This is a genomic window from Amycolatopsis sp. FDAARGOS 1241 (assembly GCF_016889705.1).
GTDB lineage: Bacteria > Actinomycetota > Actinomycetes > Mycobacteriales > Pseudonocardiaceae > Amycolatopsis.
The window spans coordinates 1080522-1134350 of the sequence record NZ_CP069526.1; the positions used below are offsets into that span (position 1 = coordinate 1080522).

A 53829-nucleotide genomic window follows, 5' to 3' on the forward strand; every position below is an offset into this window, starting at 1 on the left:
GCGTTTCGACGTGCCGGAGCGGATCCTGGCCGACGGCACCGTCCACACGCGACTCGACGAGGACTTCGTCGCGCGCCTGGGCCGCGAGCTCGACGCACGTGGCATCGACGCGGTCGCCGTGTGCTTCCTGCATTCCTTCACCAATCCCGGCCACGAGCGGCGCGCGGCCGAGGTGCTCGCGCGCGTGGCGCCACGGCTGCGGGTGGCGCTCTCCGCCGATGTCGTGCCCGAGATCCGCGAGTTCGAACGGACGTCGACGACGGTCGCGAACGTCTACGTGCAGGACCTCGCCGAGCGCTACCTCGCCGACCTGGCACGCCGGCTGCGTGACCTCGGCGTGCGGCCAGCGCCGCACATCATGCTGTCCCACGGCGGGATCGCGACGGTCGAGACCGCGGGCAAGTACCCGATCCGAATCCTCGAATCCGGCCCGGCGGGCGGTGCGCTCGCGGCCACGGCGTTCGGCACCGAGGCCGGCGAGCCCGATGTGCTGGCGTTCGACATGGGCGGCACCACGGCGAAGCTGTGCCTGGTCGCCGACGGCGCGCCGCTCGTGACGCATGAGTTCGAAGTCGGCCGCGAGTACCGGCTGCTGCCCGGGTCGGGCCTGCCGGTGAAGGTGCCGGTCACGGACCTGATCGAAATCGGCGTCGGCGGCGGCTCGATCGCACGGGTGAACTCGTTGGGGCTGCTCACCGTCGGGCCCGATTCGGCGGGGTCCGAGCCCGGCCCGGTGTGCTACGGCCGCGGCGGCGCGGAGCCGACCGTCACCGACGCCGACCTGCTGCTCGGTTACCTCGATCCCGCGTACTTCCTCGGCGGCGGCATGGCGCTGGACGTCCGAGCCGCGCGCGAAGCCGTGCGCACGAAGATCGCGGAACCGCTCGGCGTCAGCGTCGAGGAAGCGGCGTAGGGCATCCACACGAGCGTCAACGAGGACATGGCCAACGCGGCGGCGCGTGCACGCCGTCGAGCGGGGCAAGGACCCGGCGAAGCTTGCCGATGTACACGTTCGGCGGCGCGGGCCCGGTGCACGGCGCGGGTGTCGCGCGGGCGCTGGGTGCGCCGACCGTCGTGGCCCCGCCCGCGGCGGGGGTGCTCAGCGCTTTGGGTTTCCTGACGGCCCCGCTGGCGTTCGACTTCGTGCGCTCGGCGCGCGCGGCCGTGCTGGACCTGTCGTGGGCGGACGTCGACGCGCTGTTCGCCGAGATGGAGGCCGGGGGCGCAGCGCTGCTTCGGGAGTCCGGTGTGGACGGTGCGGATGTGACGCACACGCGGGTCGCCGAGATGCGCTACGCCGGGCAGGGTTACGAGATCCGCGTGCCGGTCCGGGCGAGGGCCGGTACGTGGCCGGACGCGCTGATCGCGGACTTCACCGACGGGTACCGCTCGCTGTGCCGCCGCAGCGGCCCGCCCGTGGCGGTGGAGGTGCTGAACTGGCGCGTGGTGTCGTCAGCGCCGGCCCCCGAGGTTTCGTTGCGGCTCAAGGAATCCGCGTCCGGTGATGCCCGCGGTGGCACGCGACTGGCGTACTTCCCGGACCTGGCGGATTTGTCGACACGGCGGTGGTGGACCGCTACCGGCTGCGGCCGGGTGACCACGTCGACGGCCCCGCGATCGTGCAGGAACGCGAGTCCACCGTGGTCGTCCCGCCCGGCGCACGCTGCGTGGTGCGCGCCGACGCGAGCCTGGAGGTGAGCTGGTGACCGACCCGATCCTCGTGGGCGTGCTCGGCAACCGGCTGCACTCGATCCTCGCCGAGCAGCAGAACGCGCTGGTCAACACCGCGTTCTCCGCGGTGGTGCGGGAATCGCTCGACCTCGCGTGCGCCGTGTTCGACTCGCGGGGCGAGATGATCGGCCAGTCGACCGGCGGCACGCCGGGCCACATCAACGCGATGGCCACCGGCATGCGGCACTTCGTCGCCGAATACCCGCCGGAGACGCTGGAGCCCGGCGATGTGCTGCTCACCAACGACCCGTGGCAGACGGCCGGGCAGATCAACGACATCACGGTCGCAACACCCGTGTTCGCGGGCGGCCGGCTCGTCGCGTGGTTCGCATCGTGCTGCCACGCGCCGGACATCGGCGGCCGCTTGGTCTCGGCGGACGCGACCGAGGTCTTTGAAGAGGGTTTGCAGCTGCCGATCATGAAGTTCCTCCGCGCCGGCGAGGTCAACACCGACCTCGAACGGCTAACCCGCGCCAACGTGCGCACGCCGGAGGAGACGATCGGCGACCTCTACGCGCAGATCGCCGGCAACGACGTGGGCGCGGCGAGCCTGGTACGGCTGCTGGCGGAATTCGGCCTGGACTCGCTCGACGACGTCGCCGCCGAGATCATGAACCGCTCCGAACGCGCCCTGCGCGACGCGATCACCGCGCTGCCCGACGGCGTCTACCGCAACGAGCTCGTCACCGACGGCTTCGACGACGAACCCGTGGTGCTGCGCGTCGCCGTCACGGTGGCGGGCGACGAGATCCACGTGGACTTCGCGGGGCCGCAGAGCCGGCGCGGGATCAACGTGGTGCTGAACTACACGCGGGCGTACGCGTCGTTCGCCGTGAAGGCCGCGGTTTCGCCGGAGGCACCGCACAACGCGGGTTCGTTCTGCCCGGTGCACGTGACGGCGCCGGAGGGTTCCGTGCTCAACTGCCTGCCGCCCGCGCCAGTCGAGTAGTCGACGCCCCAGTCGGCGAACGTCTGCGCGTCGACGTCCTCGTGGTCGAGCGCGCCGGGCATGGTCTTCGCGCAGGTCTGCGTGCCGGCGCTGGTGTAGATGCCGAGCTTGAGGCCCTTCGCGTGCACGTAGTCGGCCAGTGCCTTGATGCCGCTCGGGAAGCGCTCGTGGTTGGGCTCGAACTTCCCTTCGGCGTTGCGGTTCTGCTCGGCCCAGCAGTCGTCGATGTTCACATACTGGTAGCCGGCGTCCCTGAGTCCGCTCGCGACGATCGCGTCGGCGGTCTCGCGGATGAGCTCCTCGTTGATGTTGCAGCCGAACTTGTTCCAGCTGTTCCAGCCCATCGGCGGCAGCGCGCCGGCTTCCTGCTGCGCGGCGAACGGTGCGGGCGCGGGAGCAGCAGCGGCGGCTGGTGCGGTGAAGAGGGCGGTGGTCAGGAAGGCGGCGCCAGCCAGACCCACAAGACGACGCATAGGTTCCTCCAGGAGTGCGCAACCGAACTACTCAAAGCAGCACAGACTCACTCAAAAACCAACAGGAGTGAACGCTTCACGTCAATGGGCCGTTGGTAGGTAATCCGTTCCCCGGGAGGTAGAAAGGAGGGCACAGGTCCGCGACGACGCCAGGAGCCGCCCATGCCCGAGGTCCGCCCGCTCGACGGCATCAAGGTCGTCGACCTCTCCCGGATCCTGGCGGGGCCGTACTGCACGCAGTACCTCGGCGAGATGGGTGCCGACGTCGTGAAGGTCGAGCCCCCCGGACACGGCGACGACACGCGCCTGTGGGGCCCGCCGTTCGTCGGCGACGAAGCCGTGTACTTCCTCGCCGCCAACCGGAACAAGCGCGGGATCGTGCTCGACCTCAAGTCCGAGCGCGGCCGCGACGCCGTGCGCCGGCTCGTGGCCGACGCCGACGTGCTCGTCGAGAACTTCCGCCCCGGCACGCTGGAGAGGTGGGGGCTCTCGTACGCCGAGCTGTCGGAGCTCAACCCGCGGCTGATCCACGTGTCGATCACCGGCTTCGGCCAGACCGGGCCGTACCGCGATCGGCCGGGTTACGACCTCGTCGCGCAGGCGCTCGGCGGCGTGATGGGGCTGACGGGGGAGCCCGACGGCGCGCCGGCGAAAGTCGGCCTGCCCGTCGCCGACCTCAACGCGGGCACGTGGGCGATCATCGGCGTGCTGATGGCGCTGCAGGCCCGGCACCAGACCGGCCGCGGCCAGTACCTCGACGTCTCCCTGCTCGACGCTCAGCTCGCGTGGCACATCTACGCCGCCGGCGCGCACTTCTACGACAAGCCGCGGCCGCGCCGGATGGGGTCGGCGCACCCGAGCATCGTGCCGTACCAGGCCTACCACGTGTCCGACGGCTGGCTGATCATCGCGGTGGGCAGCGAGAAGCTGTGGCGCGTGTTGTGCCGCGTGCTGGGGCTCGACCTCGCGGAGGACCCGCGGTTCTCCACCAACGCGGCCCGCTCGGAGCACCGCGACGAGCTCAACGCGCTGCTCGGCGAGGTGCTGGTGACGCGCACCGTCGACGACTGGATGAAGGTCTTCGACGAGGCGAGCATCCCGGCCGCGCCGATCAACGACATCGACGACGTGTACGCCGACCCGTGGACGGCCGCGCGCGACCAGGTCGTGCGCCTGCCGCACCCGACGATCGGCACGTACCTCGGCACCGGTTTTCCGGTGAAGGCTTCAGGCACCCAGCCACGACCGACGTCGCCGCCGCCCGTGCTGGGCCAGCACACGGTGGAGGTGCTGGCCGAGCTGGGGTACTCGGAGACTGAGATCGAGGAGTTCCTGGCGTGAATCCCGTTGTGGCAGAAGGAGGACGCATGCACAACCCGCTGTGGCACCCGTTCGCGGACATGGGTGCCGTCGACGGCGACCGGTTCGTGATCACCCGGGGCAAGGGCTCGTACGTCTGGGACGACGGCGGCCGCCGCTACTTCGACGCCACGGCCTCGCTGTGGTACGCGAACTTCGGCCACGGGCGCCCGGAGATCACGCAGGCCGTGACGGCGCAGCTGGAGAAGCTGGACTCGTACAACCTGTTCGGCTACTACGCGAACGAGCCGGCGCTGGAGCTGGCGACGCGGCTCGCCGAACTAGCGCCGTTCGAGAACGGCAAGATCTTCCTCGGCTCCGGCGGCGGCGACGTCGTGGACACCGCGGTGAAGATCGCGCGGGCCCACTTCGTCCACACTGGACGGCCGGACAAGGTCCACGTGATCGGCCGCACGCAGGGCTACCACGGCACGCACGGGTTCGGCACCGCGGTCGGCGGGATTCCCGTGAACTCCGAGGGGTTCGGGCCGATGGCCTCGGGGTTTTCCCACGTGGCGTACGACAGCGTCGAGGCGCTGGAGGCGGAGATCCTGCGCGTCGGCGCCGACCGGGTCGCCGCGTTCTTCTGCGAGCCGGTGATCGGTGCCGGCGGCGTGCTGCTTCCGCCGGAGGGGTACCTCGAGGCCGCGGTGGAGGTCTGCCACCGGCACGGCGTGCTGTTCGTGGCGGACTGCGTCATCGCCGCCTTCGGGCGCCTCGGGACCTGGTTCGGCATCGACCGGTGGGCCGTGCGCCCGGACATGATCACGACCGCGAAGGGCATCACCGGCGGCACGATCCCGCTGGCCGCGCTGCTCGTCTCGCCGGAGGTCGCGGCACCGTTCTTCACCGGCTCGCCGGGAGCTCCGGTGCTCCGGCACGGGGCGACGTACTCCGGCCACCCGGTCGCTTGCGCGGCTTCGCTGGCGACGCTGGACATCTACGAGAAGGACGGCTTGATCCCGCGCGGCCGGGAACTGGAGAAGCCCTTGGCGGACGCGTTGTCCGGTGCAGTGGGACATCCGGCGGTCGCGGAGGTCCGGGCCGGGCTCGGGTTCCTCGCCGCGGTGGAGCTGTCGGCGGACGTGCTGGCCGCGGACCCGGGAGCGCCGGGGAAGCTCCAGCGGTTGATGCGGGACGAAGGGGTACTGGTGCGGCCGGTGGGGAAGGGGATTGCCGTTTCGCCGCCGTTGGTGGCTGGGGATGCGGAGTTGGATTTGTTGGGCGAGGCGGTGGGGAAGGCTTTGGGTCGGTTGGTCGGCTGAGGGGGTCGACACCCCGCACGCAGCCCGCGAGGCGAATCCCACACCACCTGTCGAGGGCGCCCCACGCAATCCCTTACACGAACCAACCACGCAACACTCGCGAGCCCTCGCAAACTCGCAGGGCTGTTGCGGGGGGCTTGACTCGCGGGCTACGTGGGGGATTTGCCTTGCTGTCGGCTTGAGGGGGATCTGCCTCGCCCGCCGCGTGCAGGGTCTTGCCTCGCCGGCGGCGTGCTGGGTGTTGCCGCGCAGGGCGTGTTGCGTGTTGTTGCCTCGCGGGGCGTCTGGCGTGGGTCACCCCGATCCTTGATTGTCACCGCGTGGAAGGCGGGGATCGAGGTGGCTGGGTGGGGTGTGGGTGCTCCACGTACAGGTCGGTGCGTTGGTGAGCTGGGTGGGCGGCACGGGGAGCCTTGCTGCGCGGAGCGCAGCGTTGGCTCCCTGGTGGAGCTTCGGGTGATGGTGTTGCAGAGGTAGGGCTCGCTGGCGGCGCATTCGCAAGGCTGTCGGTGCGAGCCGGGTTCGCGGTGTTACCGGCCTCAGAGCCGAGGCAGTGCCGGCGAAGCGCTTCGGCTCGCCTCGTTACGAGCCCTGGCCCCCGCACAAGGCAGTGCTTGCACTGCCCGTTACGAACCCCGACCAACAATCGACGCGCCGCAACTCGCCAGGGGCTACCCAGTCCCCGCCCTGCACCTCGATCCCCGCCTTCCACCGTAGTGACACTGAAGGATCGGGGTGGCCCCCACGCAACACGCCCTGCGTGGACCGTAATCCCCTTCTACGGCCCGCAACACGCCTCGCGAGGACCCAAAACGGCTGGCAAGGACACCCCGCGAGGCCCCAAAACGCGAGGCCCAAACGGCTGGCAAGGTCACCCCACCAGGCCCAAAACGGCTGTGAAGGTCACCCCACCAGGCCCCATTACGGCTGGCAAGGACACCCCACCAGGCCCCATACGGCCGGCATGGGACGCCCCGCGAGGCCCGAAATCAGCCGGCAAGGCCACCCCGCGAGGGCCCAACAATCAGCTGGCCACCCCACGAACCCCACCATCAGCCCGCAAGCACACCCCGCCAGGACCCAAAAAATCAGCCCCGCAACAGACTCCACCAACACCGCAAAAATCCGTCACCACAACCCGCACCACAAAAGCCCTGAACCCATCACCCGATACAAAACTCATTCCCCTCCGGATCCGCGGCCGTCACCCACCGGTTCGGCCCCTGGCTGCCCCGGTGCAGGAACGTCGCACCTCGTGCGAGGGCCTTCTCCACCTCGGCGTCCATCTGGTCCGCCCCGACGCGGACGTCGAAGTGGAGGCGGTTTTTCACGGTCTTGCCCTCCGGCACGAGTTGGAACAGCACTCTCCGCGAGGTCTCCGGATGGGAGATCGCCGCGCCCTCGCGCCACACGAGAGCGCCGTTGTGCTTCGTCGTGTCGGACTCCTTCGCGTACCCCTTGGCGATCATCTCGCGGATGAAGGCCTCGTCGCTGGGTTCGACGGTCCAGCCGAGCGTCTCGGCCCACCAGTCGGCCTGGGCGTGGGGGTTCATGGAGTCCACGGTTACTTGGAAGTCATACGCCATACCGGCACGTTAACCACCGACCCCGACATTTTCGGCAACTCGGGCTCGCCGGGGACGTCGGTGAAGTCCCACTTGTCGACGCCGCCGCCCATGATCTCGGCGTAGCGGCGGGCGCCGTCGGCGTTGGCGAACCGGACCTGCTGGCCGTTGGTGTGGTGGGTGATCTTGACTGCCACGCTGCCTCCAGAAGAGTCGGTGCCGGCCCTCGGAGCTTCCCCCTCCGGGGCCGGCTCGCACAGTAGAACACGTGTTCGAATCGACTCGCAAATCGGGTCCCCCGCATGAGCGACGCAAGTCCCTCGGGTGGGTAACCGTGCAGCTCAGCGGATCATGGCGACGCGCGGCCAGCGGTCCAGGCCGCGCGCGGCCTCGTGCTCCCGGATCGCCCGCAGCTCGGGGCCCCAGGCCGCCGCCGGCAGCACCCGGAAGCCGAGCCGTGCGTAGTACGGGGCGTTCCACGGCACGTCGCGGAACGTCGTGAGCGTCAGTGCCGGCAGGCCCCGCGAAGCAGCCCACGCGGCCGCCGCGTCGATCAGCCGGCGGCCGAGCCCGCGGCGTGCGTGCGACGGCCGCACCGAGACCTGTTCCACGTGCCCGTTGCCGTCGACGACGTCCGCGACCAGGTACGCCACCGGCGTGCCGGCAGGCGCGGCGACCCAGCACCGGCCGTCTGCCTGGTACGGCCGCAGCTCCGCCACCGAAAACGGCTCGTCGTCCGCGATCTCCGCCATGCCGACCTCGCGGAACGGCGTTCCGGCGGCGCGTTCGAGTTCACGCAGAGCGGCCAGCTCCCGGGCGTGGGCGAGTCGGATCACCCGCCATTCCTACCGGCTACAGCGAATAGGACGTAACTGCTTTTCGGATCCGTTCGGCATACAGCTGCAACGCGTCGATCGCCTCGCGCCGCGCGTCTTCGCTGATGCGCGCCGCCGGGCCGACGAGCGAGAGCACCGCCGGGCGCGGCCGCCCCGTCTCGAGCGGCACGGAGCACGCCCACACGCCGTCCTCGATGTCGCCCCAGCTCTGCGCGTAGTGGTTCGCGAGCGCGTGCTTCAGCTCCTCGCGCACCTCGACGCCGTGCTCGCGCGCGACGTCCACGACGAGCTGCTCGCGCTCCCCGTCGGGCAGCAGCGCGAGCAGCATCTTGCCGGTCGCGCCCGCACCGAGCGGGATCGAGTGGCCGGGCTGGAACGTGAACCGCATGGCGCGGTCGCACTCGACTCGATCAGTGCAGACCGCCAGGTCACCGAAGTGCTGGAACAGCAGGATCGTCTCGCCGAGCTCGCGCGCGGCCTCCTCCATGGTCGGGCGGGCGATGCGCGCGAGGTCGTTGGCCAGCCGCGCGGCCCGCGCCAGCGGCATCACCTGGCTCGTCACGTGGTAGCGCCCCGACCTGGCCTCCTCGAGCAGCTGCAGCTCCTTGAGCAGCTGCACGTAGCGGTAGGTGGTGGCGACCGGGCTGCCGATCACCTCGGCCAGCTCGGCGACGCTCGCCTCCCAGCGGTGCTCGGAAAACGCGAGCAGCACTTGGAGAACCTTGCGCGAACTGCTCGTGCCGGCTGTTCGGCGCGGCGCGGCGGCTGATTCCCCGGAGGGCGTGGAGCGCGGCATTCGAAACCCTCTTCGTGTCTGCGGCGGCTCAGAACACGACAGGTGAGTAAATTACCACAGCGCAGCAACAATCGCGGGAGTCGAACTCCGGGAAAGGATCACCGTGGTTATTCGGCGGCGCGGCGGACGAGGAACGGTGTGAGCAGTCCCGGCGCCGTCGCGTCGGCGAGTGCCAAGCCGGCGTTCTCGCCGACGTCCACCACGTGGTAGCGCCCACGCCCCGCCGCGATCGGCGCGACTACAGTCACGAGCCCCGCGCGCCGCTGGAACCACGAACGCACCACGACGATCCCGGTGAGCGCGTCGCGGCGCACGGCCACCGTCGTGCGCGCCAGCGACCCCGAGCGCGTCACGAGGTAGCGGCCGGTCAGCGCGTGGCCCAGCGTGCGGTAGCGGTCCCAGCCGACGAGCGCCGCGAACGGCACGAGGGCCAGCGCCACCTGCCACGGCCAATTCGGCAGCACACCCGTGTGCGCCGGCAGGAACAGCGCCGCCGCCGGGACGAGCGCGCTCGTCAACGCCCGCGTGATCCGCCGGTTGAGGGCCTGGCGCGGGTGCCGCACGAGCGGCACGTCCGCCACGTGCTCACCCAGCGCGTCGTCCACGACTTCGCGCACGCGCCCGACCGGTGCGGGCGGCAGCAACAGCCCGCCGCCCTTGTCCGCACCTTTGCCCTCGCGCAGCCCGGCGGCCACGGCCACCCCCTTCGCGCCACCGACCAGCCGCAACGGCAACGGCTCCTTGACCTCAGCGCCGCGCAGCCGGTCCTCCTCGATCGACACCGACCGGGTCGTGACGAGGCCACGGCGGATGTGCAGCGTGCCGCCGGGTTCGCGGGTGAGCCGGAAGTTCCAGAACGACAGCACGTAGCCGCCCACCGACAGCACCGCGACCAGCACGAGCAGGCCGATCGCAGCGGTGAGCACGGTGAGCCACACCGGTTCCTCGGTGACGCGCTGCGCGAGGTCGCGCAGCGGGCCGTAGCGCACCGGGTCGAGGTTCAGCTCGTGCGCGAAGTGGTAGACGGTGCCGAGAATGGCACCGACGACCGCGAGGCCGGACAGCGTGAACGGCGCGTACCGGAGCCACCGCTTGTCCACCTCCGCCAAGAGCTGCTCCGGCGGGGCGGTGGCGTCGACGGACTCGGCGACGGCTTTCCGGTGCAGCAGCAGTGTCCGCAGCCGCTGCGCCTCGTCACGCGTGACGGCGTCGAGCACGAGCTCGTCCTTGCCCGGGCCTTGGCCGTGCGAGTGCCGTCCGGTCCCGATCCGCACCGCGGCCAGCGAGAACAGCCGGTGCTTCGGCTCCGACACCACGTCGACGGTGCGGATCCGGTCGCGCGGCACGGCGCGGTGCTTGCGCAGCAACAGCCCGGTGCGCCACTCGACCTGCGTCCGGGTGATGCGGTAGCGCGACGTCAGGCAGTGCGAGACGCCGGTGGCGATCGTCAGCGCGGTGATCGCGAGCCCGATCCACTGCCAGCTGTTGCCCGACCCCAGCACGAGCGCGCCGACGAGCACGGGCAGCGACCGCACGAGGTCGAGCACCGGCCGGATGAGCAGCATCCGCAGGTCGAGCCGGTGCCAGGGCGCCTCAGCCGTGCCTTCGGCGGCCACGAGCGGGGCCGGCGCGGCCGTGCTCACGTCGCGTCACCCCGGATGGCCTGCGTGGTCCGGGTGAGCTCGTCGGCCAGCATCACGGCCCGGTCGTGGTCGAGCCCGGAGATCCTCAGCGGGCCGGCCGCCGACGCCGTGGTCACCGTGATCCGGGCCAGGCCGAACAGCTGCTCGAGCGGGCCGCGTTCGATGTCCACGGTCTGGATCCGCGAGATCGGCGCGATCCGCCACTCCTGCTTCAGCCAGCCCGACTGCGTGTACACCGCTTCACCGGTGACCTCCCACCGGTGTACGCGGTAGCGCCACTGCGGCATCACGAGCAGGTGCAGCGGGCCGAGCACGCAACAGATCACCAGCGTCACCGTGAGCCACGACGGCGGGCCGTCGCTGGTGGCCACCACCACGGCCTGCACGCAGATCACCACCAGCCAGCCGAGCGCGGCTGAGGCGGTCCAGTGGCCGATCGCCTTGCGGCTCACCCGGTGCTCGGGTGGCCGAAGGCTGAGGCTCAGCGTGGCGGCATCTTCTGAGGTCACCTGCTCAGCGTGCCTGAACGGCGGCGATCGCGGCCACGACAAGTGTCACGATGCCCCGATCCGGGGCCCGGGCGAGTGCGGGGCGTTACTATTTCGGCCGCGCACGGGATGGAATCGCGGTCGGCCCGCGTTGGACATGGGAACGTCCGTGCAACAACGCGAGCAGCAGGAGGATCCGGTGGGATTCGATCCCGAGGAACTGTACGAGGTGGACTCGGACGTCCCCGACCTGCACGGAGCCGTGCTCCTGCACTTCTTCGAGGGCTTCATGGACGCGGGGTCCACCGGCAGGCTCGTCGCCGACCACCTGACCAGCGACGTCGAGAACCGGGTGATCGCGCGGTTCGACGTCGACCGCCTCATCGACTACCGCTCCCGGCGCCCGCCGATGACCTACGCCGTGGACCACTGGGAGGACTACGAGGCCCCCGAGCTGGCCGTGCGCCTGCTCCACGACACCGACGGCACGCCGTTCCTGCTGCTGACCGGGCCCGAACCCGACCACGAGTGGGAGCGCTTCGTGGCCGCCGTGACGCAGCTGGTGGAGCGCTGGGGCGTGCGGCTCACCGTCGGCTTCCACGGCATCCCGATGGGTGCGCCGCACACGCGCCCGCTGGGCGTGACGGCCCACGCGACGCGGGAAGACCTCGTCGCCGGTGGTCACCAGCCGTTGCCCAACCGCATGCAGGTGCCGGGCAGCGTGGCCGCGCTGCTGGAGTACCGCCTCGGCGAACAGGGCCACGACGCGATCGGCTTCGCCGCCCACGTGCCCCACTACCTCGCACAGTCGTCCTACCCGGCCGCGGCGCTGCACGTGCTCGAATGCGTCGGTCGCGCCACCGGGCTGCACCTGCCGGACGGCGAGCTGCGGGTGGCAGCCCAGGTCGCCGACGCGGAGATCGACCGCCAGGTGTCCGAGTCCGACGAGGTCGCCGACGTCGTGCGCGCCCTGGAACGCCAGTACGACACGTTCGTCGAGGCCTCCGGCCGCGACAGCCTCCTGGCCGAGTCGCAGGAGCACATGCCGACGGCCGAGGAGCTCGGCTCACAGTTCGAGCGGTTCCTCGCCGAACAGGGCGGCGGGGACCTGCCGGAGCGCTGACGCGCGCTACCTGCGGTCGCGTCTGCGGCCACCGCGATACGCGATGGCCGCCGATCGGACCGTCTGCCAGGCCCACCACATCCGTGCCGTCATGGTCGCCACTGTCCCATGATCGGGCCCGGACGTTTCCGGTAACCTGCGCCTGGGCGTGCGGCGGGTGACGATCGGGCCACGCGCAGCCGCCGGTTGTACACAATGGACGCTTGCCGTTACCCGCCGGTAAACCGGCCGGTGGGAATTCGTGTCCGGTTGTTGTATATCGTCCCGGAATGACACAGCGGTTCACGGCAAGGACGTTGGGTGGCGCCCTCCGGCGAAAGGCCGGCTCGGTGCTGCACCGCGTGGCCACTCGCATGCACGATCCGTATACCGATCAGCTGAACCAGATCCGCGACGAGCTGCGGGAAGAAATCGTCCGCCAGGGCGACCGGCTGATGGATCGGGTGGTCGAATTCGAAATCCGGAGCCGGCGCGACATCGTCTACGCCGGTGATCAGGACGCGGCGCTCGAGAGCAATGTCTTCGCACGCGAGAACCTGGTGGGCGCTCGCCACTTCGGCAGTCCGCCCGAAACGCTGAAATACGCGCTGTCCCTCGCGCCCACCGGCGGCATGGCGCTCGAGTTCGGCGTCGCGTCGGGCAATACGCTGCGCACCATTTCCGCCGCCCGCGGCGGTGTCGAGGTCTACGGCTTCGACTCGTTCGAAGGTCTGCCCGAGGCGTGGCTCAACGGCATGCCCGCCGGCGCCTTCGCCCGCCAGGACCTCCCGGACGTCCCCGGTGCCGAACTCGTGGTCGGTCTCTTCAGCGACAGCCTCCCGGGCTTCCTCGAGAAGCATCCGGGCCACGTCGACTTCCTCCACGTCGACGGCGACCTGTACAGCTCCGCGAAAACCGTGCTGGACCACGTCGGCCCGCGGCTGCGCGCCGGCAGCATCGTGCACTTCGACGAGTTCTTCAACTTCCCCGGCTGGAAGCGCCACGAGTACCGCGCGTGGATGGAGCACATCGAAAAGACGGGTGTCGAGTTCACGTACGAGGCCTATACGTACAACGACAACCAGGTGACAGTTCGCATCACGGGCGGGCCGGGGTTGTCGGCTCCCGCATCGGGCGAAGTGTCGGCCGAGCGCGCCTGACGCTTTTCCCGGTTGCACGCCGGATTCGCGCCCTTCGCAGCGGATCTGGCGTTTCCGGTTCAGCGGGGATTTTCGAACCGGAAGGCTCTCAACGCTGAAAACATCCCGCTTCGTTGACCGGCCCCTCTGACGGCAGCACCAGGCCGCACAGGTAGCCGTCGATCCAGCGGCCGTTGCCGGCGATGTCGGTACCGAGCCGCAGCAGCGGCGCGAGCGCGTTCACTCCGCGCGCGAGCGAATCCTGGTTGCGCTGCAACAGGGACGTGAGCTGGTCGACGGAGGCCAGCGTCGGCGCCAGGGCGCGGTTGTTGTCCGCGATGAGGCCGGACAGCTCGGTGGCCAGCCGGCGCGAGCCGTCGAGGAGGGTGGAGATCGCGGACTCGCGGCGGGCGACCTCGTCGAGCAGGCGGTTGCCGTCGGTGAGCAGGCGCCGGGCTTCGGTGTCGCGGTCGGCCAAGGTCGCGGACACCACGCGCGTGTCGGCCGGCAGTGCGGTCAGCTGGGCGTCGCGCGAGGCGAGCGTGTCCGACAGCCGGGACAAGCCGCTGAGCGCCGAGCGCACGTCGGCCGGGGTGTGGGCGAAGGTGGCAGCCAGCGTGTCGAAACCGTGCGCGAGCTGCGCGGTGTCGATGTGGTCCACGGTCGCGGACAGGTCCCGGAACGCGGCGAGCACGTCGTAGGGCGCCGTCGTGCGCGAGCTCGGGATCGGCACGTCCGGGTCGAGCGAACCCGAGCCCGTCGGGTCGAGCGCGAGGTACTTCTGGCCCAGCACGGTCTTCAGCTTGATCGCCGCGCTCGTGGTGTCGCCGAGCCAGGCGTCCTTGACCTTGAAAGAAACCCGCACCCGAGCGCCGTCGAGGCGCACGGCCGACACGCGCCCGACCTCCACTCCGGCGATGCGCACGTCGTTTCCGGTCTGCAGCCCGGCGGCTTCGGTGAACTCCGCCGCGTACGTGGTGCCGTCGCCGATCAGCGGCAGGCTGCGGGCGTTCACGGCCGTCAGCACGCCCAGCGCCAGGACGGTGAGCCCGATCAGCGCGGTGCGGGCCGGGTGCCGAGGACCTCGGGCTGTTTGCATCGCGTAAACAGTGCCTCAGCCCAGTTCGTGACGCCAGTCACACAACTCGATCGGCGGAAGGGCGGCACGATTCGCGACCGGGCACCGGCGGGTACTTTCTGCGAAACGAGAAAACCCGGCGGAAGGTGGCACGGGCGTGGCGCATACGCGGGTCTACCGCAACGGCGTGCTGGTCGAGCGCGACTTCCCGGTCGAGCAGGTGTCCGACTACCTCGAGGACCCGGCCACCACCGTCTGGCTCGACTTCTGCGAGCCCACCGAGGGCGACCTCGCCGCGATCGGTGAAGAACTCGGGCTGCACGCGCTGGCCGTCGAAGACGCCGCCGAGGAGCACCAGCGGCCCAAGTTCGACCGCTACGACACGCACTCGTTCCTCATCGCGTACTCGGCGCAGTTCGACGCGGAAACGGGCGTCGTCACGAAGTCCGAGCTCGCCGTGTTCATCACGAAGCAGGCGCTGGTGACCGTGCGCAAGGACAACCGGTTCGACATGGACGCGGTGGTCCGGCGCTGGGACGCCCAGGCCGACCTCGCGAAGTCCGGGGTGCCGTTCCTGCTCCACGGCTTGCTCGACCACATCGTCGACGGGCACTTCGAAAGCGTGCAGTCGCTCGACGAGGAGATCGAGGCGCTGGAGGACCTGGTGTTCGCCGACCGGCCCGACCAGCGTGAGCTGCAACGGCGTTCCTTCCGGCTGCGCAAGAGCCTCACGGCGCTGCGTCGCGTGGTGCTGCCGATGCGCGAGGTCGTGAACACGGTGATGCGCCGAGACCAGAACCTGGTCGACGACGTGATGACACCGTATTTTCACGACGTCTACGACCATGTGCTGCGCGCTTCGGAGTGGACGGAGTCGTTGCGGGACCTGGTGGCGACCGTGCGTGAAACACAGCTCAACCTGCAGGGCAACCGGCTCAACACGATCATGAAGAAGGTGACCAGCTGGGCCGCGATCATCGCCGTGCCCACGGCGGTCACCGGGTTCTACGGGCAGAACGTGCCTTACCCGGGATTCCAGGCGACGTCGGGGTTCTGGGTGTCCACAGTGGCCATCATGCTGCTGTCGGTCGGCCTTTACGCCACGTTCAAACGCCGTGATTGGCTGTGACCGCCAAGACGTTTTCCCCTCGCGCAGGCGGGTACGCTTGCAGGACAAGGATTCCAAGCGTGAGCACGGACGGGGAGGGACAGGCGTGCGCGACTTCAGCACCGGGCTGCACCCCGCAGCCGACCTCGTGACCGACGAAGACACCGAACACCAGGAGCACGTGCGCCGCCGCGCCGCGCTGGCCGTGGCGTCCAACGCGCGCGATGCGGACGACTGCGCGCTGCTGCTCGACATGCTGGGGCTGCACGCCCCGCGCAAGAACAAGCGCGGCGAAGTCGCCTGAGCGATCAGCGGGCCGGCTGGCCCGCCGCGGCCTCCTGCTCCTGGCACCGCGTGCAGACGAGCTTGCGCCCGATGCACTGTCCTTCCGTCGTCACCAGGTGGGCGACGTGCAGGGTCGGGTAACCGCACTTTCGCAGGGGATGGCGGTGCTCTCGTGGCTGATCAGCACGCGGATGGGCATCGGGTTCTCCTCGGGGCAGCGCGGGCTGCGCTGCGGGGCGGCTAACCCGTCCGGCCGTCGCTCAGTCGCATTTGGCGCCAACCTCACCCGAACGGGTGACGCTGTAAACCTCGGTCCCGTTCACGTATGTCCGCACCACGCGCGCGTCGCCGATTTCGTGCGGCGGGCCCGCGAACGGGTCGCGGTCGAGCACCACGAGATCGGCCGCCCGGCCGGGGCCGATCGAGCCGGCGACGTCGGCCAGGTGGTTCACGGCCGCGCTGCCCGCGGTGTACGCGCGCAACGCCGTGGCGAGCGGCAGCGCCTGGTCCGGGCCGAGCGCGGGGGTGCGCGCGCCGGGCAGGACGCGGGTGACGGCGACGTGGATCGCCGCCATCGGATCGGCGGTGCTCACCGGCCAGTCGCTGCCCATCGCGAGCGCGGCGCCCGTGCGCAGCAGGTCGCCGAACGGGTACTGCCGGTTCGCGCGCGACAAGCCGAGGAACGGCACAGTCAGCTCGTCCATCTGCGGTTCGTGTGCGGCCCACAGCGCCTGCAGGTTCGCGGTGATGCCGAGGTGGTGGAAGCGCGGGACGTCCTCGGGGTGCACCAGCTGAAGGTGCGCGATCTGGTGGCGCCGGCCCGACGTGCCGTTCGTGTCCGCCGCGGCCTGGAGCGCGTCGAGGACGTCACGCACCCCGCGGTCGCCGATCGCGTGGTAGTGGATCTGGAACCCGGCGGCGTCGAGCGCGAGGGTGACTTCGCGCAACAGCGCGGGGTCGAGGAAGCCGAGGCCGCGTTCGCCCGTGGGGTGCCCGTGGCGGTCGAGGTACGGCTCGAGCACCGCCGCTGTGAAGGTCTCGACCACGCCGTCCTGCATGACTTTCACCGCTGGTGTGCGGTAGTTCCGGCCGTCGGTGGCCGCGCGGATCCCGGCGAGGCGCGCGACCTGGTCCGCCACGCCGTCGAGCGGGCACGACCGGTCCCACCACAACGCGCCGGTCACGCGCGCGGTGAGCGTGCCGGCCCGGTCTGCTCGCACGTACGCCTCGTGCGCGCTCGGACCGCCGCCGGGCACGGCGACCCACGCGTCCTGCCAGTTCGTGATGCCGCACGAGTGCAGGTAACGCTGGGCTTCCGCGAGGGCCGCGTCGAAGTCTTCTTGCGTGTCGGCCGGAGCGACGCGCGCGACGAGATCCGCCGCGCCTTCGTGCAGGAGGCCGGTGGGTTCGCCGTTCCCGTCGCGTTCGATGCGGCCGTCGGCGGGATCCGGGGTGTGGCGGTCGATCCCGGCTCGCGCGAGCGCGGCGGTGCTGACCCAGCTGGAGTGGTGATCGCGGTTGGGCAGGAGCACCGGCCGGTCGCCGGCCGCGGCGTCGAGCGCTGCGCGGTGCGGGCGGCCGCCGGGGAAAGCCTCCATCGCCCAGCCGCCGCCGAGGATCCACTGGCGATCGGCGTGCGCGCGGGCGTAGTCACCGATGATGCGCGCGTACGCGCCGGCCGTCGTGGCGCCGGAGAGGTCGCAGCGGATCCGTTCCAGGCCGCCCGTCACGGGATGCACGTGGGCGTCGCCGAAACCGGGCAGCAACAGGCCGCCGTCGAGGTCGACCACTTCGTCGGCGACGCGCAGGAACGGCTCCACCGTGCGGTCGCCGCCCACGGCGGCGATCCGGCCGCCGGACACCGCGACGGCGGAGGCGATCGTGCCCGCGGCGTCGGCCGTGAAGACGCGGCCGCCGCGGAACACCCTGGTGGTCACTACCGCACGGTAGCGGGGCGTGCTGCGCTGAGCAGGCCCGCGGCGGCGGCCGCCCACAGCGTGAGGGCACCGCCGAAACTCGGGAGCGCGAGCCACGCCCACGACTGGCCTGCCGCACCGAGCACGACGGCGAGGACCGCGATCGCGGTCAGCCCCAGCGCCAGCGGGAGGAACCGGCGGGAGCCGAAGATCCCGACGAACGGGAGGAAGTGCAGGCCGACGCACAGAAGCACCCAAGCCGGTACTGCGGCGGGCTTGTGCAGCACGCTTTCGAGGACTCGCGCGCCCGCGACGATCGCGGCCACCATCGCGACCACCGTGATGCCGTAGCGCCGGCTGAACGGGCTGCGCCCGCCGCCCGCACCGACGGGCAGTTCGGGCAGCCGTCGTCCGATGAGGACCACCCACGCCGTGAACGCGAGCACGACGGCCACGTCGAGTCCACGGAGGACGGCTGTCGCATCGGGAATCGTCGTTGCCCCAGCGAACCACCACCCGGCTCCGAAGAGGACACCGAGCGCCGAACTGACCAGCAGCGTGACCAGTTGTTCGCGGGTGAACGTTTCTTCCGCCATGCTGCCCCCAGCATCGTTGATCTTGCCCGAACTTACCCATGGACGTCGGTCAGAGGGGCCAAACCGCAACACTCTGAGCACACTTCGTGACTCCTGAGCCTTCTAAGGGGTGAAGGCGTTGGGGCATTCGATGTATCCGCCGCTGCGCCGTAGCATCTTGTGTAGTGGAGCAGCTGGGTGAAAACTCGGCTGAAGGGGAGGGGATCCGAATGGTGAACAAGAGCAGGGCGGGGTTGGCGGACGACTACCTCACGCGTCAGCAGCGAGCATTGGCTGACGCGGTGGAGGCCGACGGCGGGGCCGGCGACGGGGGTCGCAGCTTCCGGCTCGCCGAGCACCTCGCCGCCGAGGGCGGGGTGCACCGGTCCGATGTGCTCGCCGCGACCGCGCTCTTCCTGGCGTACACGGCGTTCCGGGAGGGGAACTTCGATGCGGCGCTGGGATTCGCGCGGCGGCTGCGGGGGCTCGACCCGGACAGCGTGCAGCTCGTCTTCCACCTGGTGCGGCTCGAGGTCGGGCGGGAGCAGGGCTGGCTGCCTCGGCCCCAGTACGACGAACTCATGGCGTACGCGTGGCGGGAGAACCGTCTCGACCTCGCGCTGCGCGCCGGGGACATCCAGGCGCGCGACGTCGACCAGGGTCAGTCGCCGACGGGGTGGTGGGCGCAGCTGGAGCGGAACCTCTGCCCGCTCCTGGCGTGAATTCCGTTGTTCAGGCTTGGTTCTCCGGCGCATTCCGCGCCATGAACGCGGCGGCGTCGCCCTGTGACGGGTCCACGAAGACCACGTCGTCGGGGCGGCGCCGCGGCACGTCCACCGACAGGACCACGAGCGGGTGCTCGGAGATGTGCGGGAAGCCGTGCACCTTGGTCTTCTCGAAGTGCAGCAGCAGGCCCGGGCGGGCCTCGAACTCCTCGCCGTCGAGGTGGAAGGTCCCGCGGCCGCTGAGGACGTAGAGGTGCTCGTCGCACTCGCGGTGGAAGTGCAGCGGCAGATCGCGGTAGATGCGGAAGATCCGTGCGCTCGCGGTGGGTTTGTCCACGAAGTACTCGTCGACCAGCATGGTGTCGGCGGTGCCGGGCAGGTTCGCCATCGCGGCGAGGACATCGAAGACGTTGTCGCTCACGGGTCAGCTCCCATCGATGTGCTCGGAAAGTTCTTTCAGTTTGGTCCCTGGGGGTGTGTGCGTCGCCTCGATCCAGGGGATGCCGTGGTCTTGGGTGGAGTTGTGCCGGAGTGGTTGGTTTTCCGCTGGTCCACTGCCGGGTTGCCTAGGTCCGCTGAAGGTGAAGATCGTTTGGCTTTTGGGGATGGTGCGGGTTGGGATCGGGCGGCTCGTCGCGCTGGCCGCGACCTTGCGCCCGGAGTGGTGGAGGGGGGCACCCCGATTTTTATTGTGACGACGGTCTGGATCACCTTGTCAAGGCTGGAAAGCGTGCCTTGACAAGGTGATCCAGACCGCGTGCAAGGCGGGGATCCGGGGTGTGGGGTGGTCGCTGAGTGCGGGGTTCCGTTGGGTTCTTGGCCGGCGGTTCGGGGTGCGGGCGGGGGCTGGGTGCGTGGCCCGATTGGGTTGTTGGCGGCGGATTTTGGGGTGCAGGGGCGTGTCGGCGGCAGAAGGAACCGGTGCGGGTCGGGGAGGCCTGGGTACACGGGCCGTTGCGCGGTTGGGTTGTGGGCGGCGGCGGTTGATCGGGAGTTGTGGAGGAGGTGAGCGTGGTCGAGGTCCGGATTGCCGCTGAGGCTGATCTCGAGGGGGCGATGTCGTGCTGGCGGGAGGCCAACGTGGCGCGCGGGAAGGCGCCGGGATCGGCGCGGGTCGGGCGGGTGCGGGAGAAGCTAGCGGATCCGGCGGCGGTGGTCCTCGTCGCGGTGAGTGGTGGGGTGGTTGTCGGGATGGTGGTGGCCGAGGAGGGCCGGGCGGGCGACGGGGGTGGGCCGGTCGAGCCGGGGCTGTGTCACGTGTCGATGGTGTTCGTGCGGCCGGAGTGGTGGGGGCGAGGCGTCGGGACGGCGGTGCTCGGGGCGTTGCGGGAGCGCGCGGCGGGGCTCGGGTATGGGCGGCTGCAACTGTGGACCGGTGCCGCGAACCAGCGGGCGCTGGGGCTCTACCGCCGGGTGGGGTTTCGGGCGAGTGGGCGGAGCAGGGAGATTCCCGGGGTCGGGGCGGTCGTGCACCTGGAGTTCCCGTTGAGTGACACGACCCACGCTTCTCTTGACCACCAGACCTTGCCCATAGCAAGTTTTGCACCATGCAACACTCCCAGCTCGACGGAATCGACGGACTCCACGAAACCGGCAGAAGCGACGAGACCGCCGAACTCGAGGCGCTGGAGCGGTTGACGCGGGTGCTCGTCGCGGTGGCGTGGGACAGTGCGCACGCCGCGCCGAGGGGTGTGACGTTTCCGCAGGTGCGGTTGCTGTTGGTGCTGGAGAGCCTGGGGCGGGTGCCCAGCGCGCGGGTCGCGGAGGCGATGGGGGTGAACGCGTCGTCCGTGACGAGGCTGGCCGACAAGCTCGAGGCGCATGGTTACGTCGAGCGGGGCGAGGACGAGCACAACCGCACAGTGGTCACCATCGAGGTCACCAAGGCCGGCCGCGAGGTCGTGAAGGGTGTCCTCACGCGGCGGCACCAGGCGCTCGGGGACCTCCTTTCGCAACTGGCGCCCGAGGACCGCGCGCAGGCCAGCGCGGCCGTACGGAACTTGCTCGCGGCGGCCGAGCACGCGCCCACCGTCTCGGCGGCCGGGCCGGGCCGGCTGTGACGGCGCCGGGGCGGGCCGCCCACCTCGGCGACTTCAACGTGCGGCCGCGAATGCTGCTGATCACCGCGTTCGCGCTGTTCGTGGGGGCGGCGAGCGCCGTCGCCGCATTCGCGTTGCTCAAGCTCATCGGGTTGATCACGAACCTCGTCTTCTACCAGCGCATCGCGACGGACCTGGTGGCGCCGGGCGCGGTGCACCACCCGTGGTGGCTCGTGGTGGTCGCGCCCGTGGTCGGCGGGCTCGTCATCGGGCTGATGGCGCGCTACGGCTCGGAGAAGATCCGCGGCCACGGCATGCCCGAGGCGATCGAGGCCATCCTCACCGGCGAAAGCCGCGTCGCGCCGCGGGTGGCGGTGCTGAAGCCGGTGTCGGCGGCGGTCAGCATCGGCACGGGCGGGCCGTTCGGCGCCGAGGGCCCGATCATCATGACGGGCGGCGCCGTCGGCTCGATCCTGGCTCAGCTGCTGAAGCTCTCCGCCGACGAACGCAAGACGCTGCTCGTCGCCGGATCCGCGGGCGGCATGGCGGCGACGTTCAACGCGCCGCTCGCCTCGATCCTGCTCGCGGTCGAACTGCTGCTGTTCGAATGGCGCCCGCGCAGCCTCGTGCCGGTCGCGGCGGCCGTCGCGGTCAGCACGGTCCTGCGGGGCTTCCTGCTCGGCACCGGACCCGTCTTCGGCGTGCCGGCTGCCCCCAGCACCGGCCCGCTGGCCGACGGCCTCGCCCTCATCCCGGGCGTCACCGGCGGCCTGCTCGCCATCGGCGCGACCGCACTCGTCTACTTCGCCGAGGACATGTTCGGGCGGCTGCCCGTGCACTGGATGTGGTGGCCCGCGATCGGCGGCTTGATCATCGGCGTCGGCGGTCTCCTCGAGCCCCACGCGCTGGGCGTCGGTTACGACGTGATCGACCAGCTGCTCACGGGGCAGGCCACGGCGCAGTTGATCGTCGGCATCCTCGTGGTCAAAACGCTGATCTGGGCGCTGTCTCTAGGCTCCGGTACTTCCGGCGGGGTGCTCGCGCCGGTGTTCATGATCGGCGCCGCGCTGGGTGCCGCCGAAGGTGGCCTGTTGCCGCACATCGCGCCCGGGTTCTGGGCGACGTGCGGGCTCGCCGCGGTGGTCGGGGGCGTCATGCGTTCGCCCCTCACCGGCATCGTCTTCACGCTGGAACTGACGCACGCGTGGAGCTACCTGCTGCCGCTGGTCGTCGCGTCGGTGTCGGCGTACGCGTTGTCGGTGCTGCTGCTCAAGCGGTCGGTGCTCACGGAGAAGATCGCGCGCCGCCGCCTGCACCTCACGCGCGAGTACACCACCGACCCGCTGGAGACGTTCTTCGTCCACGAAGTGATGACTCCCGGGCCGGCCGAGCCCGCACGCGTCACCGCCTTCCCCGACGAAACGCTGCGCGAGGTCGCGAACAAGCTCGCGCTCGGCCACGTCACGCGCGCCAGGGTCGTCGAGCGCGACGACCCGGAGAAGGTTCTCGGCGTCGTCACGCTCGCACAGTTGCTGCACGCGCGGCGGCGCGATCTGCACGAGGAGCACCACCGCGAACGCGTCCTGCTGACCAAGGTGGTGGTGCAGGACTGACCGGCCCGGCGTGAGCCGTGATCACGGCGGTGTGAAAATGATCCACGTGGGTTCGCAAGCGCTGCGACGCTGGTCGCCCGGCTGGATCGTCGTCACGATCGTCCTCGTGCTCATCGCGGTGCCGGCCAGCGTGTTCGGCTACAACACGCTGACGGCGGGTGCGCACGAGGAGGAGCACACCGTCTCCCCGGCGTACTTCGCCGACGTCTCGTCGTTCCCGGTGGCCCCGCCCCCGCCCGCCGCGCAGCCGGGCGGGTCCGCCGGCACGTGGCGCATCGACTGCGGGCGCGACGAACGGGGGCAGCACAACTCCGACAACGTCGTGATCAGCCCCGGCGTCGCGGGCGGCGCGCACCACTTGCACGACTACGTCGGCAACGTCTCCACCACCGCGTTCTCCACCGACGACAGCCTCGCCGCGGCCGCCACGACGTGCCAGGCCGGCGACAAGTCGACCTACTACTGGCCCGTGCTGCGCCTCCCGCGCGGCGACGCGCACCAGACCGTGTTCGGCCGGATCCTCGTGCCGGACTCGGTCCTCATCGAGTACCAGGGCAGCCCGGTCACCAACGTCGTGCCGATGCCCCGCTTCCTACGCGCCAATACGGGCAACCCGCACGGCTACACCCAGGGCGGCGTGGCCACCGACCACGTGCAGTGGACGTGCTCGGGCTCGCGCGACCACGTGGGGCGCCAGTACCCGCGTTGCCCCGCCGGCCAGCAGGTCGTGCGGCTGTTCGACTTCCCGAGCTGCTGGAACGGGCGGACCACCGACAGCGCCAACCACAAGTCGCACCTGGTCTTCCCGGCGCCGAACGGCGCGTGCCAGGCCGGCACGTTCGCCGTGCCGCGCCTGCACCTGGAGATCTCGTACGCGGTCCCGGCGGGCGCGGAGTACGCGATCGACTCGTTCCCCGAAGAGCTCAACAACCCCGTCTCCGACCACGCCGATTTCATCGACGTGATGCCCGACTCGCTGATGGACCAGGTCGTCGAGTGCGTGAACGGCGGGAGGCGCTGCACCGCCTGACCGCGTCTCCCACTGTGGCGTTGGTCACGGTTCGGTATCCACTGAACTGACTCCCGCTCGCCATCCGTGTGCCCCTCGTGGAGGTGAGGAGATCCCGCACCCGCGGGACTCGGGAGGGTGGTAGCGGATGGCCGGGTTGAGGACCCGTCATCGCCAGCAGGTCGCCGACGAGGCGCTCGTGCGCTCGCTGTTCGAGGAGCACGGCAAGGCGATGCTGGCGTACGCCACGAGGCTGCTCGGTGATCGGGCGGCGGCGGAGGACGTCGTGCAGGAGGCGCTGGTGCGAGCGTGGCGGCACCCCGACAGCCTGGTCAACGGCAAGGGCTCGGTGCGCGGCTGGTTGCTGACCGTCGTGCGCAACCTCGTCACGGACAAGGTCCGGGCGCGGGCCGCGCGCCCGACGGAAGTGGCCGAGTCGCCGACCACGGTGCCGGTGGCGCGCGACCACTCGGACCAGGTAGTGAACTCGATGGTCGTGCTGGCCGCGCTCGACGACCTGTCCGCGGAGCACCGCGAGGTGCTGGAACACGTGTACCTGCACGGCAGAACGGTCGGGGAGACGGCGGAAAGACTGGGGATTCCCCCGGGCACGGTGAAGTCGCGCTCGTACTACGGGCTGCGGGCTTTGCGTGAGCAGTTCCGGGCGCAGCGACTCGGAGTGGGGGCAGTTTGATGAGCACTTCGCACAGCCACCGGTTCGACCTCGAGGCCTACGTGGCCGGTGAGGCGGGCACAGCCGACCAGCGGGACGTCGAACAGCACCTGACGACCTGCGCGGAGTGCCGGGAGGAGGTGGAGTCATTGCGTGAGATGCAGGAGTTCCTCGGGGCGTTGCCCCCCGAAGCGCTGCTCGACGGGCCGCCGGACGACGCGGACCTGCTGCTGCAGCGCACCCTGCGGCAGGTCCGGGCGGAATCGGCGGGGGCGCGGGGGCGAGGCCGGATTCTCGCCGCGTCGGCGGCCGTCGTGGTCGCCGCGGCGGCGCTGGGTGCGGGCGTGCTCGTCGGGAAGTCGGGCGGTGGTGAGCCCGGCACGGCCGTCGCCGCGCCGCCGGTGTCCGCGCCGGCCACGGTGGCACCCGGGACCCGCTTCGTGACGGCGGAGTCCGCCTCGGGGGCGCACCTCACCGTGGGCGTCACGCCCGCGGTCGGCTGGATCCGGCTGAACGCGTCGGTCACCGGCGTGCCGGCGGGCGAGAAGTGCCGGCTCGTGGTGGTCGGCAAGGACGGCAGCCGCGAGATCGCCGGCAACTGGCTGGTGTCGGACAAGGCCGCGGTCGACGGCGTGAACCTCGACGGTTCGGCCCTGGTCGACCCGGGCAACGTGGCCTCGGTGGTCGTGGAGAACACCGACGGGCACCAGTTCGTGTCGGCCTCGCTGTAGGCCCCCCGGGGCGCTGCCCGTTCGTCCGGTGTGGACCGTACGAACGGGCAGCGCCCTTTTGCGTGCGGCGGCTGCCGGTCCGTCCAACGTGGACGGCACGATCGGGCATTGCTCCGCGGTGCTCAGCAAGCAGTTCCTGGTTGTGACCGGCGTCACTGATCTTCGGTGAACCCTCACAGGGAGCACACCCGTGTACCGGTCGTCAAAGGCTCGCCGCTCCGGCAGCCGGCTTTCACAGGGAGAAACGCGAAATGATGCGTACTCGAGTTGCGATGCTCGCCGCCCTCGTGGCGACGGGTGTGGCGGCCCTGACCGCGTGCGGAGGCGGCAGCACCGCCGGCACGCCGAGCGCCGCCCCGGCCGGAGGCGCCGACGCGGCTTCTTCGGTCAACTTCCTGACCGGTACTGCCCAGCAGAACGGCGCGCCGCAGAACACCGGCGACTTCGCCGACCCGTCCGACACCGAAGCCGCCGAGCAGTGGGTGGAGCTCGACGCCGGCTCGGCGGGCGACCTGAACCCGGTGGTGCTGAACGGAAAGGGCTTCCTGCTCTACCGCTTCGACAAGGACAGCCCGAAGCCGCCGACGTCCAACTGCAACGATGACTGCGCCAAGAAGTGGCCGCCGGTCACGGTGAAGCCGGGCGGCAAGGTGTTCCTCAACGGTGTGGACCGCAACGACGTCGGCTTCCTCAAGCGCCAGGACGGTTCGCTGCAGGTGACCATCGGCAACTGGGCCGTCTACCGCTTCAGCGGCGACGCCCAGCCGGGAGACACCAAGGGCCAGGGCGTGCAGGGCACGTGGTTCGGCGTGACTCCCGAGGGTGGCAAGGCGGAGGCGTCCAAGGAGGGCACGGACCCGACGACCGGCGTCCAGTACAAGACCGGTACCGCCAAGGAGAACGGCGCCGACCTGACCCAGGGCGATGACTACAAGGGCCCGCGCACCGACGACGCCGCGATGAAGTGGATCCAGCTCACCCGCGGTTCGGCCGGCGGCCTCAACCCGATCGTCCACGACGGGGCCGGCATGACGATCTACCGCTTCGACAACGACAAGCCGAAGCCGCCGACGTCCAACTGCAACGGTGACTGCGCGGTGAAGTGGCCGCCACTGCTCGTGAAGCCGGGAACGCGCATCTTCGTCAACGGTGTGCCGGCCGCCAAGATCGGCGTCGTCACCCGCGCCGACGGCTCGCGCCAGGTGACCCTGAACGGCTGGCCGCTCTACCGCTTCAGCGGCGACAAGAACCCGGGCGACATCAACGGTGAAGGCGTCGGCGGCACCTGGTTCGCCGTGTCGCCGAACGGCGGCAAGGTCCTGCCGAAGGGCGGCGCGCCCGCCCCGTCGAGCACCCCGCCGGCTTCCTCGACCACCAACCCGCCGTCGTCGACCACCCCGCCTCCCGGCGGCGTGACCCTGGGCAACGGCAGCGCGATCCTCGACAGCGGCATCAACTTCGCCGAGCCGAAGGGTTCGTTCGGGGTGGCCGGCCCCGGTTGTGTCGCGAACCCGCAGCCCTCGCTCGTGTCCTCGATCCAGCTCAGCGGCGGCCCGGTGAAGCTCTGGAAGGGCCCGAACTGCACCGGCCAGTCGATGGTCATCACCGCGAGCGTGCCGGACCTGAGCAAGATCGGCTTCGACAAGCAGGTCGTCTCCATCCGCTTCGGCGACAAGTGAGGTAACGAATAGGCGAAGAGCCGGTGTGTGCACCGACGGGGGGTGCACACACCGGCTCTTCCTTTCATGCGATGCGGTTCTCGGCGTGGCGCCAGAAGGGTTCGCCGAGGGCGCGTTTGTCCACTTTGCCAACCGGAGTGAGGGGGAGGTGGCCGGTGAAGTCCACTGAGGACGGAACGAAGTGCTCGCCGCCCAGTTCCCCGCGGACATGATCCTTGAGCTCTTCCGCGGTGGTGGCTCCGGCCGTGGTGACCACCGCGCGCACCAGCTCACCCTCGCCGCCCGCCCCGGGCACGGCGAAAACGGCGGCCGCGGTCACGCCGGGATGGGTGAGCAGTGCGTTCTCGACCGTGGTGGAGGCGACCTTGGTGCCGCGTTCGCCGGTGATGATCACGTCGTCCTTGCGGTCGTGCAGGTAGAGGTAGCCTTCTTCGTCGAAGTGGCCGAGGTCGCCGGTGCGCAGCCAGGCGTCCCGGATGGGTCCTTCCCCGAGATAACCGTCCATCATGGACAGGCCGCGCACGAGGACCTCGTGGTCCTCGATCTTGGCCTCCATGCCCGGGACGATCCGGCCCACGGACCCGAGGCGCTCCGGCCGGCCTTCGAGCTCCTGCGCGGAAATGCTCGCGATCATCGGCGCTTCGGTGAGCCCGTACCCCTGCCCGACGACGGGGCCGAACACCTCCAGCGCCCGCGCCAACCGCCGCGGCGGCAGCGGCGCGGCTCCGAGGGAGAGGCTCTGGACGCTGGAGACGTCGGTGGTTTCGAGCCGAGCGCTGTCCAGCACGGCTGCGAGCCGCGGCGGCGTCAGCGAGAGCGCCGTGACCCGGTGGGTCTGGATGTCGTCGAGGAGCCCCTCCGCGTCGAACTGCCTGCGCAGCACCACGGTGTTGCCGCACAGCAACGCGCCGAGCACCGCCGCGTTCCCCGTCATGTGCGTGAGCGGCGCCGCGACGAGGACGGTCTGCGTGCCGTCGGGGCGGAAGATGCGGGCCATGCCGTCGTAGATGCCGCTGTGGCGGATCAGCTTGGGCTCCCCGGTGGTCCCGCCGGTGGGGAAAATCGCGGTGACTCGCTCGGGTAGCTCGTCGAGTGTGGACGGTGGCTGCCGGATCAACTCGTCGAGTTCGGTGTCCGTGATGAGCTTCGCCCCGGTCCTCGCGAGCGCCGAATCCCTCGCCGGTCTGCTCGCCGACGCCGCGACCAGCAGCACGTCGAGGTTCCTCGCCTGCGCGGCCACCTGGGTGAGCACCACTTCGGGCCGGTTGGGCGCGTCGATCGCGATAGTCCCGGAGAACCCGCCGAGCCCGGTGTGGATGCGCTCGAGCGTCTCGGCCGCGTTGCTGTAGGTGGTGGCGCGGCCATCGTGGTGGAAGAGGACGGTGTCCCCGCCGCTCTCCAGCGCCGCCAGGACTCGGTCCAGGAAGAAGCTCACCCGGGCACGGTAGCTCGCCGGACTCCGCGCCTTGGGCCACCGCCGTCCCAGCGCGCCGACTCAGCCCGAGACCCGAGCCCGGCCAGCCTGCGGGTCGCCACCAGCGATCGGCCGTGGTGTTCACCTGTCCCTCGGGGAGACTGCCTTATGAACGCCGGCCTGTCCGCACAGCGTCTGCCTCGATTGGTCCGGACAAACCGCCCGCAACCGGCGGTCGAAACGCAGGCGCGTCGAAAATAGGCGAGCACGGAACCGGAGTCAATCCCAGAACCCGCGCCACCACTGGCGGATTCCGGACAACCACCCTCACGTCGGTCGGGAAGTTTCGGCCGCGCGGCAAGGCGTTACCGTGGAGACCCACTGGAGGGAGCCCCGATGAACCGTGTGAGTCGGACCGTCCTGGTGCTGGGCGCGATCGCCACAGCCACTGCCACCGCCACCGCGGCGGTGCCCGGCACGGCCGGCGCGAAGCAGCTCACGCCCAGGCAGCTGGCGGGTCAGCGGGTGATCTACTCGTACCCCGGGCTGACGCCACCGGACGCGTTGCTGCAGCGCATCCGCGCGGGCGAGGCCGGAGGTGTGATCTTCTTCGGGGAGAACATCTCGTCGAGCAGTCAGATCGCGGGCGTCGTGAAACAGCTGCGAGCCGCGGCGAAGCAGAGTCCCGTGCGCGAGCCCCTCCTGCTGATGACCGACCAGGAAGGCGGCAAGGTCCGGCGGCTGCCGGGTGAGCCCGCGCTGTCGGAAAAGCAGGTCGGGCAGGCGGCGGACCCGGAGGCCGCGGCGAAGGCGGCCGGCACGGGCGCCGGGAACAACCTCGCGGGCGTCGGCATGAACGTCAACCTCGCGCCGGTGCTGGACGTCTACCGCCAGGCCGGCAATTTCATCGACGAGTACGGCCGCTCGTACTCCAATGACCCCGCGAAAGCGGCGACGCTGGGCCGCGACGCCATCGCCGCGCAACAGGCCACGGGCGTCACGGCGACGGCGAAGCACTTTCCCGGCCTCGGGGCGGCGCCGGCGGGGAGCAACACGGACGTCGCGCCCGTCACGCTGAACCTCTCCCGCGACGAACTCCGCGCCACGGACGAAGCGCCGTATGCGAAGACGGCCGCCAAGCTCGCGATGCTCTCCTGGGCCACGTACCCGGCGCTCGATCCGAAGAACCCGGCCGGCCTCTCGCCGACGATCGTGCAGCAGGAGCTGCGCGGGCGCGACGGCTACTGCGGCGTCACGATCACCGACGCGCTCGAGGCCGGCGCCCTGCAGGAGTTCGGCGACACCGGCCACCGCGCGGTGCTCGCGGCGAAAGCGGGTGTCGACCTGATCCTCGCGTCGGGCCGGGATGTCAGCCAGGGCGACGCGGCCGCCGACGCCCTCACTGCCGCGCTCGGCACCGGGCAGCTGCCGGACTTCACGGCGTCGGTCCAGCGGATTTCGGCTCTGCGGAAGGGACTGAGCTGAACCGGCGCAGGCTCGGCGTCGTCACCGCGACGGCGGCCACCGCGGCCACGCACAGCAGGCCGCCGCTGACCAGCGACACCAGCGCGGACGTCGGCGCCGCCACCAGGCCCGCGCGCAGGTTGCCGAGGTCGGGCCCCGCCTGACCCACGATCTGCTCCGCCGCGGACACCCGCCCGAGCATCGCGTTCGGTGTGTGCAGCTGGATCACCGTGCTGCGCGAGACCACCGACAGGGTGTCGGCCGCACCTGCCACCGCCAGAAACCCCAAGCCCAGCCAGGGGTTCGGCGTCAGCCCGAACAGCGTCAGCGCCACGCCCCACGTGGCCGAGCCCACCAGCATCACCACCCCGGGCCGCGGCAGGCGCGTGAACGCGCCGGAGAACACGGACGCGACGACGCCACCCACGGCGATCGCGGTGAGGAACAACCCGAGCGTGCGCGGGCTGCCGCCGAAGCGTTCGGCGTTGACGAGCGGGAAGAGGCTGATGGGCATGGACAGGACCATCGAAGCGAGATCGGTGAGCAGCGCGCCGCGCACCGCGGGGTTGCGGACGAGGAACCCGAGCCCGTCGCCGACTCCGCGCAGGCCCGGGCGTGCGGGTTCGCCGTCGGGCAGCATCGGCGGCAGGCCGAAGGCGCCGTAGAACGCGCAGGCGAACGTCACCGCGTCGAGCGCGTAACAGCCGGTGACGCCGAGCCAGCCGATCACGAGCCCGCCGAGCGCGGGGCCGGCCAGCATGCAGGCCTGGAACGAGATCCGGTTCAGCGCGAGCCCGGCCGCGAGTTGCTCGCGCGGCAGTAGCCGCGGGATGAACGTGCGCGACGCCGGCGCGCTGCCCGCGACGAAACACGACTGCACGGCCAGGATCGCCGGCACCGCGCCCACGGGGAACCCCGCCACAGCGCTCTGCACCACCAGCAGCGCCGAGCACGCGGCCTGCCCGATGACCGTGATGAGGTAGAACCGCCGCCGGTCCGTCCGGTCCACGAACGAGCCGGCGAACAGGCCGAACACCACGATCGGCAGCGCTTGCGCCAGCCCGACGGCGCCAGTCCAGACCGTGCTGCTCGTGCGTTCCCAGACCTGGTAGAGCACTGCCACGAGCGTCAGCTGGGCACCGAGGCCCGAAAAGCTGCGCCCGATCCAGAACCGCCGGAACTGCGGCGACTGGCGCAACGGGGTGACGTCGAGCAGGTGCGCCCTCATCGCCACGAGGGATCGTCCGCGAGCTTCTCCGCGATCCGGTCGTGGAAGCTCTTGCGCGCCAAGGCTTCTTCGATGTCGGCGACCGCCCGGCTCAGCGCGTACGGGAGCTCTGCTTCGAGGTCCGCCAGCGCGGTCTCGGTCGCGCGCCACTCGGCCGCGAGCCGCTCGACGATCTCCTCGGCCTTCGGTGTGAGCACGACTTTCTTGCTGCGCGCGTCGTCGCCGGTGGTGGTCGTGACCAGCCCGGCCTTCCGCATGGCGGCCACCTTCTGGCTCAGCGCCGAGTGCGTGCGCTCGACCGATTCGGCCAGTTCGGTGATCGTCATCGGCCCGCGCGCGTGCAGGCGAAGGAGCTCCATGACGAAGGTCGGCTTGAGCCCCTCGATGCCGCGTTCGGTGTAGAGGCGGCCGATGTCGTCGTCCATCGCGTTCAGCAGCAGGCGCAGCGGCCGCCACAGGCTCTGCTCGGTCGGGTCGGTGAACTCAGGCACGAGCCGAAGTGTAACAGTGCTTACATAAGTACTGTCAAGATTAGCTGTGCGCGTATTGGTGTTCCGCTGAACGGGAATCGCGCTCGCGCCGCAGCGAAATCGTTGCGGGACAACGGGATGATCGTGAACTGGGTTCGTATTTCGATCATGCGGGTACTTTCCCCGCGCTGGTAACGATTTCTCGTCGCCGACGGTCGAGGAGGCTGCATGCCCCACGAGCTCAGATTCACCCGTCGGGCGGTGTTCACGGCGGCGTTCGCGGGACTGGTCGCCACCGCGTGCGGAGCCCAGCCGCGGCGCGTGCCCGTGGCCGCGCCACCGCCACCACCGCCCCCGGCCACCCCGACGCCGACATCTCCACCGCCTCCGCCGCCGAACCCGCTGACCACGAGCCTGCTCGTCGGCTTCTGCGGGGCGCCGCACGCGAAAGCGCTCGGCGAGATGACCGGGGATCTCGCGGCGGCGGGTCGCAAACTCGTGGCGCGGGCCGCGACCTTCCCGAAGGACCGGCCGGTGACACCCGTCGTCGAGCTGATCGCGGCCACCGCACACCCGGCGCCGACGGGCTGTACCGGACACGCGCTACCGACGCGACGATCGAGCAGTACCTCGCCGAGGCTCGGGTGCTGAAGGGCGTGCTGCTGCTCGACATCCAGCCGGGCCGGGCCGACTTCCTGCCCGAGGTCCAGGCGTACGAACGGTGGCTGGGGGAGCCCGACGTCGGTGTCGCGCTCGACCCGGAGTGGGCTGTCGAACCCGGCGCGGTGCCGGGCGAGAAGTTCGGCCGCACGACCGGCGCTGAGCTCGACGGCGTCGCCGCATACCTCGCCGGGCTGGCGAACGAGCAGCGCCTGCCGGACAAGATCATGGCGTACCACCAGGTCGCGGCGTCGATCGTCCGCGACGAGGCCGACCTGCGCGCGCACCCGGGCGTGTCGGTGGTGAAGGTCGTCGACGGCATCGGCGGCGCGGGTGCGAAGAAGGCGACCTGGCGCACGCTCATGGCCGGTAAGCCCGCCCACGTGCTGGCCGGCTTCAAGCTGTTCTTCGACGAAGACACCCGCCACGGTGGTGCGCTGATGACCCCGGACGAGGTGATGGCGCTGACGCCGAAGCCCGCGTATGTCGTGTATGAGTGAGCCCGCCCGATCCGGGTGACACCCGCGAGTGTGGTGATCCGGTGGGGGCCGGGCGAACCGGGCACTCTTGCCTGCGACCCTCCACGACGGGAGCACGCATGCACGCCTGGTGGCCCCTCGCGACGGGCGCCGCGGTGTTCGCGGTGCTCGCTCTGCTGCACCTGCGCCGCTCGGCGCTTTCCCAAGCGGCCGCGGAGCGCGAGGAGCCAGGCACCGTCTCACCGGCGAAGCGGCGGGCGCGCCATCGCGCCGACGAAGCCGATCCGCTCGCACGCTACCCGGTCGCGCGGCAGCGGCCGGTGCCCCACGCGCTGATCACCTCCACCCGCAGGGAGAGCCCCACGCAGCCGTTTGCGCTGCCCCAGCCCCGCCCACGGGAGGCGCTGCGGCAGGCGTGGCCCGCCGGCGCGCCACCACGGCCGACCCCGGCGGGCCGGGGGCGCAAGCGCATCGGCAAGATCATCACCGACCCGGTCTGGCCGGGCCTTCCGGCTTCCCGCTCCCGTCCGGCGGTTCCCGATCCGTCCGGACGGGGCCGGAAGCGCCGGAGACAAGACTCCGGTAACGAAGAACACTTCGACGATTGACGACGGCCGTGCGCGGGTAAGTAACCGGGCGAGCCCGCCGTTGTGGTCCCCTCCCCCCACCTCTGCGGCGGCGGGCACGGGCCGGGCCTCGCGGTTGACCGCGCGGTCCGGCCCCGCTTTTGCCCGGTGACACCCGGTTCAGTCCGTTGTGGACGAGACGGCCGGTTCGCCCGGGCAGCTGCCCGTTGCGGTCCGTCCGGTGCTGAAGAACTCGACGGCCTTCGCTCCGCAGGCCACGAGGTCGAGCGAGCCGTGCGCGCCGTTGTCGACGGTCAGGAGGTCCCCGCCGATGCGCCGGCGCATCTCCTGGGCCCAGAAGAGCGGTGTGGTCAGTTCGGTGCGGTGGCCCACCAGTTGCAACGCGCTGGTGCCGCGCGTGAGGTGCCACGGCTGCTTCGGCAGCGGCCAGCCCGCGCACCAGTGGGCGTAGCCGGCCTGGCCGTTGAACAGGGGTGACGCCGCCTGGCGTTCCTGCTCCTCGCGCCACATCCGCGGCTCACTCGGGTCGGCGCCCTGGTCGTTGCACAGCACGGAAACTTGCATCAGCAGGCCGCCGTACGGGGTGCCGCGCAGGCCGAAGGAGCTGTACTCCGGCTCGTTGCCGAGCAGCGGCGGCGGGTTGCCGTCACGTGCCGCCGTGAGCGTCTCGGCCATCGCCGGCCAGTGCGCCTGCTGGTAGCTCAGCACCGTGCGCAGGTTGGCGCCCGCGAAGGTCGCCGGCTTGCCGTCGGGCGTCGTGGTCCGCAACGGGTGCGCGTCCAGGCGGGCGGCCAGCGCGGTGGCCGACGCGCGGACCTGCGCGGCGGTGGTACCGAGGTGGTACTGGCTGTCGCGGGCGGCCAGCCAGCCCGCGAACCGGTCGAAGTTCGCTTCCGCGGCGCGGATCGGGCCGTCGTTCATGGTGCGGACGCTGAAGTCCGGCGGCATCACGGAGTCGAGCAGCATCCGGTCGACGTGCGCGTCGTACCGGCTGCGGTAGACGGCGCCGAGCGCGGTGCCCCACGAAACGCCGTAGTAGCTGATCTTCGGCTCGCCCAGCGCGATGCGGATCCGGTCGAGGTCACGCGCGACGACGTCGGTGGAGAGGTTCGCGATGAATTCGGGGTCGTAGGAGGTGCAGCGGGCGTTCTGCTTAGCCGTCTGCTCGTAGCTTTGCCGGTACTTCTCCGCGGGCGACGCGTTCGGGTCCGGATCCGGCCCGTCCTCGGGCGCGCGATCGCACTCCACGCCACCGCTGAAACCGACGCCGCGCGGGTCGAAGCCCACGACGTCGTGGTCGGTGTTCATCCCCGCCACGGTGGTCCGGCTCAGCGTCAGGGGCAGGGAGAGCCCGGAGTTGCCCGGGCCGCCGGGGTTCACCACGAGCACACCCTGGCGCTTCGCGGGTGACGTCGCCTTGATCCGGCTGACCATGAGGTCGAGGCGCCGGCCCTCGGGGTTGGCGTAGTCGACGGGGACGGACACCCGGGTGCATTCGCTGCGTGTGTCGCGCTGGTCCCACTCCTGGGAAAGCGTGCGACAGGGAAACCAGGAGAGCGCGGCGGGCGCGGGTGTGGCCGCGACGAGCGCGGGCAGGGCGACGGCGACCGCGAGCAGAGGGACGAGCTTCTTCATGGCGCTCATGGTTCCGGCTGCCGCGCCCGTTCGCCTCGGACGATCGGGTGGCCGGCTCGGCCGATCGGCTGATCTTCGCGCCGGGGGCGGGCCGGAGGCCGGGGTAGCCTGGGCTCCGGTTTTCGCGGAACCGAGCGGGAACGTTGCCGGCGAAAGGGAATCGATGCTGCCGCTGTCCGGAATCACCGTGGTGTCCCTCGAGCAGGCCGTGGCGGCGCCGTTCGCGACGCGTCAGCTCGCCGACCTCGGCGCGCGGGTGATCAAGGTCGAACGGCCGGGTTCCGGGGACTTCGCGCGGTCCTACGACACCACCGTGCGCGGGTTGTCGAGCCACTTCGTGTGGCTCAACCGCAACAAGGAGTCGTTCGCGCTCGACCTCAAGCAGCCGGGGCAGCGGCGGGTGTTGGGGGAGCTGCTGGCCCGCGCGGACGTGTTCGTGCAGAACCTCGCACCGGGCGCCGCGGAGCGGCTCGGGCTCGGGCCGGACGAGCTGCTCGCGCAGCACCCGCGGCTGATCGTGTGCGGGATCTCCGGTTACGGCACCGACGGGCCGTACCGCGACAAGAAGGCCTACGACCTGTTGGTGCAGTGCGAAACCGGCGTGCCCGTGCTCACCGGGACGCCTGACGAGCCGGCGAAGACGGGCATCCCCGTCGCCGACCTCGCCGGCGGGATGTACGCCTACAGCGGGGTGCTCTCGGCCCTGTTCGAACGCGAACGCACGGGAAGGGGCCAGGCGTTCGAGGTGTCGCTGTTCGACGCGCTCACCGAGTGGGTGGGTTTTCCGCTGTACTACACCGTCTACGGCGGCACGCAACCCGCGCGAACGGGACTTTCGCACGCCGCCATCGCGCCCTACGGGCCGTACGCGTGCGGCGACGGCGAGACGATCTTCCTCGCCGTGCAGAACGACCGCGAATGGCAACGGCTGTGCGCGGACGTCCTCGGCCGTCCGTCGGTCGCGACGCACGAGTCGTTCGCCACCAACGATGCGCGTTCGGCCAACCGGGACGAGCTGCGCGTGGTGCTCGAGGAAGCCTTCGCCCCGCTGGACTCCGCGACGGTGCTGGCGCGGCTGGACGCCGCCTCGATCGCCAATGCCCGGCTGCGCGGCATCGCCCAGCTGGCCGAACACCCGCAGCTGGCCGAACGCGGGCGGTGGGGCGAGGTCGGCTCGCCGGCGGGCCCGTTGCGGGCGCTGGTCCCGCCCGTCACGGTCGCCGGCCGGACGCCGCGGTTCGACCCGATCCCCGACGTGGGCGAGCACAACCCGGCTCTGCTCGCCGAACTCGGGTACGACGAGCTGCCCGCGGACTGAGTCCTCCCGGCGCGGCTGCGTCGGGGCCGTTTCCGTCGGTGCCGGTTGTGCCGGTGCGTCTTCGGCCGTGCGTTTTTGTCGGTGGTGGTTGCGATGCTCCCGGCATGTCTCCGGTACTGCTGCTGATCGACGTCCAGCACAACATGCTCCGCCCGCCCGAACCCGTGCCCGCGGCCGAACCGGTGTCGGCCGCGATCGCCGCCGTCCTGGCCCGTGCCCGCGACGCCGGCGCCCAGGTCGTGCACATCCGCAACAACGGTTCAGCCGACGACCCGGATGCCCCGGGTTCCCCAGGCTGGGCCTTGATCCACGAGGTGCGGCCGGGTGAGCACGTGGTGGACAAGACCACGCCGGACTCCTTCGCCGGCACGCCGCTGGCGACCGTCCTGCCCGCCGGAGCACCTCTCGTCGTAGCGGGCCTGCAGAGCGACTTCTGTGTCCGTGAGACGACGCTGGCCGCACTGAAGCGCGGGCACCCGGTCACGGTCGTGAGCGACGCCCACGCCACCTACGACGGCGAGGTCCCGGCCGCCGAGGGATCGGCGCGGGTTTCGGCGGAGCTCGCCGAAGCGGGCGCGAGCCTGGTGTCGAGCGAGGTGGTGAGCTTCGCGTGACGGAAACCCGGTGATCGAGCTCGGCGGCGGCCGGGCGGGCGGCGGGGTAGCGGGTTCGCCGTACTGCCCGATCCCTGCCACCGGAACCGGCTGACGGCGAGCCCACCCTGATTCACCTCACACCCCACACGCCACGCTCATGCGTAACATAAGTCATCAGACGATGACATCGACCGATGACCGAGGTGTGCGTGATGTCCGTGCTGTCCGGAACCCGAACCAGACTGAGCCGGGTTCGCGGGTTCGTCCCCACGCTCGTGTTCCTGGGCCTGGTCGTCGCGGTGGTCAGCAGTCTCGGGGCGCCGCTGATCCCGGCGGTGGCCGAGGTGCACCACGTGGCGCTGGTGGACGCGCAGTGGTCGTTGACCGTCACCCTCGTGGCTGGGGCCATGGTCACGCCGGTGATGGGGCGGCTGGGTGACGGGCCGGCGCGGCGCGGCGTGATCCTGGCCGGGCTGGCGCTGGTCGTCGTCGGGTGTGTGCTGGCGGCACTGCCGCTCGGGTTCGCGGCGCTGCTCGCCGGGCGCGCGTTGCAAGGGGCCGGCTTGGGGCTGACGCCGCTGACGATCGCGACGGCGCGCGACGCACTGGAACCTGCGAAGGCGCGCCCGACGATGGCGATGCTCTCGATCACGACCGTGGCGGGAGTGGGGCTGGGCTACCCGGTCACGGGGCTGGTGACTGAGTTCGGTGGTCTGGCGGCAGCGTATTGGTTCGGCGCGGTCGTGGCCGCTGTCGCGCTCGTCGCGGCGATGCGGGTGCTGCCGCACGCGCGGCACCTCAAGCGCGCCCGGCTCGACGTGCCGGGCGCCGTGCTCCTCGGCCTGGGACTGGGTGCCTTGCTGCTGGTCATCAGCAAGGGTGAGGAATGGGGCTGGCTTTCGGGCGCCGCATTCGCCACGGCGGCGATCGCCGGCGCGGCGCTCCTGACCTGGGTGTGGCACGAGCTGCGCAGCAGCCACCCGCTCGTCGACCTGCGGCTGTTGCGGTTTCCGGGCGTGCTGGCGGCCGACGTCGCGGCGCTGCTGTCGGGGACGGGCATGTACCTGCTGGTCTCGCTGATCGTCCAGTTCGTGCAGACGCCGCCGGCGGCGGGCGGGCTCGGCGGGTCCGTGGTGGTCGCGGGGTTGGTGCTGCTGCCGTTCTCGATCGGCAGCCTGCTGGCCGGCCGCGTCGCGCCACTGTTCATCCGGCGCGGCCGGACGGGTGTCCTGATCCCCGGGGCGGCCGTCCTCGCGCTGGTGAGCGTCGGCGGGTTCGGGTTCGTGCGGCACGACTACGCGGTGCTGGCCGTGGTGATGACGGTGACCGGCCTGGCCGTCGGCACGGTCTTCGCCGTGATGCCCGGCCTGATCACCCGCGCGACGCCACCGCACGAGACCGGCAGTGCGATGAGCTTCAACCAGGTCCTGCGCTACGTCGGCTACGCCACCGGCAGCGCGCTGAGCGCCGCGATCCTCGCCGCGCACACGCCCGCCGGGCAGCACTACCCCGAAAGCTCCGGGTACGCGATCGCGGCGTTCGCCGGAGTGGCGGTCTGGCTTCTCACCGCCGTTTTCGGCATCCTGCTCCCCGGCCGGACAACGCCGCCGCAGCAGGCCGAGCCGACCGGCGCGGCGGCGCAGGTGCTCGTTGACGAAAGCGTCGCGGGCGGGCTCCCCGACGACGAAGACCAAGGAGCGCGTGGATGACGGACACACCGCGCCGCCGCGACGCCGGGCGCACCCGGGCCGCTCTGCTCAAAGCCGCGGCCGAGCTGTTCGCCGAACGCGGCTTCGCCCAGGCCACGATCCGCGACATCGGCGAACGCGCGGGTGTCGACTCCGCGATGATCGCTCGCTACTTCGGCGGCAAGGCGCAGCTGTACGTCGCGGTGCTGCACGAGGAACAGGGTGCCGAGGACCCACCCGACCTGCTCGACACCGACCGGCTGCGTGAGCTCGTGGGACGCGCCGTCCGCCAGGGGCCCGGCCCGCTGTACCACGCGGCTCTGCACCCGCACGACGATCCGCAGGCCGACGAGTACTCCCGCACCGAACTGCACCGCCGCATCGTCACGCCGCTGGCCGGGCGCCTGAGGGCTGACGCAGTCGACCGGCCGCAGGCCCGCGCCGAACTGCTCACCGCCGCGGTCGTCGGTGTCCTCATCGGCCGGTCGTCGGGTGCGCTCCCGGCACTGACGGCCCTCGACGCCGATACCCTGACCTCGTTGCTCACGCAAGTCCTGTCCTCTATGGAGTGATAGGGGAACCCGAAGTGCCCGTCCGCACCCGAACCCGTTTCGAGGGTGAGTCGTCTTGGGTAGTGAGGAGGCGGCGAAGAGGTCGCCCATGAGTCGGGGAGTGGATTTTCATGCGGGGTAGCACGATCGGGCAAGGTGTGGCGGGCATCGCGGCGGTGTTCGCACTGGCGGCGTGCTCGGGCGGGGGCACCACGGGGGCGCAGCAACCGTCGAGTGATCTGGTGGCGAACAGCTCGACTTCGGCCGCGCCCACCGCGACCTCGTCGGTGCCGAACGCGCAGCCGAGCACGCAGCAGCCGCACACCGGAGCCGCACCGGCTTCCGTTGCCGCGTCCGGGTTCCACGCGGAGCTGACGATCCAGCAGCCGGGCCTGGGCCTGCTGGCGCTCGAGAACACCGGCAAGAGCGCCGTGACGATCGAGGGCTGGCCGCAGCTGCAGTTCCTCGCGGCGGACGACTCGCAGCTCAAGGTGCCCACGCAGAACGTCGAAATCCCCGGGCCGGGCCCGTCCATCACGCTGCGCCCGGGCACCAACGCCTTCGCCGGCGTGAAATGGGAAACCGGTGACAAGGGCAACCCGAGCACCTTCGTCGCGACCACGCTCAAGCTCGTCCCGCCGCACGGCAGCGGGTCCACTGTGGTCGACGTGATCGGCACGGACGGCCAGAAGGTCGGTTACCCGGAGTTCGACGTGACCTCGGTCAAGGTCGGCACGCTGCAGCCGTCCACCCAAGGGGTTACGGTCTTCTGAGCCGGACACGACCGGCGCGGCACCTTCGCGGCCGCGCCGGTCGTCCGTCCTCGGTGGACCGTGAGCCGCCGGCTCGGCCAGCGCGGCAGAAATCTTCGCGTAAGCGGTTCACCGGGTGAATTCATTGCGCCGTGCGGATGTCCTTGCCGCCGTCGTGCCCCATCGTCCCTTCGCGACGGTGACCTGCGTCGCACCTCCGAGCCCACCCGACCGCGCCGGGGAGGCTGGGCGCCGAGAGCGGTGACGCGGGAAAGGCCCACAACGGACGAGCCCATACGAAACGGCGGCGTCGGAATCCCTGAGCCCGGCGGAGGTGGCGGGGCTCGTGCGGCCCATCGCCGGACCGGTGGTGCTGCCCGGCGACGCGGGATTCGAAGCCGAGTGCGCGACGTTCAACTTGCTGACGACGTACGCCCGGCTGTCGCGGTCGGCGCGACGAGCGCCGCGGACGTGCAGGAGGTCGTGCGGTTCGCAGCCGAACGGGATCTGCCGATCGCCGTGCTCGCCACCGGACACCAGGTCGTGAACGCGGCCCGCGGCGCGGTGCTGCTGAACCTGTCCCGGATGGCCGGCGTGAAGGTCGACCCAGGCGCCGAGGTCGCCCGCGTGGAGGGCGGGGCGCAGTGGGATCGCGTGCTCGAGGAGGCCGGCCGGTTCGGCCTCGCGGGGGCCAGTGGCGCCTCGGCGACCGTCGGCGTCGTCGGCTACCACCTGGGCGGCGGGCAGACCCCGATCCTCGACCGCCGGTACGGCTATGCGGCCGACCACGTGCGCTCCTTCGGCCTCGTCACCGCCGACGGCGCGCTGCGCGAAGTCACGGAGGCTTCGGAAAGGCAACTTCGGCGTGGTCACCTCGATGGAGTTCTCGCTGTTCCCCGTGAAGACCTTCTACGGCGGTGGCCTCTTCTTCGCTGGGACCCACGCGGCGAGGGTGCTGCACACGTGGCGCGAATGGGTCACCGCGTTGTCGGTCGACATGACGTCGTCGATCGCGTTCCTGCGGCGCCCGCCGCTGCCTTCCGTGCCGGGGCTCCTGCGCGGCACTTTCGTGGTCCACGTGCGGTTCTCGTCGCTCGGCTCCGCGGCCGACGCGGAGGCCGCGCTCGCGCCGCTGCGCGCTGGCGCCGGCCGTGCTCGACACGATCGACGAAACTCCGTACCGCGAAGCCGAACACCTCCACCTGGACCGGCCGGTGCCCGTCCCGTGGGTCGAGCGCAGCACGGAGCTGCACTCGTTCCCCGCCGAAGCCGCCGACGTGCTGCTCGCGGCCCTCGGCCCGGACTCGGGCACCGCGCTCGGCTTCACGCAACTTCGGGCGCTGGGCGGCGCACCGGCCGAGGAGCCGGCCGTGCCCAGCGCCGTCGCCGGTCGCGGTGGGCCGTCGTGGGGTCGGGCGCCGGCGGTCCCGACCGAGTGCCGGAGTTCCGGGCGCAGCTGGCTTCGCTCGTCGAAGCGCTGGCGCCGTGGACGCAGGACGAACTGAACGCCAACCTGCTGACCGCGGCCCAGGGCACTACGCCTACCGAGGTTCGCGCAGCGTATGGCGCCGACCGCTACGAGCGCCTCGCCGAGCTCAAGCGGCGCTACGACCCGCACAACCTGTTCCGGGTCAACCACAACATCGTGCCGGCGCCCCGCTGACGGCCCGGCTCACCGGTCGGCAGCGCTGCGTGAAGCACGCGCCGCACAACAGAACGAGGGCCCCGGATCGAGTGATTCGGGGCCCTCGTGGCGGTGGGCGATACTGGGATCGAACCAGTGACCTCTTCGGTGTGAACGAAGCGCTCTCCCCCTGAGCTAATCGCCCGCCGGGTGAGTCCACATCGGACTGCGTGCGCGATACTGGGATTGAACCAGTGACCTCTTCCGTGTCAGGGAAGCGCTCTCCCGCTGAGCTAATCGCGCGCTGCGAGAAACCAGCTTAGCGAACCCCGTCGACCCCGTGACGCGGGGTCCGCCTTTGTCCCTTCACCCGGCATGAGCAGCGCGAACACGAGTGGCGAGGCTCAGTCGTGTAATCACGATTAGTGATAGTCACCCGGTGCGGGACGTCATCCACCACGAGGGTCACGACCCGGCGAAGCGGAGCCCCTCCGTGCCCGCGATCCGGCCCGGACGTGGCGGTCCGTGTTCCCGTCGGGGCTCACCGCGGCGCCGCGCGACCACGGCCAGGCGCACGTGCCGGAGGTGATCGAGGCCATCCCGACCGGCGCGAGGGAGCAGCTGACGCTGCTGCCGGCGAAGCTCGACCGCACGCTCGAGTCGGCCGGGTGGGGGGGCGCCGACGGCGTGAACCTGATCCGGTTCTTCACCGGCGTCGAGCGCGATCAGGACCCCGAGTGGTTCGGCGGCCACGCGCCCACGAGCACGTCGGCCGAGGACGCCCGGCTCGCGACGGACGCGCGGTTGCGGATCGAGATCCAGGCCGTCGTGGTCCGCGGCGAGGTGTGAAGCCGTGCCGGAAGACCCGAAGGTCGTCGCGACCACGACGTGCGCTGCGGCCTCGCCGCGGGGCCCGCCGACGGACAGCGCCTTGCCGGCCGGCGGGCGCGGCTGGGTGTCCGTCGCCGCTGTCGCGCTCGGCGCGTTCGTCATCATCACCACGGAGACCCTGCCGGTGGGACTACTCCCGGACATCGCCGCCGGCCTCGGCGTTTCGCTCGGGCTCGCCGGGCTGCTGGCGCTCGTGCCGGGCCTGAGCGCCGCGGTGGCGGCGCCGCTGTTCTTCCTCGGGGCTGGGTGGTTCGACCGGCGCACGGTGATCCTCGCGCTGGGGCTGCTGGTGCTGGCGTCCAACGCGATCGTCGCCGTGGCCCCGAACTTCGCGGTGGTCCTGCTCGCGCGGGTGCTGCTCGGCGCGGCGGTCGGTGCGTTCTGGACCGTCGTGACGCCGGTCGGTCCAAAGCTCGCCCGGCCGGCGCGCGGCACGCGTGCCATCTCGATCATCGCGGCCGGAGTTTCGGGGGGCATGGTGGTCGGGCTGCCGGCGGGACAGTTCTTCGGGACGCCGCTGGGCTGGCGCGTCACTTTCGCTGCCGCGGGCGGCGCGGCGCTGCTGATCGTGCTCGCACAAGCGCTGCTGCTGCCGCGGATTCCGCCGGACGGCCGCTCACACCTGCGTGACCTCACCTGCGTGACCTCACCGGCGCCGTGAAGCGGGCCATGGCGCGCTTCGGGCTCGCGGCGAGCGCGGTGGCGTTCATCGGGCAGTTCGCCGCCTCGACCTACATCACGCCGTTCCTGCTCGAGCACGCCCACCTCTCCGGTGGCGCGCTCACGGTGCTGTTCCTCGTCTACGGCTGCGGCGGCATCGCCGGTTCGCTCTTCGGCGGCTCGTTGCTCACCCGCGGGGTCATCGCGACGTTCGCCGGCGCCGCGACGGCCGTGGCCGCGCTGCTCGTCGGGCTGGCCTGTGCGGGCACGCTGTCCTAGCTGGTCGGCGCGCTCGTCGTCGCGTGGGGCCTGCTCTGGGGGGATCGTGCCGCTCGCCGCCCAGGTCTGGCTGCTCGACGCGGTGCCCGAGACGCCCGAGGCCGCCTCGGCGGCGAACGTGACCAACCTGCAGCTCTCGCTCGCCGCCGGGTCGGCGCTCGGCGGTGTGCTCGTCGACTCGACGACGCTGCCGGTCGTCTTCCTCACCGCCGGCGCGACCGTGTTCGCCGCCGGGGTGATCGCCGCCGTGGCCGGCCGGCGGGGCCGGCCGGCCACGGCGCTGACCGGTCGCGCCGTCGTGGTCTGCCGGGAGTCAGGCGCGCACGGTCTCCAGCGCGCGCGACCATGACAAGCTCCCGCCGCGCTGGGCCGCCGAGAATGTCACGTCTGGGGAGGACGTGCTCGCCATGCTCGCCACCGACGCCGGCGAGGACCTGCCCGGCGACACCCTCACCGTGCACACCCCCACCTACACCAAGGTGTTCCGTGCGGCGCGTGAAGCGACGTTCACGCCTCAAGTGGCCCGTGGGCCGCTGGCGCGCCGGCCGTACGACCTTCGGCACGCCGCGGTGAGCACTTGGCTGGCCGCCGGTGTGCCGGCCGCGACGGTTGCTCAATGGGCCGGCCAGTCGGTGGGGGTGCTGCTGGAGGTCTACGCCAGCTTTCTCGACGGCGGTGAGGAGGCTGCCAAGCGGAAGATCGACGAGGTGTTAGGCAACGCGCCGAGGTGAGCGTGTACGTGCATTGCACGCTGGCCCCCGTGTCCGGCCGCGGTCCGCCGTGGCCGGCCGGGAAGGACATGAATCGGCCCCTACCGCGTTTGCGCTGGTAGGGGCCGGTTTTGTGTGTTCAGGAAGTGTGCCCTCGGCAGGATTCGAACCTGCGACACCTGCCTCCGGAGGGCTAGAGACCCTCCAGCGCTCTCGTGGGCGCTGACCTGGGGAAACCCGTTCTAACAGGCCCGTGCTTCACGCGGTTTGGGAACGCATTGGGCATGACCGCGGGCATTGCCGTTGCGACGATCGCCTTAGGAGAGTGACATGGTCGAAGTGTCCTGGCCAGGGCGCATGACTTGTCCAGGCGAGTTGAAGGGTCGATTTCAGGGCGTCCCCCGGGCGAAGTGAATGCCGACCGCGATCTCGGCAGGCCGACGTTTCGGGCTACCCGGCCACATGGCCCTGGCCAGATCCGTGGCAGCGGGTCGGGTGTAGTAGCAGTTCATGAGGTTGGACTGAGACTCGACGCCGTAGCTCTCGGCGAGCTGTCCTAGTCGTTGGCCTCGGCGTTGCCTCCTGCGGGCGTGGAGGAGCGTTCAAGATCAGGAGATGTGCGTCCAAGCCTGGCACCGCAGACTGATGGATATGAGGGTCCAGTCCAGTGAGAGCGAAGGATCGAGCGTGGCGGATCATCGGTTAAGATGTGCCAATGGCGATACACGTTGACAATCCGGCGGGTCGGCTCCACGCGGTTCTCACAAGATTTGCCGATCGACCCAGCGGCAACAGTCTTGATGCAACATGGCAGGCTACGTTTGGTTGTCAAGGCACCCTCGACCTGAGTGAATATCTTTCGGAGTGTGCCTCGCTTCTGCGAGATTGTGTCGCCGCAGCTCGGAGCCTGGAGCCCGAAGTCGACTGGCCTGCCACTCTCTTCCACTACAGTGCGTGGGCAAAACCCATTTTTGGTTTTGACATCGGCAATCGCGCAGCTGGCATTGAACCCCAAAACGTGGTCCAGGCAGACGGATTGGCCGCGTTGGCGTCATTAAGTACCACCTTGCATCACTCGATCCCGGAGTGCGTCTTCGCTTCTGGAAACGCCTATTCTGATCTAAGCCCGATAGCTGATGAGCTTGAGGGAATTGTTGCTGAAGTCTGGGCCGACGAGGAGCTCCCAGAAGTTGTGCGGTCGCGCATCTGCAGAAAAGTTCTGGATGCGATCAGGTCCATCAAATACGCCCAGTATCGCGGCATAGAAAAGGTTGCTGAAGATGTCCAGGCGGCCTTCTATGAAGTAAAACCAGGCGCTGCCGCTGCCGCCACGGCCTCTCCTGGAATTTTGGACAAATTCGACAAAATTTCGGCAAAGCTGGAAGTAATTTCTAATCGGGTATGGTCGATGGTAGCAGTCCCTGTGGGCGTTCTATATCTAATTAAATCTGGCGACTTCGTTGGCGGCGGTGCAATACTTGCAGCGAACCCTCAAGTGGCTTCGAAGTTGGCCGAAGTCGCTGGAGCGTTCAAGACTCTAAAGACTATCGGTAGCAGTGATGCTTCGGACGAGAACTAACCGTGATTTCGCGTCGAGCTGCGAAAATGAGGTCCGCATTTGGGTACACCCCGTTAGGGCTGGATGTTTCAAACGTCTACGCGCAGTCGTTGGACGCGAGGCCGTAGGCGGTTGGTGAACGTCTCCACAGGGCGGGCACCGCGGTGACGACCAACTCCCGGAGCGGGCTGCCTGTGGTAATCCTAGGGTTTCAAATCTGCTGTCTCACCCGGCACTTGGAGCAACAACCGCCAGTAGCGCCGGAGGGGCTCGTGTTCAACGCTGTCGCTGGCGCCCTGCCTGGAAGGCCGATTGCCCATCCGTGAACAACCATTCCCCTATCCCAGCGGACTCGTCACGACACCCTGACCAGCAGGACGGCGTGATCGCCGCCGCACCCCGCACCTGGCCGGCAAGCTCGCAACTTCAAAGCCACAGGACTGCTGTGCGTACGCGCATATGCGGTCACACGGCTATAGCCACAGCTCTCAACTCACCGTGCGGTAGAAATGGGGTATGAACCCAACGTTGGAGAGTCTGGTAATGGAGGCGACCAGGTCCGGGTGGTCGACCGGACAGGGATCAATCGAAAGTGTGCGCCGGGAGGCTGCACGGCTGGGTTACACCGAAGTCGCCATCCGGCGAGGAGCGCCTGCCGTAGCCACTCTAAAGCCCACGAGCCCGGACGTTGCGGCGCCGAAGTCGCTTAGCGCTATATACGGTCTTGGTGAGCAGCCACTTCACTCGGACGGTGCCCACATGACCACGCCTCCCGATATAGTGGTACTTGCCAGCGAGGACGCTAACGAAACACCGACACGTCTATGGAAAATGCCGCGGTTTGCACGCACCCGCGAACGTTTCCCGTACGAGAAGGCATCGCACGGGGTATTCCTTGTCTCCAATGGCAAGGACAGCTTCTACGCTCACGCCTTAGAAAAGGTCTCGCCACTTACTTCTCGCTTACGATACGACCCGGGTTGCATGGTTCCATGCGACGCGCGGGCGCGGGCTGTGGTCAACTTTTTTGAGGCTGAGCTCGACGCTGCCGATGAGCACTCATGGGAAAATCCAGGAACTATACTAGTGATCAATAATAGTCGCGCTTTACACGCCCGTGCATCTGCAATAAATGAACCCGATCGTGAGCTCCAGCGGATAGCATTCACGATGGGGGGAAAGAAATGACCGGAACGCCTTATGACCATGAGGCGCTATGGATGAAAGCAAAGCTGTTCATTAACCGTGCCATGGATGATGACGAGGCGCGCGCCTTCGACGAGAAATCACTTTGGGCTGCCTTGGCGCTGGAATTGCTCGCAAAGGCTGCACTTGCACGCGTGTCACCACTACTAATAGCCGAGCCAACCGAGGATGGCAGCAATCTCCTCATTGCCAGCCAGCTCATAAAGGGCGATGCACGGTTTACTTCGGTCCGCTCATGGACTCTCTTCATTCGATGCCAAAAGGCATTCAAGCCCTTCAGTCAAGCGGAAGCAACTGCCATCACCAATGCCCGAAACGAGTACCTTCACAGTAGTGGCGTCGGTTTTACTGCAATACCTCAATCAGTTTGGTGGCCCAAATTCTGGGCGCAAGCAACAATCCTTATTGGCGCTCTAGACAAAGAGATAGAAGATTTTGTCGGCCTCGATCGGTCGGGCATCGTTGAACGGCACCTGGAGCAAAACTCTCGGAACGTCGAAAATCGCACAATTGCGCTAATTGAACGAGCGAAACAGCGTTTGCATCAACACCGGGAAGGCACACTTCCAGCGAAGGTTGCCGCCGAATTTAAGCCAGGCTCCGACAATGGTGCTGACTTGCGCTTTCGAGCGCTCGAAACGTGCCCGGCATGTGGTTCTGATGGCTGGCTGGAAGGCGAAGAGATAGACGATACGCATATTGAATACAGCAACGATACCGAACACTCAGTACCCGAGGCTTTCGTCACGCATACAATCCAGGCGGAATTCTTCAGCTGTCCTACGTGCCAGCTGAGGCTCGACGGGATCGAGCTAATCGAGCAAGCCGGGCTGCCGAGCACGTTCGACGTTGACGGCGACCCGTCCGATCTCTATGACGAAGGAGACTACGGAAACGACTGAGACCGAGGCCGCGCTACTGGTCCGGCTTCGTGCGCACGACGGACACGCGATGTCGGTATCGGCCCAGTTCGAAGGCGCGGTCCGCGCGCGCCTCGACCACTACACCGGGCTCGACGGGCCAGAACGTGAAATCGTCGAGCCCGGGCAGGCCGGCGAGGATCCCGGACGCCCGCCGAGGCCCGCCCTCGGCGAGGCGGAGCTGGCCGGCCAGCGACGCGAGGGCCGTGTGGGACAGCGGCCTCGACAGGCCGACTGCCCGCACCCGCCCGCGCCGGTCGGTCTGGCCGAGCACCAGCGCGGTGGGTCGGGTGGGGCTGCCTGTGACGCCGAGCACGAGCGCGTCGACGTCGTCGTAGTGGCGGACCTTGACCCACCCGGCGCGGCCACCGTGGAGCGGGTAGCGGCTGGCCAGCGGTTTCGCGACGGTCCCCTCGATGCCGACGGCCGCCTGGTCCGCGCTGATCCACGCCTGGCCTTGGGTGTGGTCGAGGGTCGAGGTCATCAGCTGCACGCCTGCGTTGCCGGCGCCGACCACCGCGGCGAGCCGCTCGTGCCGGCGCGAGAGTGGCCATTGTCGGAGGTCGCGGCCGCGGGCGCCGAGCAGGTCGAACGGCACGTACACGACGGCGGTGCCTTCTGCTTGGCGCCGGGCTGGGCCGTAGCCGAGTGCCGCGAAGTCCAGCCGGCCGTCGCGGTAGGCGCACAGCTCGCCGTCGAACACCACCCGGCCCAGCGCGGCCGCCGACTCGAGGATCCCGGGGAACCGGTCGGTCAGGTTGCCGCCGGTGCGGGACTGCAGCACCCCGCCCGGCACGTGTACCACGCACCGCCACCCGTCCAGCTTGGGCGAGTACTCGTACGCGCCGGTGGGCAGCACCGCGGCCGGCTCGACCACGGCGAGCCGCAGTGGCAGGTCCGGCACGGGCATGTGTCCATCGTCTACCACGCTGACCAGCAGCGCAGAGCTAGACTCGCACGCATGTTCGAAGCTCGGCGACCGCTCGGCGAATACGGCCGCGCGGACCTTCCGGTGCGGCCGGCGCTCTGGCACGAGCTGAACCCGGACGGGACGCTCACCGTCCACCCGCCACGACACTGCCCGCGCCGGCACCCCGTGCCAGAGTCGGGCACGTTTTCGTGGATCGTGGCGCTGCGCCTGCACTCGCTCCTGTGCCACCGCTGCCGCGACGACGGCCACGCCGACCACCAGTGGGCACTCATCGACCCCGCCTACGAACAGGCCGAGGCGGGGAACGCCACCCGGGCGGGACTGGAACTGGTCGCCGTGGCACCGCACGAGGACGCCGCGCCCGGCCGGATCGAGCTGCACCTGGACGGCCACACGATCGGCGCGGCCACCCTCGTGGTCTGCCCCCAGGACCGCCTTGGGGTACTCGAACACGTCCAGGTCGACGACGGGATCCGCCGCCGCGGCTACGGGCGAATCCTGGCACTCGCCGCCTTCTCCCGGCTGGACTGGTACACCGACCGGGCGTACTGGGTACGCGGTGACCGGCGGGTGCGGGCTTTGCGCGCGGCGCAACGCGGTGCCGGGTACGCCTGGACAACCACGCTGATCGAGAACACCCCCGAGGCACGCGGGTTCGCCGAGTGGCTCCCACTCCCGTCAGTGGGGGAACCGCGGTACTGCCGGCACATGCTCGACGCGGCCGCACAATTCACGTCGTAAGCGGCGGCCGGACCAAGTCCCGTGGGCCACGGATGAGACGCCGTCAGCCGCAGGGCCCGCATCCACCGGCAACATCCGCCTTGAAACAACACCGTGCAGGGCTGCTTAGCGCAAGGCCGTCACGCGATCCCGTCACTACTAGGGTGGTAACCGACCCTGGGCAACAAGGAGGCGACAAGTTGAGTCAAGCGCAGATTTTGACCGAGAAGTCCGCGCACGAGATCGCCGCTGTCGCCTGCCGAAAGGCAGGCTTGGACGGCGCGAACGCCGAACTGATCAGGCTCGGGTCCAATGCAGTGTTTCGATTAGGAAATCGCATTATCCTTCGGGTTTCGCGTGATCCTGGCGGTTTTGACGAGGCCGAACGGCAGGTTCGCGTGGCGCGCTGGCTTGCCCAGGAGAACTATCCGGCAAACCGGGCGCTCGACCTGGCGCAGCCGATCAACGCATCGGGATACGCGGCAACCTTTTGGGTTTCAGTGTCGGAAAAGGAGGAGTACGCAGACATTGCCCAGGTAGCCGCCCTGATCCGCTCCCTCCATCAACTGCCACTTCCGGAGAATCTCCACCTTCCGACAAAGGATCCCTTCGGTGAGCTAGAAGAGCGAATGTCGGTGCTTGGACATTTGGATAGTGGCGATGCGAATTTCATTCGATGTCGAGTTGACGAATTGAAGCGCAGCTACGGCGCGTTGGATTTTGTGCTTCCCGTGGGCGTTATTCACGGTGACGCGAATGTCGGCAACGTAATCCTTACTCGTGATGGCAGTCCGTGTTTGATCGATCTGGACAGCTTCGGAATAGGGCACCGTGAGTGGGATCTCGTGCAAACGGCACTATTTTATGACCGCTTCGGCTGGCACACGGCTGAGGAGTATCGCACCTTTGTTGACGTGTACGGGTTCGACATCATGAAATGGAGCGGCTACGAAACCCTGGCAGGCTATCGCGAGATCTCTATGACCCTCTGGCTGGCGGCAAAGGAATCCGAAGAGGCCTTCAACGAGGTGCGAAAGCGTGTGAAGTCGATCAAAACTGGCGGAGACCGATCTACTTGGGCGCCCTTCTAGAGTCTTGAGCTGTCCACAGTCGCGCCGTTGACACTCGTTCCAAGAATTCTGACGATTCCGCGCTTCTGCCGATCTTGGTGAGGCGCGTACGAAACTCTTCTACGTACGCGCCGCACCGAGCAGACTTCAATGATTCGCCGATTTCGATCGCGTTGAGCGCGACTTCGCAGGCTTGGCCAACATCCCCGCGGTCAAGGTACGAGTCGGCGAGGACCATTGCTGCGAAGAAGTCGCTTCGGACGTAGCCACTCGGAGTTGGACCGAGCGACTGCGAGGCATATGTGACACCGTCATTGGGGCGCCCGAGGTCCCGGTTGCAATGGCCGAGTTCTGCGGCAAGCTCTGCTTCGTTGAAGTAGGAAAACCAATCCGCCGGGTCGTCGGGGTCGCGGCGCTCAAACTCACGAACAGCGGTAGCCATCGCTTTGTCGCAGCCGGCTACGTCGCCCATTCGTGCGAGCGCACGTGCTTCCATTGCCGCGAAATGCGCCGTGGCGCCCGGTGAACCCGCAAGGGATGTGCCCACCTGGGCCGACCTTGCGAGGTTTGCGGCTTCACTGTATCGCCCCAGGAACGTGGCCTGATGACTCATTGCGTCTAAGATGCTGGCACCAAGGAGGCGGTCGCCTGCGCCTTCTGAAATGCGTAGAGCTTGGATGAAATACCGCTGAGCCAAGCCGTGCATCCCGGCATCGTACGACATCCACGCACCGAGCAGGGTGGCCTGTGTCGCGGCCTTGAATAGGTCCTTCCTGATCTTTTCGTTGGCTGCGCTTCCTCCGAGAACGCCAGCAAGGTCTGTACGCAGGAATTCAATCAGAGCTGTTCGGGCATAGCCGCCGCCGTGCGCTCCATCGAGCTCATCGAACATCGCAGTTGTTCGGCGAATTCCCTTGATGTCGGACTCGCCGACCTTTCGTTTTCCGGTATCGCTGAGCACGTCATCACGCGTTGTCACCAGCCATGACAGTGCTGCCTCATTCCACGCGGCCGAGTTCGCGGGCGCGTTCATCATGGCGGCCATATTGTCGACGTCCGCCTGCCACAGCCGCCCGACTGTGGCGGCGCTGTCGTCGATGCTGGCGGGATAGCTCAGGCCAAGGTCGGCCGGCACCTTCTGCACCTTGCCGAACCCCACCTCGTCTGGCCCGACCTGGCGACCGAGCCGCTCGGCCAGCGCAGCGAGGATCGCCTCTCGTGTTCCGGCGTCTCGTGGAACCATCCCGTCGAGCCAACGACGCACGTACGTGTGCGTGAACGTCCGCCCTGCCTGCTGCCCGACGGCCCGGGCGAACACCTTGAGGCCCACTGAGCCGTCGTCTCGTAGGTAGCCAGCCTCAAGCATTAGACCGCGCAGCTGATCATTGCTCATCGCGTAGCCCTCCCCCGTGCGACTGTGCCCCAGTGTGCGAGTGTGCCCCCTAGTGTGCCCTGTTCGCGCAGCTCAGAGACCTGTTTCATGGAGTCATCGAGATCAACGACCAACACGGTCGACGAGCGAAGGAGACTCACATGGCCAAGAGCGTGTTGCCGAACTTCAAGTCCGGCGGCGGCCTCATCAAGAAGGCGATCGGCGTCGTGATCCTGCTTGCCGTACTGGCCTTGGTGATCCGCCATCCGCACGATGCGGCCGGCATGGTGAATTCGGCCAAGGATCAAGGCGGCGGGGTCATCGACAGCGTGGCGAAGTTCTTCCAAGACCTCGGCCATGGCTAAGCGCGGTCAGCCTTGAGTTGCTCAACCGACTCTCGCAAGGACTTCACCTCTGCTTGCAAGTCGCTGAGCTGGGAAGACAGCTGTTCTAGGCTCGCTGGCTCGCGACCAGGAGTGGCGCTCACAACTCGACCAACCCCGGCCCGGGCCACGACCCAGCCCTGATCCTGCAGCGAACCCAACGCACGTTGAGCGGTTGCAACTGCGACTTTGAACCGCGCAGCGACTTCACGCTGATTCGGCAGCTGCGTGCCCGGCGCTAGCTCACCCGCCTTGATCTCCTCACGAAGCTGTTGTGCGATCCGCTCAGCCTTTGCGTGACCTGCACTTTCCGCCGAATCTTCCATGCCTCCAACCCTACCCAACTGAGACTCTCCGAACTAGTTCACCCGATCAGCCGATCGAAGTTCCGAACTAGTCCGGACTAGTCTTCTAGACGTTGCCGACGAAAGGACCTGACCGATGAGGAACGCACACCCGAGCCGCCGCCAGATCGAGATGGCCGCGGATGAGCTGGATTTCGACTACTTCGCGGACACGACCGGCCTGGCTGGTGACGTCGACTCGTTCGACGGCTTCGACGGTGTGGCCGAGCTGGCGGACCTGTACACGGAGATCGCGGAAATCGACGCAGCGCTGGCCGAGCTGGAGGCGCCGGCGGCGCCGGTGGTGTCGCTGTTCGAGCCGAACGTGATCGTGGGCGGCGTCGCCGGTGGCGGCAAGACCGCGGCGCTTCGGTGGCTCGCGCTGGGCGGGGAGGTGGCCGCCTGATGTCCGCCTCGCTGGTTCCCGCCGTCGCCCGCAAGCTCGGCTGCCGGAATTCGATCGCCGCGGCGGTGGTCGAGGTGATCTGGGCCAAGGCCGACCAGGGCTGGAGTGCCGAGCAGATCACCACGTGGCTGGCCGGTCACTACGACCGCAGTCACCCGGCCGCCGACCCGGCGCTGGTGCGGTTCGTCCTGGCCCGCCGGTAGCCAACTTCCCCGTCTCGAACTTGTGCCGCTGATCTGAGAGAGGACTGTCCCGATGGCCCGCACGTCGACCGAGCTGCATGTCGTGGAGCGCTTCCACGATCTGGCCGACACCCTGGTCCGCAACGCCAATGCCTTGACCGGCAACCCTGATCTGCCTGCCGCGGTGGTGTGGCCCCGTGCCGATGTGTATGTCGACGTGGCGACCCAGGTCCGGTTGCTGGCTGATGCCGAGCTGGCGCGGGTGGAAGGTCTCGCGCTCGTGCTGCCGCTGACCGCCGCGCAGCGGGCGGCCGAGCAGTTCGAGTGGCTGGCCGGGCAGCTGGCGGGAAACGCCAGGACGCTGCGCGCCTTCACCACGGACCCGGCCATGGTGGCGCGGGCCAGGGTCTACCGGGACGTGGCGGTGCAGGTGCGCCTGCTGGCGGCGGCCGAGCGGGAGCAGCACGGCCGCCCGACCCCGCCGGCGACCCCGGCCCGGCGACCGCAGCCGAGCCCGCTGGCGGCCCGGGTCGCAGCGCGGCTGCGGACGGTGCGGCCGGAGTTCACCGAGCCGCTGGTGACCGCGATCGCCACCCGCCGCCGGGCGGGCTGGTCGGTGGCGCGGCTGACGCTGTGGCTGCGCACCCTGCTGCGGGACCCGCAGACCGGCGAGCTCCACCCGTGCGCGGACCGCTCGTTCGTGTCCTACGTGACCGGTCTGCTGGCCGGTCAGGCCGCGGCCCGCGCGGCCTGAGACCGCCCCGGCCCGGCGGCCCATTCCGCCAAGAACACTCCGCCGGTCCGGGCGAAACCCTGTCACCACGAGATCGCAGAACAGGAGAACCGTCATGGTACGCACGCACATCCACCGCACGCTCGCCCAGATCAAGCAGGGCTGCGGCGAGGACCCGGCCGGGGGTGAGCGGTGATGGGCACGCTGAGCGAGCTGTCGCG

The 53829-nt window shown here is 69.7% G+C and carries 57 protein-coding genes, 3 tRNA genes and 4 pseudogenes (2 of these 64 running past the window's edge); 43 read left to right on the plus strand and 21 right to left on the minus strand.

All coding sequences use genetic code 11. The features are described from left to right. The 4 genes and pseudogenes from I6J71_RS05150 to I6J71_RS05155 all read left to right on the plus strand — a co-directional run. Positions 1-913: the 3' portion of a hydantoinase/oxoprolinase family protein gene (locus I6J71_RS05150; protein WP_255570765.1), read on the plus strand. Its footprint begins 371 nt before the window's first position; only the last 913 of its 1284 coding nucleotides appear in the window; the start codon falls outside the window, past its left edge; it ends in the stop codon at positions 911-913. Between the two features lie 89 nt (positions 914-1002). Then, a pseudogene (locus tag I6J71_RS49655) lies at positions 1003-1074 on the plus strand (hypothetical protein); the annotation flags it as partial. A 494-nt stretch (positions 1075-1568) separates the two neighbouring features. Continuing rightward, a complete protein-coding gene (locus tag I6J71_RS47640) occupies positions 1569-1706 on the plus strand; it encodes a hypothetical protein (protein ID WP_239154442.1) in 138 nt (45 codons plus the stop codon). Then, positions 1700-2674 (plus strand): annotated as a pseudogene (locus I6J71_RS05155) (hydantoinase B/oxoprolinase family protein); the annotation flags it as partial. The gene I6J71_RS47640 and the pseudogene I6J71_RS05155, both read left to right, overlap by 7 nt. A gap of 2 nt (positions 2675-2676) precedes the next feature. Here I6J71_RS05155 and I6J71_RS05160 read toward each other — a convergent pair. Continuing rightward, positions 2677-3153, minus strand: a pseudogene (locus I6J71_RS05160) (glycoside hydrolase family 27 protein); the annotation flags it as partial. Between the two features lie 162 nt (positions 3154-3315). Here I6J71_RS05160 and I6J71_RS05165 point away from each other — a divergent pair. Together I6J71_RS05165 and I6J71_RS05170 are read left to right on the plus strand one after the other, a co-directional pair. Further along, complete coding sequence (locus I6J71_RS05165; RefSeq protein WP_204093665.1) at positions 3316-4494, plus strand: CaiB/BaiF CoA-transferase family protein; 1179 nt, start codon at positions 3316-3318, stop codon at positions 4492-4494. Positions 4495-4520: 26 nt separating this feature from the next. Beyond that, positions 4521-5777 (plus strand): aspartate aminotransferase family protein, encoded by a 1257-nt coding sequence (locus I6J71_RS05170; protein ID WP_239154443.1) that lies wholly within the window; start codon positions 4521-4523, stop codon positions 5775-5777. Between the two features lie 1163 nt (positions 5778-6940). Here the strand turns inward: I6J71_RS05170 and I6J71_RS05175 are convergent. From I6J71_RS05175 to I6J71_RS05200, 6 genes are all read right to left on the minus strand, one after another. Then, entirely contained in the window at positions 6941-7363 is a 423-nt protein-coding gene (locus I6J71_RS05175; RefSeq protein ID WP_204093666.1) for a VOC family protein, read from the minus strand. After that, positions 7342-7539, minus strand: coding sequence for a hypothetical protein (locus I6J71_RS05180; RefSeq protein WP_204093667.1), 198 nt, complete (start codon positions 7537-7539; stop codon positions 7342-7344). Before I6J71_RS05180 ends, I6J71_RS05175 begins: the two co-directional genes overlap by 22 nt. Positions 7540-7683: 144 nt before the next feature. Beyond that, on the minus strand, positions 7684-8178 hold the full coding sequence (locus tag I6J71_RS05185) for a GNAT family N-acetyltransferase (protein WP_204093668.1): 495 nt from the start codon (positions 8176-8178) through the stop codon (positions 7684-7686). Between the two features lie 16 nt (positions 8179-8194). Next, entirely contained in the window at positions 8195-8890 is a 696-nt protein-coding gene (locus tag I6J71_RS05190) for an IclR family transcriptional regulator (RefSeq protein ID WP_239154445.1), read from the minus strand. Between the two features lie 191 nt (positions 8891-9081). Further along, positions 9082-10617, minus strand: coding sequence for a PH domain-containing protein (locus I6J71_RS05195; RefSeq protein WP_370542085.1), 1536 nt, complete (start codon positions 10615-10617; stop codon positions 9082-9084). Beyond that, positions 10614-11126 carry a PH domain-containing protein gene (locus I6J71_RS05200; protein ID WP_204093670.1) on the minus strand — a complete coding sequence of 171 codons (513 nt, stop codon included), beginning with the start codon at positions 11124-11126 and terminating at the stop codon, positions 10614-10616. The genes I6J71_RS05195 and I6J71_RS05200 overlap by 4 nt, the downstream gene beginning before the upstream one ends. Before the next feature lie 178 nt (positions 11127-11304). Here I6J71_RS05200 and I6J71_RS05205 point away from each other — a divergent pair, with 178 nt between their 5' ends. Together I6J71_RS05205 and I6J71_RS05210 are read left to right on the plus strand one after the other, a co-directional pair. Further along, on the plus strand, positions 11305-12228 hold the full coding sequence (locus tag I6J71_RS05205) for a proteasome assembly chaperone family protein (RefSeq protein WP_204093671.1): 924 nt from the start codon (positions 11305-11307) through the stop codon (positions 12226-12228). Between the two features lie 203 nt (positions 12229-12431). After that, a complete protein-coding gene (locus I6J71_RS05210) occupies positions 12432-13367 on the plus strand; it encodes a class I SAM-dependent methyltransferase (protein WP_239154446.1) in 936 nt (311 codons plus the stop codon). A gap of 88 nt (positions 13368-13455) precedes the next feature. Here the strand turns inward: I6J71_RS05210 and I6J71_RS05215 are convergent, their stop codons facing one another. Continuing rightward, positions 13456-14445 carry an MCE family protein gene (locus I6J71_RS05215; protein ID WP_204093672.1) on the minus strand — a complete coding sequence of 330 codons (990 nt, stop codon included), beginning with the start codon at positions 14443-14445 and terminating at the stop codon, positions 13456-13458. Between the two features lie 136 nt (positions 14446-14581). Between I6J71_RS05215 and I6J71_RS05220 the strand changes: the two genes are divergently transcribed. Both I6J71_RS05220 and I6J71_RS05225 read left to right on the plus strand, forming a co-directional pair. Continuing rightward, positions 14582-15553 (plus strand): magnesium transporter CorA family protein, encoded by a 972-nt coding sequence (locus I6J71_RS05220; RefSeq protein WP_204093673.1) that lies wholly within the window; start codon positions 14582-14584, stop codon positions 15551-15553. 85 nt (positions 15554-15638) lie between these two features. Further along, entirely contained in the window at positions 15639-15836 is a 198-nt protein-coding gene (locus tag I6J71_RS05225; protein WP_204093674.1) for a hypothetical protein, read from the plus strand. A gap of 241 nt (positions 15837-16077) precedes the next feature. On the opposite strand, the gene I6J71_RS05230 is transcribed toward I6J71_RS05225, so the two are convergent. Both I6J71_RS05230 and I6J71_RS05235 read right to left on the minus strand, forming a co-directional pair. Further along, positions 16078-17754: an amidohydrolase gene (locus tag I6J71_RS05230; RefSeq protein ID WP_204093675.1), complete on the minus strand. Its 1677-nt coding sequence runs from the start codon at positions 17752-17754 to the stop codon at positions 16078-16080. Beyond that, complete coding sequence (locus tag I6J71_RS05235; protein WP_204093676.1) at positions 17754-18329, minus strand: hypothetical protein; 576 nt, start codon at positions 18327-18329, stop codon at positions 17754-17756. The genes I6J71_RS05230 and I6J71_RS05235 overlap by 1 nt, the downstream gene beginning before the upstream one ends. A gap of 209 nt (positions 18330-18538) precedes the next feature. On the opposite strand from I6J71_RS05235, the gene I6J71_RS05240 reads away from it, so the two are divergent. Further along, the gene (locus I6J71_RS05240; protein ID WP_204093677.1) at positions 18539-19030 is read left to right on the plus strand and encodes a hypothetical protein; all 492 of its coding nucleotides are present in this window, start codon (positions 18539-18541) and stop codon (positions 19028-19030) included. Between the two features lie 10 nt (positions 19031-19040). Here I6J71_RS05240 and I6J71_RS05245 read toward each other — a convergent pair whose 3' ends face one another. Continuing rightward, a complete protein-coding gene (locus I6J71_RS05245; protein ID WP_204093678.1) occupies positions 19041-19454 on the minus strand; it encodes a cupin domain-containing protein in 414 nt (137 codons plus the stop codon). Positions 19455-20089: 635 nt separating this feature from the next. On the opposite strand from I6J71_RS05245, the gene I6J71_RS50325 reads away from it, so the two are divergent. The 7 genes from I6J71_RS50325 to I6J71_RS05280 all read left to right on the plus strand — a co-directional run bounded on the left by I6J71_RS50325 (position 20090) and on the right by I6J71_RS05280 (position 26777). Next, positions 20090-20671 carry a GNAT family N-acetyltransferase gene (locus I6J71_RS50325; protein ID WP_370542195.1) on the plus strand — a complete coding sequence of 194 codons (582 nt, stop codon included), beginning with the start codon at positions 20090-20092 and terminating at the stop codon, positions 20669-20671. Next, positions 20581-21093 (plus strand): MarR family winged helix-turn-helix transcriptional regulator, encoded by a 513-nt coding sequence (locus tag I6J71_RS05255; RefSeq protein ID WP_204093680.1) that lies wholly within the window; start codon positions 20581-20583, stop codon positions 21091-21093. Before I6J71_RS50325 ends, I6J71_RS05255 begins: the two co-directional genes overlap by 91 nt. A 50-nt stretch (positions 21094-21143) precedes the next feature. After that, the gene (locus I6J71_RS05260) at positions 21144-22685 is read left to right on the plus strand and encodes a chloride channel protein (RefSeq protein WP_204093681.1); all 1542 of its coding nucleotides are present in this window, start codon (positions 21144-21146) and stop codon (positions 22683-22685) included. Between the two features lie 37 nt (positions 22686-22722). Then, positions 22723-23715 (plus strand): DUF1996 domain-containing protein, encoded by a 993-nt coding sequence (locus I6J71_RS05265; protein ID WP_204093682.1) that lies wholly within the window; start codon positions 22723-22725, stop codon positions 23713-23715. Positions 23716-23842: 127 nt separating this feature from the next. Continuing rightward, positions 23843-24388 (plus strand): sigma-70 family RNA polymerase sigma factor, encoded by a 546-nt coding sequence (locus I6J71_RS05270; protein WP_204093683.1) that lies wholly within the window; start codon positions 23843-23845, stop codon positions 24386-24388. Beyond that, positions 24388-25098 (plus strand): anti-sigma factor, encoded by a 711-nt coding sequence (locus I6J71_RS05275; protein ID WP_204093684.1) that lies wholly within the window; start codon positions 24388-24390, stop codon positions 25096-25098. The genes I6J71_RS05270 and I6J71_RS05275 overlap by 1 nt, the downstream gene beginning before the upstream one ends. Before the next feature lie 254 nt (positions 25099-25352). Then, positions 25353-26777 (plus strand): hypothetical protein, encoded by a 1425-nt coding sequence (locus I6J71_RS05280; RefSeq protein WP_204093685.1) that lies wholly within the window; start codon positions 25353-25355, stop codon positions 26775-26777. Between the two features lie 64 nt (positions 26778-26841). Here I6J71_RS05280 and I6J71_RS05285 read toward each other — a convergent pair whose 3' ends face one another. Next, positions 26842-28212: a class I adenylate-forming enzyme family protein gene (locus I6J71_RS05285; RefSeq protein WP_204093686.1), complete on the minus strand. Its 1371-nt coding sequence runs from the start codon at positions 28210-28212 to the stop codon at positions 26842-26844. Between the two features lie 375 nt (positions 28213-28587). Here I6J71_RS05285 and I6J71_RS05290 point away from each other — a divergent pair, with 375 nt between their 5' ends. Continuing rightward, complete coding sequence (locus I6J71_RS05290; RefSeq protein ID WP_204093687.1) at positions 28588-29676, plus strand: glycoside hydrolase family 3 protein; 1089 nt, start codon at positions 28588-28590, stop codon at positions 29674-29676. Here I6J71_RS05290 and I6J71_RS05295 read toward each other — a convergent pair. Beyond that, positions 29627-30883 (minus strand): MFS transporter, encoded by a 1257-nt coding sequence (locus tag I6J71_RS05295; protein ID WP_204093688.1) that lies wholly within the window; start codon positions 30881-30883, stop codon positions 29627-29629. The two genes, I6J71_RS05290 and I6J71_RS05295, sit on opposite strands and share 50 nt — an antisense overlap. Beyond that, a complete protein-coding gene (locus tag I6J71_RS05300; RefSeq protein ID WP_239154447.1) occupies positions 30880-31374 on the minus strand; it encodes a MarR family winged helix-turn-helix transcriptional regulator in 495 nt (164 codons plus the stop codon). Before I6J71_RS05300 ends, I6J71_RS05295 begins: the two co-directional genes overlap by 4 nt. Before the next feature lie 207 nt (positions 31375-31581). Here I6J71_RS05300 and I6J71_RS47645 point away from each other — a divergent pair, with 207 nt between their 5' ends. The 3 genes from I6J71_RS47645 to I6J71_RS05310 all read left to right on the plus strand — a co-directional run bounded on the left by I6J71_RS47645 (position 31582) and on the right by I6J71_RS05310 (position 33100). Continuing rightward, on the plus strand, positions 31582-32004 hold the full coding sequence (locus tag I6J71_RS47645; protein ID WP_239154448.1) for a hypothetical protein: 423 nt from the start codon (positions 31582-31584) through the stop codon (positions 32002-32004). Beyond that, positions 31998-32513: a hypothetical protein gene (locus I6J71_RS47650; RefSeq protein ID WP_239154449.1), complete on the plus strand. Its 516-nt coding sequence runs from the start codon at positions 31998-32000 to the stop codon at positions 32511-32513. Before I6J71_RS47645 ends, I6J71_RS47650 begins: the two co-directional genes overlap by 7 nt. Positions 32514-32611: 98 nt before the next feature. Continuing rightward, the gene (locus I6J71_RS05310; protein ID WP_204093689.1) at positions 32612-33100 is read left to right on the plus strand and encodes a hypothetical protein; all 489 of its coding nucleotides are present in this window, start codon (positions 32612-32614) and stop codon (positions 33098-33100) included. Between the two features lie 138 nt (positions 33101-33238). Here I6J71_RS05310 and I6J71_RS05315 read toward each other — a convergent pair whose 3' ends face one another. Beyond that, positions 33239-34714, minus strand: coding sequence for an alpha/beta fold hydrolase (locus I6J71_RS05315; RefSeq protein WP_204093690.1), 1476 nt, complete (start codon positions 34712-34714; stop codon positions 33239-33241). 163 nt (positions 34715-34877) lie between these two features. On the opposite strand from I6J71_RS05315, the gene I6J71_RS05320 reads away from it, so the two are divergent. The 7 genes and pseudogenes from I6J71_RS05320 to I6J71_RS05350 all read left to right on the plus strand — a co-directional run bounded on the left by I6J71_RS05320 (position 34878) and on the right by I6J71_RS05350 (position 41282). Further along, positions 34878-36032: a CaiB/BaiF CoA-transferase family protein gene (locus I6J71_RS05320; RefSeq protein ID WP_204093691.1), complete on the plus strand. Its 1155-nt coding sequence runs from the start codon at positions 34878-34880 to the stop codon at positions 36030-36032. 104 nt (positions 36033-36136) lie between these two features. Further along, entirely contained in the window at positions 36137-36646 is a 510-nt protein-coding gene (locus I6J71_RS05325) for an isochorismatase family protein (RefSeq protein WP_204093692.1), read from the plus strand. A gap of 176 nt (positions 36647-36822) precedes the next feature. Beyond that, positions 36823-38337, plus strand: coding sequence for an MFS transporter (locus tag I6J71_RS05330; RefSeq protein WP_204093693.1), 1515 nt, complete (start codon positions 36823-36825; stop codon positions 38335-38337). Beyond that, positions 38334-38888, plus strand: a complete 555-nt coding sequence (locus I6J71_RS05335) for a TetR/AcrR family transcriptional regulator (RefSeq protein WP_204093694.1) — start codon at positions 38334-38336, stop codon at positions 38886-38888. Before I6J71_RS05330 ends, I6J71_RS05335 begins: the two co-directional genes overlap by 4 nt. A gap of 110 nt (positions 38889-38998) precedes the next feature. Continuing rightward, positions 38999-39640 carry a DUF4232 domain-containing protein gene (locus tag I6J71_RS05340; protein WP_204093695.1) on the plus strand — a complete coding sequence of 214 codons (642 nt, stop codon included), beginning with the start codon at positions 38999-39001 and terminating at the stop codon, positions 39638-39640. Positions 39641-40102: 462 nt separating this feature from the next. Then, positions 40103-40396 (plus strand): annotated as a pseudogene (locus tag I6J71_RS50330) (FAD-binding protein); the annotation flags it as partial. A gap of 628 nt (positions 40397-41024) precedes the next feature. Further along, complete coding sequence (locus tag I6J71_RS05350; protein WP_204093696.1) at positions 41025-41282, plus strand: BBE domain-containing protein; 258 nt, start codon at positions 41025-41027, stop codon at positions 41280-41282. 94 nt (positions 41283-41376) lie between these two features. Here the strand turns inward: I6J71_RS05350 and I6J71_RS05355 are convergent. Both I6J71_RS05355 and I6J71_RS05360 read right to left on the minus strand, forming a co-directional pair. Continuing rightward, positions 41377-41448: transfer RNA gene (locus I6J71_RS05355), tRNA-Val, on the minus strand. 26 nt (positions 41449-41474) lie between these two features. Further along, a tRNA-Val gene (locus I6J71_RS05360) sits at positions 41475-41546 on the minus strand. A 222-nt stretch (positions 41547-41768) separates the two neighbouring features. Here I6J71_RS05360 and I6J71_RS05365 point away from each other — a divergent pair. Genes I6J71_RS05365 through I6J71_RS50335 form a run of 5 tightly spaced genes read left to right on the plus strand, consistent with a single transcriptional unit; the run spans position 41769 to position 43804 of the window. Beyond that, positions 41769-42092 carry a hypothetical protein gene (locus I6J71_RS05365; protein ID WP_204093697.1) on the plus strand — a complete coding sequence of 108 codons (324 nt, stop codon included), beginning with the start codon at positions 41769-41771 and terminating at the stop codon, positions 42090-42092. A gap of 4 nt (positions 42093-42096) precedes the next feature. Continuing rightward, positions 42097-42795, plus strand: a complete 699-nt coding sequence (locus I6J71_RS05370) for an MFS transporter (protein ID WP_204093698.1) — start codon at positions 42097-42099, stop codon at positions 42793-42795. An 8-nt stretch (positions 42796-42803) separates the two neighbouring features. Further along, positions 42804-43073, plus strand: a complete 270-nt coding sequence (locus I6J71_RS05375) for a hypothetical protein (RefSeq protein ID WP_204093699.1) — start codon at positions 42804-42806, stop codon at positions 43071-43073. Between the two features lie 46 nt (positions 43074-43119). Then, on the plus strand, positions 43120-43422 hold the full coding sequence (locus tag I6J71_RS05380; RefSeq protein ID WP_204093700.1) for an MFS transporter: 303 nt from the start codon (positions 43120-43122) through the stop codon (positions 43420-43422). A 49-nt stretch (positions 43423-43471) separates the two neighbouring features. Then, positions 43472-43804 carry a hypothetical protein gene (locus tag I6J71_RS50335; protein WP_239154451.1) on the plus strand — a complete coding sequence of 111 codons (333 nt, stop codon included), beginning with the start codon at positions 43472-43474 and terminating at the stop codon, positions 43802-43804. Positions 43805-43932: 128 nt separating this feature from the next. Here the strand turns inward: I6J71_RS50335 and I6J71_RS05390 are convergent. Then, positions 43933-44004, minus strand: a tRNA-Arg gene (locus tag I6J71_RS05390). 494 nt (positions 44005-44498) lie between these two features. On the opposite strand from I6J71_RS05390, the gene I6J71_RS05395 reads away from it, so the two are divergent. Then, positions 44499-45362, plus strand: coding sequence for a hypothetical protein (locus I6J71_RS05395; RefSeq protein ID WP_204093701.1), 864 nt, complete (start codon positions 44499-44501; stop codon positions 45360-45362). A 1163-nt stretch (positions 45363-46525) separates the two neighbouring features. After that, entirely contained in the window at positions 46526-47449 is a 924-nt protein-coding gene (locus tag I6J71_RS05400) for a hypothetical protein (protein WP_204093702.1), read from the plus strand. A gap of 13 nt (positions 47450-47462) precedes the next feature. On the opposite strand, the gene I6J71_RS05405 is transcribed toward I6J71_RS05400, so the two are convergent. Continuing rightward, positions 47463-48377: a hypothetical protein gene (locus I6J71_RS05405; protein ID WP_204093703.1), complete on the minus strand. Its 915-nt coding sequence runs from the start codon at positions 48375-48377 to the stop codon at positions 47463-47465. A gap of 51 nt (positions 48378-48428) precedes the next feature. On the opposite strand from I6J71_RS05405, the gene I6J71_RS05410 reads away from it, so the two are divergent. After that, entirely contained in the window at positions 48429-49139 is a 711-nt protein-coding gene (locus I6J71_RS05410) for a hypothetical protein (protein WP_204093704.1), read from the plus strand. A gap of 179 nt (positions 49140-49318) precedes the next feature. Further along, positions 49319-50209, plus strand: a complete 891-nt coding sequence (locus I6J71_RS05415; RefSeq protein ID WP_239154452.1) for a phosphotransferase family protein — start codon at positions 49319-49321, stop codon at positions 50207-50209. On the opposite strand, the gene I6J71_RS47660 is transcribed toward I6J71_RS05415, so the two are convergent. Continuing rightward, positions 50190-51581, minus strand: coding sequence for an XRE family transcriptional regulator (locus I6J71_RS47660; RefSeq protein ID WP_239154453.1), 1392 nt, complete (start codon positions 51579-51581; stop codon positions 50190-50192). The genes I6J71_RS05415 and I6J71_RS47660 overlap by 20 nt on opposite strands. Before the next feature lie 140 nt (positions 51582-51721). Between I6J71_RS47660 and I6J71_RS05425 the strand changes: the two genes are divergently transcribed. Continuing rightward, positions 51722-51925 (plus strand): hypothetical protein, encoded by a 204-nt coding sequence (locus I6J71_RS05425; protein ID WP_204093706.1) that lies wholly within the window; start codon positions 51722-51724, stop codon positions 51923-51925. Here I6J71_RS05425 and I6J71_RS05430 read toward each other — a convergent pair. After that, positions 51922-52269, minus strand: coding sequence for a GntR family transcriptional regulator (locus I6J71_RS05430; protein WP_204093707.1), 348 nt, complete (start codon positions 52267-52269; stop codon positions 51922-51924). The genes I6J71_RS05425 and I6J71_RS05430 overlap by 4 nt on opposite strands. Positions 52270-52384: 115 nt before the next feature. Here I6J71_RS05430 and I6J71_RS05435 point away from each other — a divergent pair, with 115 nt between their 5' ends. The 4 genes from I6J71_RS05435 to I6J71_RS05450 form a co-directional block, all read left to right on the plus strand. Next, positions 52385-52693: a hypothetical protein gene (locus I6J71_RS05435; RefSeq protein WP_239154454.1), complete on the plus strand. Its 309-nt coding sequence runs from the start codon at positions 52385-52387 to the stop codon at positions 52691-52693. Then, the gene (locus I6J71_RS05440; RefSeq protein ID WP_204093708.1) at positions 52693-52896 is read left to right on the plus strand and encodes a hypothetical protein; all 204 of its coding nucleotides are present in this window, start codon (positions 52693-52695) and stop codon (positions 52894-52896) included. The genes I6J71_RS05435 and I6J71_RS05440 overlap by 1 nt, the downstream gene beginning before the upstream one ends. Positions 52897-52948: 52 nt before the next feature. Beyond that, positions 52949-53629 carry a hypothetical protein gene (locus I6J71_RS05445; protein ID WP_204093709.1) on the plus strand — a complete coding sequence of 227 codons (681 nt, stop codon included), beginning with the start codon at positions 52949-52951 and terminating at the stop codon, positions 53627-53629. Between the two features lie 174 nt (positions 53630-53803). Then, positions 53804-53829, plus strand: the 5' end (the start) of a protein-coding gene (locus I6J71_RS05450) for a hypothetical protein (protein ID WP_204093710.1). Its footprint extends 184 nt past the window's final position; the window shows 26 of its 210 coding nt (coding positions 1-26); it begins with the start codon at positions 53804-53806; its stop codon lies beyond the right edge, outside the window.

What these genes read in the sequence shown, in the direction of transcription:
- I6J71_RS05165 (WP_204093665.1), top strand. Translation starts at nt 3,316, where the DNA reads ATGCCCGAGGTCCGCCCGCTCGACGGCATCAAGGTCGTCGACCTCTCC.
- I6J71_RS05170 (WP_239154443.1), top strand. Translation starts at nt 4,521, where the DNA reads ATGCACAACCCGCTGTGGCACCCGTTCGCGGACATGGGTGCCGTCGAC.
- I6J71_RS05175 (WP_204093666.1), bottom strand. Translation starts at nt 7,363, where the DNA reads ATGGCGTATGACTTCCAAGTAACCGTGGACTCCATGAACCCCCACGCC.
- I6J71_RS05215 (WP_204093672.1), bottom strand. Translation starts at nt 14,445, where the DNA reads ATGCAAACAGCCCGAGGTCCTCGGCACCCGGCCCGCACCGCGCTGATC.
- I6J71_RS05235 (WP_204093676.1), bottom strand. Translation starts at nt 18,329, where the DNA reads ATGGCGGAAGAAACGTTCACCCGCGAACAACTGGTCACGCTGCTGGTC.
- I6J71_RS05240 (WP_204093677.1), top strand. Translation starts at nt 18,539, where the DNA reads ATGGTGAACAAGAGCAGGGCGGGGTTGGCGGACGACTACCTCACGCGT.
- I6J71_RS50325 (WP_370542195.1), top strand. Translation starts at nt 20,090, where the DNA reads ATGTCGTGCTGGCGGGAGGCCAACGTGGCGCGCGGGAAGGCGCCGGGA.
- I6J71_RS05255 (WP_204093680.1), top strand. Translation starts at nt 20,581, where the DNA reads ATGCAACACTCCCAGCTCGACGGAATCGACGGACTCCACGAAACCGGC.
- I6J71_RS05260 (WP_204093681.1), top strand. Translation starts at nt 21,144, where the DNA reads ATGCTGCTGATCACCGCGTTCGCGCTGTTCGTGGGGGCGGCGAGCGCC.
- I6J71_RS05265 (WP_204093682.1), top strand. Translation starts at nt 22,723, where the DNA reads ATGATCCACGTGGGTTCGCAAGCGCTGCGACGCTGGTCGCCCGGCTGG.
- I6J71_RS05270 (WP_204093683.1), top strand. Translation starts at nt 23,843, where the DNA reads ATGGCCGGGTTGAGGACCCGTCATCGCCAGCAGGTCGCCGACGAGGCG.
- I6J71_RS05275 (WP_204093684.1), top strand. Translation starts at nt 24,388, where the DNA reads ATGAGCACTTCGCACAGCCACCGGTTCGACCTCGAGGCCTACGTGGCC.
- I6J71_RS05280 (WP_204093685.1), top strand. Translation starts at nt 25,353, where the DNA reads ATGCGTACTCGAGTTGCGATGCTCGCCGCCCTCGTGGCGACGGGTGTG.
- I6J71_RS05290 (WP_204093687.1), top strand. Translation starts at nt 28,588, where the DNA reads ATGAACCGTGTGAGTCGGACCGTCCTGGTGCTGGGCGCGATCGCCACA.
- I6J71_RS05295 (WP_204093688.1), bottom strand. Translation starts at nt 30,883, where the DNA reads ATGAGGGCGCACCTGCTCGACGTCACCCCGTTGCGCCAGTCGCCGCAG.
- I6J71_RS47645 (WP_239154448.1), top strand. Translation starts at nt 31,582, where the DNA reads ATGCCCCACGAGCTCAGATTCACCCGTCGGGCGGTGTTCACGGCGGCG.
- I6J71_RS05310 (WP_204093689.1), top strand. Translation starts at nt 32,612, where the DNA reads ATGCACGCCTGGTGGCCCCTCGCGACGGGCGCCGCGGTGTTCGCGGTG.
- I6J71_RS05315 (WP_204093690.1), bottom strand. Translation starts at nt 34,714, where the DNA reads ATGAAGAAGCTCGTCCCTCTGCTCGCGGTCGCCGTCGCCCTGCCCGCG.
- I6J71_RS05320 (WP_204093691.1), top strand. Translation starts at nt 34,878, where the DNA reads ATGCTGCCGCTGTCCGGAATCACCGTGGTGTCCCTCGAGCAGGCCGTG.
- I6J71_RS05325 (WP_204093692.1), top strand. Translation starts at nt 36,137, where the DNA reads ATGTCTCCGGTACTGCTGCTGATCGACGTCCAGCACAACATGCTCCGC.
- I6J71_RS05330 (WP_204093693.1), top strand. Translation starts at nt 36,823, where the DNA reads ATGACCGAGGTGTGCGTGATGTCCGTGCTGTCCGGAACCCGAACCAGA.
- I6J71_RS05335 (WP_204093694.1), top strand. Translation starts at nt 38,334, where the DNA reads ATGACGGACACACCGCGCCGCCGCGACGCCGGGCGCACCCGGGCCGCT.
- I6J71_RS05340 (WP_204093695.1), top strand. Translation starts at nt 38,999, where the DNA reads ATGCGGGGTAGCACGATCGGGCAAGGTGTGGCGGGCATCGCGGCGGTG.
- I6J71_RS05375 (WP_204093699.1), top strand. Translation starts at nt 42,804, where the DNA reads ATGGCGCGCTTCGGGCTCGCGGCGAGCGCGGTGGCGTTCATCGGGCAG.
- I6J71_RS05395 (WP_204093701.1), top strand. Translation starts at nt 44,499, where the DNA reads ATGGCGATACACGTTGACAATCCGGCGGGTCGGCTCCACGCGGTTCTC.
- I6J71_RS05400 (WP_204093702.1), top strand. Translation starts at nt 46,526, where the DNA reads ATGACCGGAACGCCTTATGACCATGAGGCGCTATGGATGAAAGCAAAG.
- I6J71_RS05405 (WP_204093703.1), bottom strand. Translation starts at nt 48,377, where the DNA reads ATGCCCGTGCCGGACCTGCCACTGCGGCTCGCCGTGGTCGAGCCGGCC.
- I6J71_RS05410 (WP_204093704.1), top strand. Translation starts at nt 48,429, where the DNA reads ATGTTCGAAGCTCGGCGACCGCTCGGCGAATACGGCCGCGCGGACCTT.
- I6J71_RS47660 (WP_239154453.1), bottom strand. Translation starts at nt 51,581, where the DNA reads ATGAGCAATGATCAGCTGCGCGGTCTAATGCTTGAGGCTGGCTACCTA.
- I6J71_RS05425 (WP_204093706.1), top strand. Translation starts at nt 51,722, where the DNA reads ATGGCCAAGAGCGTGTTGCCGAACTTCAAGTCCGGCGGCGGCCTCATC.
- I6J71_RS05430 (WP_204093707.1), bottom strand. Translation starts at nt 52,269, where the DNA reads ATGGAAGATTCGGCGGAAAGTGCAGGTCACGCAAAGGCTGAGCGGATC.
- I6J71_RS05435 (WP_239154454.1), top strand. Translation starts at nt 52,385, where the DNA reads ATGAGGAACGCACACCCGAGCCGCCGCCAGATCGAGATGGCCGCGGAT.
- I6J71_RS05440 (WP_204093708.1), top strand. Translation starts at nt 52,693, where the DNA reads ATGTCCGCCTCGCTGGTTCCCGCCGTCGCCCGCAAGCTCGGCTGCCGG.
- I6J71_RS05445 (WP_204093709.1), top strand. Translation starts at nt 52,949, where the DNA reads ATGGCCCGCACGTCGACCGAGCTGCATGTCGTGGAGCGCTTCCACGAT.